Below are 40,654 nucleotides of genomic sequence, written 5' to 3' on the forward strand. Positions count from 1 at the left end.
AGTGGGAGAAGGAGGCCTCGCTCGCGCTAAGCCGGGGAGACGTCCAGGTCATCTCGGCGTACGCCCGCCACAAGCGGATCCGCGAGGGCCTCACCGACGAGATGGTCGACGCCGCGTACGTCGCCTGGCGCGCCGACTGCGCTGCCGGACGCGACAGCATCCTCGTCACCGAGTCCGCGCGCGATGTCCGGGCGCTCAACGAACGAGCGCGGGCAGAGCGACTGCTCCAGGAGGGCGCAGCCGACCACCGCGAGGTCGATCTGGTCGACGGCTGCCGAGCCTCGGTGGGTGACGTGGTGATCACGCGCCAGAACGACCGCCGGATCCGGACGCTGCGCGGCGGGTGGGTGAAGAACGGCGACCGCTGGCTGGTCACCGACATCCGGCGGGACGGCTCTGTTCTGGTCAAGCGACTGGACACCCGCGGCGGGCGAACGGTCCTGCCGCTGGAGTACGTCGCCGAGCACGTCGACCTCGGCTACGCCGTCACGGCGTATCGCGCTCAAGGCGTCACCGTCGACACGGCGCACGTCGTCGTCACTGCATCCACGACCCGGGAGAACCTCTACGTCTCCATAACCCGCGGCCGCGAGGCCAACATCGCGTACGTCGCCCTCGACCAGCCCGACGACAGCCACTCCACGCCCGAGGCGAATGACGTCACAGCCAGAACTGTTCTGTACGGCGTCCTCCAGCACAGCGGCGCCGACCTTTCCGCCACGCAGACGATCGAGGCGGAGTACGAGATCCTCGGCGGCATCGACCGCCTCGCGGCCGAACTCGGGACGATCGCCGCCGAAGCTCAGCACGACCGCTTCGCCGACCTGCTCAGCCGTTCCGGGCTGACCGCCGAGCAGCACGCCGCCGTTGTCGAGTCGACGGCTTTCGGCCCGCTCACTGCGGCGCTGCGACGCGCCGAGGCGTACCACCACGACCTCAAACGCCTTCTGCATCGGGTAGTCGGGCGGCATGCTCTCGACGACGCCGATGACATCGGAGCGGTCCTCCAATATCGAGTCGACAAGCTCGCAGCGACTCCGCCGCGCGGTTGCCGTCTCCGTCCGCGGCTTATCGCCGGCCTGATCCCCGAGCCGCTCGGCCCGATGTCAGCCGAGGACCGACGAGCGATCGATCAACGGAAGGAACTCATCGAGTCGCGTGCTCGGGCGCTCCTAGATGTCGGCATCGGAGGCGGCGCCGCATGGACGCACCGGCTCGGCGAACCTCCCCAGGACCCCACCCAGCGTGAGCAATGGGTCCGCGCCGCGACGTCGGTTGCCGCCTACCGGGATCGATACAAAATCACCAGCGACTTGCCTCTGGCCGGAAGCGCGGCCAACGACGCCCAGCGTGCAGACCATCGGCGTGCGCAGATCGCACTAACGGAGACAGTCGCGCTGTCGAGCGCTAGCCGCAGTGAGTTCCGCGCCGTTGAAGCCGAGCGCGACGCCGTCTTTGGTCTATAGCCCAGGCTTCGCCTCTGTTGCTCACAGGACGCCTGCTCAGGCGGCGCCGGAACAGACCTCGGTGTACGACGGGATGTGACCCCGTCAGAGAGGCGATCCCGTGATCATGTCGCCTGCGCTCCCCGTCATCGCATCGGTGACCCTTCGTGCACTTCTCGCACAGATCGTTCGCGTTGAGCAGGTGCGGCAGGTATTGCATGAAGCAAGACCCGCCGCAGAGCACTTGTGACGAACGGCGTGCGAACAAAGACGAAAACGGCGCCTGACATTGGAACGTTGGCTACATCTCTATCCGTGGCGCCCCATGCAGACGATCGCACGTGAATTACATGGAGAGGTCCGAGACGTGAGCGGATCCGGCGCCGGTCGCTAGTTCGTGTAGATGTGAACGTTGAGGTGGTTGGCGATGGAGTCGTATCGCTCGAAGAACATACGGCGTCCGCCGTCCCCGCCCCCGATGAGCATGCCTCGGATGCCTGCCTCAGCGTTGCTGAACCGCAAGTACACGGGTGCACCGCTGTCTCCGCCGCGTGCCGCGATCGCGTCGGTCTCCTTTCGTCCGGCGCCGAGGTAGGTCGTGCAGCCGGCAGGGTCACAGAGGGTGGCGCTTAGGCTGCCGACGACGATGCCGCATTCGGCATAAGACGTGACACCCGACTGGCAGAGGGAGTCGCCGATGACTGGGTCCGTTGCGCCGCGGACGGAGCGGAGGCTCTGTGCGTCGTTGCCGCCGCCGACGCGGATGAACTCCCGGTATGTGGAGCCTTGCAGTCGTGCTTGGTCGTAGTCCGGGTAGTTGGCGAGACCGGCCTTGTCTCCGTAGTAGTAGGCGCCGGATGTGAACTCGGTACCGTTCGCACCTCCGCAGTGCCCGGCCGTCACCGAGGTCCTCGTTGTCGTGCCGTTGCGTACGACCGTGAACCCTGAGCTGCAGTAGGTGCCGTTCGGCCAGGTGATCCAGGATCCACCGTAGTGGGGAGCGGCGTCCGGAGTGCTGCGGACTAGCCGCTGGGTCGTCTCGCCAAGTTGTACGTCGATCAGCCCGGGAGCCAGCGACTCCACCTCAGTCTCGGTGCGGGTGGCATCGCCCGACCGCTTCGCGACTGTCTGCCCGCTGGCCTCGATTACGACCTGGCTGGTCGCAGCATCGATGTCGATGGAGTACGCGCCAAGCGAGCGCTGGAGTGATTGCGAGTGGTCGTTGACAGCGGCCCAGGCATTGCTGAGATCGGCTGCGGTGACAGGGGAGGCCTTCGTGCTGATCAGGGCTTGAGCTGTCTCGTCCAGGCCGGCAGTGAGCTCCTTCTCGACCGCTTCCTGGTCGTAGTCGGAGCCGACGATCACCGTGTACCCGTCGGTGGGGTTCCCGAGGACCCCGATGATTCCGTTGCTGAGCGAGGCCAGCGTCTTGCCTGAGCTCTTTGCCTCATCCGCAGGCAAGAGGAACTTGTTGATGCGGTGTCCAGCGACTTGCCCCGGGATTTGGTCGAACCCGTCGAACGAAGGCTCCTTCGCGACATCGGTCGAGTCCGGTGCTGGAGCGCCTTGCGCGAGGGTTGTTTGTCCGCCCGCAGCGATTGCGCCAGTGACGCAGAGGGCGGCGGCGGCGACGGCGAGACGCTTCATGGTTCCTCCCGAGAACGACGTGAGCCATTGACGGTAGGGCGTCGTCCGTCTTCGTGAGGGAGGGGTCTAGTCCACCTTTAGGTGTTCGGCTCGCGGGCTGTGGGCCCGTACGTCACCACGATCGTCGTTCCGGTCGGAACGACTGTCCCGGTAGGGATCGACGGGGTGACTGATCCCCATCGCTTCGCAGTGGCACCGTCGGCGAAGTGGATCTCTGCTGTGAGTCCGGATGCCTCGAGCCTCCGGGTTACTTCGTTGACGTCCGGTGGGGCGGTGGAGCCCGCAACTCCGCCTGTGAACCCGAAGGTGACGTCCGGCATCGTTGTCTGGTCCGAGTCAAGCGCTCGCGCAGAGTCGGCGATCGCGGCGGCGAGCGCAGTGTCGCGCGTGCGGATCTCGAAGGTCACGCCCTGTGCGGCGTCCTCGACACTGACCACAGTGAAGCCTGCCCCGTCCTGGCGCGGTTTCGTCACCTGGATGTCTGTGTTTCCAGGGGTGGTGTCGTCGTCGGTGCTGTGACCGTCGCGGCGGATCGAGACGGTGTCGGCGGTGGGTTCACTAGTCCCGCAAGATCGCCGTCCATCGGTCTCAAAGAGCACCGTCGGCGCGCTCACTGCGGCACATTGCTGCGTGCCGCGGGCCCAGGACCTCGGAACGTCGACGACGACTGACGCCAAGCCGACTGGAACCGGGTCGTCGATCTCCACATTGGCGCCGGGCTGAGCCGAAGGCTGTGCCGGATCATCGCCGTCTTGGACCGCCTGGATCGTCAACGTCGTCCCGACGCTGACGATCGCCACCGCGGCGGCGACGCCAAGCACGCGCCACGCAGTACCACTGCGCTGTCGCAGCGGCTGCTCACTGCCCGGCACGGTGGTATCGGCGCTAAAGCTCATGTGCGTACGAGCCTCCCAAGGCGCCGCCCTCAGTGGCGGAGCGGGCGCACGATCCGCCTGCTCGTGGAGCGCGTCTCTCACGCGCTGCTCAAGATCACTGTTGTCAGCCATCCTGGTCCTCCAAGGAAAGTCGAAGCTTCTTCATCGAGCGCGATAGCAAGCTCCGGGCAGTGCCGGGGCGGCAGCCGAGGGCATCCGCGATCTGCTGGTCCGTGAAGTCTGACCAAAAGCGAAGGACGACCGCCGCCCGCTGACGCTGCGACAGATCCTCCAGAGCTGCTACTACCGTGACGGCGTCTTCCGCCGATGCGCCCGTGGGCAGTGGAAGCGAGTCCAGCCCGGCGGGAGCGTCGACTACAGGAACAGTTCTGCGCCTGTGCTGCGACCGGAGGACGTTGAGCATGATCCGAGCCACATAGGCGTCGCGATCTGTCGCTGCCGCCACTCTGTCTCGCGCAGCCCACGCACGCAACCCCGCGTCCTGCGCGAGGTCTCGAGCAGCGTCAGCATCCCGGGTCAGGAGGTAGGCACAGCGCGTCATCCACTCCAGGCGCCGTGACAGGTAATCACCCACGTCCTCATCCAGGCCCGGGCTGGTCAACGCCCCACCCACATTCGACTGCATAACACCATGGACGCGGCGTGCGCCTCCACCGTTGCAGTGCGGTCGCATTCTCGTGGCTTGAACATGGTTCGCAGTCAGCTGGATGAGGCAGATTCCGTGCGGGACGCGTCGCGGAGCCACGTTGGCGGGTCTCCGCCGACGCGACTCGGACCCGAGGCGGCCAGGTCGTTACGCGATCGCGGAACGAGCGGTCTCGCGCAATCCCAGCGTGACACGCTCCATCGCCAGGTGCGGTTCGGGGTAGGCGCCGACCTTGACGCCGAGCCTGTCGGCCGCCGCACGGATCCGCTGGGCCGCTGCGGCGGCCTGTCCCGCACGGCTCGAGAGGTGGTGCAGACGCCATCCGCGTGCGCCGATGCTGTTCAGTTCCTCGAGGTCAACCAGCCGGGCGCGAACGGCGTGCTGGCGTCGGCCGGCGCCGGTCATGCTCGCCAGTCCGCTGGGGCAACAGAGGGGGTCCATGCAGGTCAGGTCGCCGGCCACCCCCCGCACGTTCGCAAGGGTGGTCACCGCTGACTTGCTCAGGGAGTGGCCCAGAGTTTCGACGTAGACGCCGGTGTACCGCGGGGCGGGTCCGCTGTTCTGGGGCATGCGGTTGCGCTGCTGGGAGTTGACGTCGTAGCGCTCGTTGGAGGCCATGCCGGCCTCGTAGCCGGTGGCGCCCATCGTGATGGCCAGCAGGCCGGTCTGGCCGGCGTGCCAGGCGATGAAAGGTCCGATCGTTGCGGCGCGACGCCAGATGCGGGCGGACTTGTAGATGCTCGTCTCCGTCAGCTTGCTCGACATCGACAGTCCCAGTGCGACAGGCGCATCGGCCATACGATTCGCGGTCCGCAGGAGCCGACCGAGGCCCCCCGCCCACCGGGTGTGGTCGAGGGAAACCTTGCGCAGGTCGACGGACACGACCGGCAGGAGCTGGAATCCGAGCCCGAGGTCATCGACGTGCAGGCGGGTCTCGCGCATCAGCGCCACCGCGATCTCCGCCTCCGGGCCCTCGGGGTCGGGAACGTGGATGTACGGCGGGATGATCCCGGTCGCGCCGTGGTCGAGCTCGAACTCGACCACATGCTCGATCAAGTGTGCCCGGTAGGCCGGGTCACGCAGCTGCGACAAGGGCACAGCGCTCGCCGTTGCGAAGGGGAGGGCAGCCCAGCTGTCGTCGACGCCTTGTGTGGAGGTCAGCAGCTGCGTCATGGGATCAATCAGGAGCTGGGTGGCGGAGTCGGTCGCTGCTCGGGCGAACACGTCGGTGCGGGCAGCGGCGACGGCGTCAACAACCAGACGACGGATCAGCCGGCTGTGACGTGGCTGGAGCGCGCGGGGGTTCGTCAGCAGGTCCTCGATCACGCGCTGGTCGTTGTGTCCCGCGCGAAGCACCATCTCGGCCATCGTCCACATCCTTCAGAAGTGGTTCGGGTCTTGTAGTCACACCATCATGACATTGAAACGAAGTTTAGCACGAAGTGCAGACCGAATAATGTGACGTACTTTTTCCGTGGTTGGGTACGCATTCCCTTACGTAGACGTATACGCTCGACATTGACCGCCAGAGAGGAACCGCTATGTCCGCTCATGCACGAGCATCCGGCACGACTGCGACCGATCCCCAGGTCGCCAGGGTGATCGCAAAAGTGAGGGAACAAGCCGGCCTGACCACCCAGGAGATCGCCGAGATCGTGGGGGTTGGCCAGCGCCAGGTTCAGAACTGGGCAGCCGGGCAAGGCACGCCCGCCAACAGCCAACGGCTGCGACAGCTGCTGGACCTGCAGTACGTACTTGACCTTGTTGCTGAGGTCTACGACGACGAAGGAGGAGTGATGTGGCTTCACGCGCGTAACAGACAGCTCGAGGGTCGACGACCGCTCGACTTGATCACAGATGGTGAGACAGACAGGGTCATCGACCTGCTCGACCGTCTCGCCGACGGGAACTTCTGACATGAGTCGCGACCGCGCGCTGGCGCGAGTGGTAGCCGACGCCGGGACCGTCTCGGTCAGCGGCCGGTACTACCGCTTCACAGCGCGCCGTCGCGTCCCCTACGCCTTCGACGGCAGCGACCGCGGCGGGCGCTGGGGTCCCCCCGCCACCTTCCGCGTTCTCTACCTGGCCGACGACTATGAGGCCTGCGTCATCGAGGCGTACCGGCACAGCACGGACAACGCAATGGACCCAGCTCAACCGCCCGTAAGGCTGGGGCTCGTAGGCTGCATCGTCGAAGTCACCAACATCCTCGACCTGACCAAAGCAGCCACCCGAGTCGACCTTGGGCTCGATCCCGCCATCCTGTTCAGCGAGCCCCAGGATCCAGCAACGGGGGCTGCGTACCTTGCGTGCGGGGCCGTCGCACAGGCTGCGCACCAGATCGGCCGCCACGGACTTCTCGTTCCCTCAGCCACCCAGCGCGGGACTACGCTCGCGCTCTTCACCGACCTGCTGCCCGACCACGAGCGCCCCCAACGCGCCGGCGGGGTCTCCACTTGGGAAGCACTGCCGCCAGACCCCCGACAGCTACGAATCGTGCATAGCGAAGAGTCCTAGGGGCACGTGCCTTACGAATGAGCCAGCCTGAACGCTGACTCTCGGCGAGGACCGCCTGGTCACGCCGGGCCGATTGTGACATCGGGGGACAGACCAGAACCCGAGGCGCCCGTGGACGGTGTGGTCGACCAGCCTGCGATCTGGTCGGCGTACCAGTCCCGTGGTCGGCCGTCGACGCGCTCGGCGAGGACGTCGGCGGCCGCGGCCGCGAACCGGCGTTGCGCCCCGCGCCCGGCACGTGGGCTGCGAGCTGTCCCAGGCGCCCGACGACTGCGCCGACGACCTCGTGTGACTCGAATGGTCGCACGCCCCCAGCGTGCGCGGCCTTCTCGAGGGCCGCGTCGAGCACGCGGGCGGCCACCACGGCGCCGGCAGAGTGCAGCGCGGCTGAACACGCCGGCGGCGAGCAGCTGGGCCGACGAGCAGTTGTGTGGGCGGCGAGAAGGCCCGGTCCGATGGCTCCCCAGCCCGGTCGCAACGGGCGGGGCGGACCAGGCCTTCCCCTGGAGACGGATCAACACCGAACCAGACACACACCGCCGTCTCCAGCTCCACCACCATCACCCAGCTCTCGGAAACCAGGGTGATGAAGGTGAGGGCGGGTAGGCCCCAAAGCTTGGGGGAGGGCCCACCCGACCGGCAGAGCGGGGGACACCAAACCCTGCCGACGACCCCAGCATCGCCACCGGTCACGGTGAACCGCAGGGAACGCACCGGGAACGCGCCTCACCGGGGTGGCGGCAGTCCCCGTCGACCAGCATCTCCCGTTCGGGAGGGAAGGCCCGATCCGACGGTGTTCCCGACACCTGTGGGTTGTCGGGCAGACCAGGCCTTCCCCTCGGAGACGGCTGTGAACAACATGCGGCCGCCTCCTTCAACACCCCCCAGTCCTCCAGGTACCAGGCGGTGAAGACACGAGGTGGGTGGGCCCACATCTGTCGCCTAGAAGAAGGCCCACCCGATCGATCGAAGCCCGTGGTGGCGAAACCCGGCCGACCCCATCAAGCCTCACCCCCGGCGACGGTGATCCCCCGGGACCACACCGGGAGCTCACCCTTCCGGAGGACGCCGACCAGCTCAGGAACCAGCTCGTCCCGGTCGCCGCACAACCAGCGGCCCAGACGCCGGCCGTCGCAGGTTTGGTTCCACCGGCGCCGGCATCAACTGGCCGACCTCCCACCACTCCAAACGCGGAGCCGGCAGCAGCAGCCCCGCGTCATCGAGATAGATCACGTACGTCAACCGCCGCCGAGCGCGCGGCCGCGAACGTCGTGATCCCACTCCAGCGCGAGCCCCCGGTGCGGCGGAGTTCGCCGGCCAGGCTGCTGCGAATCGCAGGTCGTACGCCACCAATCGTTAGAACACACGTTCGATACGATCGGTGGTGTACAACTCCTCGCCACCTACCGTCAGCAGGACGACCCCACCGCGGAGTCTCGCACCGTCACGATCGAGGCCGACCACTACGACACTGCCTGGCAGCGAGCCTGTGATGAGGAGCCGGCCGGCGAGAAGGCAGCGGGGGAGAGACTGACTACGTCCGCGCGCTCGGGTGAGCCTGCGGCCGCCTACCGCTCGCGCTCGCCGGGGGTGCCGAACCGACGCATCCAGCGGAGAGATGGTGTGGTCCGCCGCACCTATGGTTGGCGTCAAAGGTCAACGATCAGGGTTGGCGTCAAAGGTCAACGATCAGCCAGCTGGTATGGCCGAGAGTAGAAGGATGGTGGCGAGCCCCCTCGATAAGTTGCCCGCCGGCGACAAGGGTTTCGCGGTCAAGACCGCGTGTCGATTACCTACTCTCGGAGCTTGAAGCGCGGCTGCCGCGGACGAAGGCGAGATCAAGTCGACCAGCCTCGCGGGTTTACGTCTCGCGCGGGATCGCGAGCCACTCCGCCCAGCTGAGATCGATACCGACGAAGCGCGGGCGCTCGAGCGGCCAGTCGCGCTCGATCCACGAGGGTATGAACGCGTTCAGTGCGGACTCCACCGGTGTTCCGACGTATTCGTCTCGCACCCACCAAGAAATATCGGCGTCTGCGCCGGCCTTGTCGGTCGGATCGATGTAGCAGCACCCGATCAATTCGGTCTCATCAGCGTCGAACACGGCATAGTTAAAAGAGGCGTTTGCCTGCGCTTCGTCCCAGTGATGCTGCAGGTCGTCGCGGTCCTGCTCGGCGGTCATATTCTCTGGCGGCCAGCTCCAGGCGGCCCCGTAGATCGACCAGAGGCGCTCGCGGGAGCCCATCACGGCGGGCATGTCGAGTGAAGTGTCGTCCGGATGGATCGGACGCAGGTGGTGCCCGGTCGGCAACTTTGCCCGGAGCGGGTGACGCCAACCAACCGGAAGCCAGGTGAGGTCGTTCAAAGTGGGTCCTGTTCTCGAGACTCCCAGGCGGGGAGGCAATTGCCCGGATCGTCGGACTTCGCGGGAGAGGGCAACCTTCGGTTGCGGCGATCGTGAATCGATGGGATTCCCCCGGGAACGGCTCGGTATCGCGGCCTGGGCTCGCTTGCCCGGTGATCCAGCGCCAAAGCTCGAGACAGGTCAGTCTCGAACAGCTTCGGTAGTGGGGAACAGCTTCAACGTGTTCTCGCCACGGCCCGGCGGGTCTGTTCGGCCCTCCGCTCGATGCCGTCGAGGAGGAGATTCAGCCCAAAGGTGAATTCGTCGTCGCCCGCGTCGCCGTCCTCCAGCGCTCCTGAGTCCAAGACGGCCCGTACGGCGGGCATGGCTCCGTCCGTGAGCACGGCGCGCAACTGGTCCGCCCAGCTGTCGGCCGCGGGTCCGCTCAGGTATTGAAGGGAAACCTGCACGCTGCTGCGAACGTAGCCATCGACGGCCAGCAACGAGGATGCCACTTGCTGGGGACCCAACCCCGTGGCCTGTAGTGCGATGAAGCCGGCCTCCATCCAGCCGACGGAGTAGGGACCGACCGGCGGCGAATCGAGTCGGATCGAGAGCGCCCATGGGTGGGCCAGGAAGCGGCCTCCCTCCGCCCGGGCCCACGCCGCCACCTGTGAGCGCCATCCCTCCGTCCGGTCGAGCTCAGGCGGCTCACCGAGTGCCTCATCGACCATCACCTCGAGCAGGTCCTGCCGCGAGTCGACGTACCTGTAGAGGGACATCGTCGTGAATCCCATCCGCCTCGCCAATGCAGCCATCGTGACGGCGTCCAGGCCGTCGGTGTCGGCGAGGTCGGCGGCGGCCGTTGCGATCGCGCGCACGGACATCGCCGGTTTCGGGCCGCGCCGCACACCATCACGCTGGCCCCACAGCTCCCGCATCGCTCGAGACAGGACAGCGGCGTGGCCTCCTGACTGCTCCCGTTCGACGCGCATCGAGACCTCCTCGGGGACAACTCTTTACAGGTTGCATCGTAGATGCTTAATCTGCGTATTACATAAATCATTTATGCCATATACAGAAAGTGAGACGGCCCCCGATGTTGGAGCTCAGTGCGCCTCGTGCCGGCCGACGGGAGTGGGTTGCGCTGAGCGTCCTCGCCCTGCCGCTACTCCTTGTCTCGATGGATGTGTCGATCCTCTACTTCGCCGCCCCCGAGATCAGTAAGGACCTTGACGCGAGTCCGACACAGCAGCTGTGGATTTTCGACGTCTACGGCTTCGTGCTGGCCAGCCTGTTGATCACCATGGGAGGCGTCGCCGATCGGATCGGGCCGCGTCGGCTCCTTCTGATCGGGGCCGTCGCATTCTCCGCGACGTCCCTCGCGGCGGCGTACGCCGAGAGCGCAGCCCAATTGATTGCGGCTCGTGCGCTCCTCGGGGTCGCTGGTGCCACCCTGATGCCTGCGACCCTGTCGACCATCCGAACGCTCTTCCTCGACGAACGGCAGCGTGGAAAGGCCATCGGGGTCTGGACCGGAGTGATCACCGCGGGCGTCGGACTCGGGCCGGTCCTCAGCGGCATCCTGCTCGCCCACTTCTGGTGGGGTTCGGTTTTCTTGGTCAATATCCCCGCGATGTTGCTCCTCTTGGCGGTCGGGCCTGTCCTGCTCCCTCGCGGCACGACGCGCCCCGGTGAAGGTCTCGACCTCGTGAGCGCGGCGCTGTCACTGGTCGCTGTGCTGGCGACGGTCTACGGCATCAAGGCCTGGGCGCTGCATGGGACCGACATCCGTTGGATCTTGTGCATCGGTGTCGGCCTAGGCCTCGCAGTGGCGTTCGTTCGTCGTCAGCTGCGGCACCCGCGCCCGATGATCGATCCGGCGCTATTGCGCAACCGGGCGTACCGGACAGCGCTGGCCGGCAACACCGTGTGTTCGTTCGCACTGATCGGCAATGCGGTCTTCATGACGGGCTACCTGCAGCTGGTGCTGGGCTACAGTCCGCTCGACGCCGCGCTGTGGAGCTTGGTCCCGACCGTCGGAGTCGCGTGTGCCGCACCGTTCGCGGCGGCGCTCGGGCAGCGGTTCGGACGCATCAGGGTCGCGGCAGCTGGACTGGTGGGGGGTGCCGCCGGCTTCATAGTGCTGCTTGCCGTCGGCACCGACAGCCTCCTGCTCACCCTGGTTGGCGCGGGCGTGCTCGCCGCGGGACTCGTCACCGCGTTGTCTCTCTTCGGCGAGCTCGTCCTCGGCGCCCTCGACCCAATGCAGGCGGGCGCTGGATCTGCCCTCTCGGAGGCTGCGAGCGAGCTCGGTGGTGCGCTCGGGATCGCGATCCTTGGCACCATCGGTGCCGCGGGCTACAAGGCGTCCATCGCGCTGCCGCCGCCGTACGCCGGAGGACCTGCCTCCGAATCGCTCTCGGGTGCGGCCGGTGTGGCCGCTCACCTGCCGGCCGCAGCGTCCGAGACGGTCATCGAGGCAGCGCGAGTGGCCTATGTGCACGGCCTTCACCTCGCCGCACTGGTGGGAACGTGTGTCCTGTTGGCGTCGGCCACCGCGCTGCTGCGGCGCCCGACCTTCTGACGGGAGTCTTCGGAAAGGGCGTGACGGCGCCATGCGCTCGTCGAACTACTCCGGCTACGGTGCGGTGGCTGCCCAGACGCCTCGCAGGAAGTGCAAGTCGGTGCCAGCGGTGGCTGCCAGGATGACGCCCCCAGCCGGCCCGATCCGGCCGGTAGTCGCGGAGTTACTGGCGGGATTCTGCGGGTCGCCCTGCCGGTAGACCTCTAGGGAGTCTTGGTCATAACCCAATGAGAGCGCGATGAACACACAGATGTGACCAGGGGCGGCCGTCGGATTCCAGATGCTGCCCCCGCACTGCGGGGGTTTCACTCCTTCCTGAGTGACGACCGTGACAGGCAGACCGTTGGCATTCCGCAGGCCGGGCGAGATGTCAGCTGCACTGGCGACGCCGGCAGGACTGCCTTGGGGAGCGGTGAGGTAGAACGAGCCGCGGAGCGTGACGCCGGATGGCACGTCCCCGGTGACAGGCCCAGCCGGCCCGGCAGGTCCGGGTGCACCAGCTGGACCTGCTGGACCCGTGGCGCCAGGGCGCGGAAGGGCCGAGTTGGCGAGGTCATTGCTCGTGATGGTCTTGTTCTTGACGTCGGCCGACGTGATCGTGTTGTCCTTGATCTGCTTGCTCGTGATCAGAGACCCGGCCACCGCTCCACCGCTGCCCGCGAACGCGACCGACAGGGCGACAACCGCGACGAGTGCAGCCGTGGATCGTGGCAGGCGACCTCGGCTCGATGTGTGCTCCGGGCGGCCCGTCTGGTCCTGAGCGGATGTAGTCATCCAGTGAGGCTCGCTCGACGCGGTGGGAACACGATGGGAGTCAGGGCGGGCGAACCCATCCAGCGCCTCGGTGCCGCGCTCGCGTGTCCGACAGGGCGCGGGACTGGCGACAAAGGGAAAGGTGTGCGAATCATGGGACCCGCTGCAGGCGGTCGGATTTCTCCGGCGATGATCCAGGCACTCTGATAGACGATGGCAGTCTGTACTGCGGTGCACGTCCAGCCGACGTGAGGCTAGGGGGCCACCAGGTGGCCCGGCGCCGGGCCGAGCGCGCCGCCCCGCCGAAGAGCGCGGCCACGCAGGTCTCCCCGTCGGCGCGCAGGCGCACCGGGTCGAGGCTCGCCCCCGAGCGCGAGTAGCGGTCCAGCTCGACCGTGTGCACGAGTCGGTCGATCGCGCCGACGGCCTCGGGAGCGATCGCGGGGCCGTGCGCCGGGCGTTCGACGGTGTCCGGTCCGACGGGGGCGCCGAAGTACTCGACGAGCACGGCCCGGGTCGCGCGCGGCGACCGGTCGCGCGGCCAGGGGAGGCCGAGGTCGACGGCCGTGTCGCGCAGCTCCGCCCAGACCGGCTCGGCGAGCCCGGACGCGAGCCGGCGCTCACGGCGCCGTGCACGCAGCGTCCGGGGCAGCAGCAGGCCACCGGCGACGAGCAGCAGCACCGCCAGGCCGCCCAGCGTGGGGATCCACGGCACCGACGAGCCGCCGCTGCTCTGGTCGTCCGCGGCGGCGGCCGCGGACTCGGTGTCGCGCGGCCGGTTCGGCTGGGTCGGCGCGGAGGAGCTCTGCGAGGCGGACGGCTCGTCGGTGGGCTCGTCCTGCGGGTCCGAGCCCGGCTCGGTGTAGCTCGGCACCTCGTCGGCGCGACCGGCCGGGGTCGGCTCGAACCGCACCCACCCGGCGCCGTCGAAGTAGAGCTCGGGCCAGGCGTGCATGTCCTTGCTGGAGTAGACCCACTGGTTGGGACCGTCGGGGTCGGGGTGCAGGAAGCCGATCGCGACCCGTGCCGGGATCCCGAGCTGGCGGGCCATGACCGCCATCGCCGACGCGAACTGCTCGCAGTAGCCCACGCGGCCGCCGGGGCCGTCGGAGAGGAACTCGACGAGCGCGTCGCTGCCGTTGCCGTCCGGGCCCTGGGCCAGCGAGTAGGTGAAGCCGCCGTCCTCGCGGAACCAGTTCTGCAGCGCCACGGCCTTCTCGTACGGCGTCTCCGCGCCGTCGGTGACCTGCACGGCGAGGTCGTGCACGATCGGCGGCAGGTCGTCGGGGAGGTCGGTGAAGATGTCGCTGACCTTGCCGGTCGGCGAGCCGGCGTCGGCGAGCCGATCCGAGCTGATGTCGAGGTGCACGGCGGTCATCGAGTAGTCGAGGGCCGCGGTGCTCAGGTCGTCGTCACCGGCGATGAAGTCCATCGTCTTGTCGTCGTAGCGCCAGTTGCCGTCCGCGACGACCCGGCTCACCGGAGGCAGCGTCGGCAGCCACCGCGAGTCGAAGGCCGGGAGCACCGAGACGTCCCACGGGTACTCCTTGCGGCCCACGTCCGCGGACACGCCCGCCGGCGGCGGCATCAGCCCGTCGGCGAGGTGCTCGGCCGGCACGTCGCGGTTGCCGGGGCTCCACTCGGAGTCGCTGAAGCGGGTCAGCGTCAGGATCCGGAGGTACGACGGGTCGGGGTCGTTCGTGGTCACCTGGACCAGCGGGATGTCGTCGCCCTACTTGAGGTCGCGGACCAGGTCGGCGGTCGGGTTCTCGACGCGGATGTCGTCGCCCCCGCCCTGGCCGGGCCCGAAGTCGAAGAGGTGCAGGCCGGTCGCCGGGATGAGCACGGGCACCAGGACGGCGAGCGCCGTCGCGGCGCCGCCGACCAGGCCTGCGGTGCCGCGCACGGTGTTGGCGCCGGCCGACCAGGCGATCGGGTCGCCGGTCTCCTGGTCGAGCCCGAGCGGGCGGCCCCAGCGCGACACCTGGTCGCCCTCCTGGAGGAAGAGGAGCGCCAGGTAGCCGGCCGCCGTACCGGCGAAGACCCACCAGCTGACGCTGTCGCCGACCATGCCGACCGGGACGGTGAAGACCGCCAGCAGCGGCAGGCCGGCCAACGAGGCGCGGTGCAGCGTGCAGGCCAGCAGGTCGACCAGCAGCAGGCACGCCAGGCCGCCGACGATCAGGAGCGGGTCGACAGGCGGTGCCTCGGTCGGCACCGGCGCCGCGAAGTCCTGCGAGCTCGCGACGGCGTCGCGGAACGCATCGGTGAGCTCGGTGAAGGCGCCGCCGACCGGCACGGGGGAGCCGGTGAGCAGCAGGCTGGTGAGGATCCCGGTGACCGCGAGCTGGAAGAGGAGCACGACCGGGGCCGGCCACCGCCACCACCGGGCCGCGGTCCCGGTGCCGGCCACGACGACCGCGAGCAGGAGCAGCGGGTTGAGGAAGCTGCCGGGCGTGACGGTCAGGTCGCGCCAGGCCGACATGGCGAGCCAGGTCGTGCCGGCCGCCACGGCGGCGAAGAGGAGGTTGGCGCCGAGGTGGCCCCGCGAGCGGTTCACGCCATCAACCCTCAGGCAGACGCCCGGGAGTCTCACGGGAGTGCGGCTTGAGTCCCATTCTAAAGCCGAACCTCGCTCGAGATATCACGCTGCGTTCTGCCGAGTGCCGACCCTGCACCGTCTGAGGTCTCCCGGAGGTTCACCACGACGTTCAGGAACCCTTTATCTCTCGTGCGCGCTTCCAGGGCAGTGCGTCGCTGACCAAGGCCGTTGATCGATTGTCAAATGGATGAGCCATCGTTCCGGCTCCGTGTTCAACACAGTCCTCGTCGGGTGACAACCATCGCGGCACATTACCTCGTCCTGACGACTGAAAGGGGTGGCCTCATGAATGAAGCTCGAGCCGTGACCGAGGAGACGCGCGCCACCGACGGTCGTTGGCAACGTACGACGGACTTCGAGGAGTTTGTCGCGGCGCGGTCGGCTGCGTTGTGGCGGAGCGCGTATCTGCTCACGGGTGACGTTCACAAGGCTGAGGACCTGCTGCAGATCGCTCTCGTGAAGGCATGGCGGCGCTGGGACACGATCAGCCGGCGAGACGCGAGAGAGTCCTATGTGCGCGCAGCCCTCACGACGACGTACACCGACTGGTGGCGTCGCCGTTGGAACGGCGAGGTGCCGACGGCGAGCCTCCCGGACAATGCTGCCATGGGCCGAGGCGAGACCGCGGGTGTCGACGTGCGGCGCGACGTCCTCGCCGCGCTGGCCCGGTTGCCGCGTGGTCAGCGCGCGGTCGTGGTGCTGCGCTACTTCGACGACTTGACCGAGCAACAGACGGCCGATGCGCTCGGCGTTCGTATCGGCACGGTGAAGAGTCAGACCTCTCGGGCTCTCGCCACGCTACGCACATCTCCCTTGTTCGCCACTGAGACCGGAGACATCGCATGAACGAACACGACCAGCTTCGCGACCTCCTGGAGCGCGCCGCTCCCGAGCGTCCGCATCTCGACCCTGGCGCTCGCACCGACGCCGTCGTTCGAACCGGACGCGCAACACAAAACCGCAGTCGCGCTCTGCTGGCAGGGCTGGTTGCGCTCTTGCTCGCCGTTTTTGTCGTCGTGCCGCTGTCACGCGGCGACGATGCTTCAGAGGTCGCCCACGACACGGTTTCGCCCGTGGCTCCGTCGTGCCCGGCTCGCGCGATCGACGTCACGACGCTGCCTGAGGTGCCCGCTCTCGGCGGGGTGGTCGCGGTGCGAAGCTGCCCGGCGACATGGTCTGGGTCTTCGTTGGACGCCGGACGCAGCCCCGAACCCCTACCGACCTCACCGCTTCTCGGCAGTGTTGCTGCGTCGTTCGCCGGCGTGGTAACCGGGCTCCCCGCATACGTGCTGCCCGCAGATTGCATGAGCGTGAGCGTGATTCCGGATCCGTGGGCGTTGCAAGTCACGACGACCGACGACAGGACGTACGTCCTCGGCAGCACCATGCGCAGCTGCAGTGCGGTGAAGATCGACGGGGTGGACCGCGGCGTCGAGGTGATACTCGACGCCTTCACCAGCTCGCTAGAAGGTTCCGGCGATGACACTGGGACGATCGAGACACCGTGACTCTTCTCGGGCGCCTCATGATCGCGCGCGGATCGGCCTAGCTGGTGCGACGGTCAGACGCCGGATCGTTCCAGGCTTCCCTTGAGGGCTGCGATGATCCCGAAGGTTGCCTTCGAACGGCCGAGAGTTCGCCAGACGGGGACAGAGTCGTAGATGTGGTGCAGTGCCTCGTGGTGTGGTCGGCACAGCGGCACCAGGTCGTCGAACCTCTCGGCTCCGAGTCGGTCGTAGGTGACGTGGTGCAGGTCGGCATCGCGCAGTGTCCAGAGCCTTCCACAGACGGCGCACTGCGGAGCAGCGCCGTCCCACAATGCATTGGCACGGCGCCGCCACTCTTCGGCCCAACGCTGCCGGCGCGCGAACCATTGCGGAGAGCGCTTGTAGGCGTCGTACGCGGCCTTGCGGACGGCCTGGCCGCGGGACCAGACGACGTCGTTCTGAGCGGGCCTCATGCGCGTGGGCCCTTACCACTCGAGCACGCGATGTAGCGGGTCGTGCTGGCCTCCATGTGGTCTCCACCCGTCGGTTCCGTCTAGTCACGGCTCAGGCTCGACACACCCTCAGGGAACCCACCAGATGCGTGGGCGGGAGTGAGGGCGCACGCTAGGGGGCGCCGATGGCAGTGCGCGGCAGGGCGACACTTGAGCGAACCGATCGCCGCGTCGTGGCGAACAGATGGTTCGCACTCTCCTCGGCCAGACACTGCTGAAGGAGACGCGAGTCCCATCGAGCTCCCATCGGGCCATCGGGGCACATTGCTACAACGTCCCAACAGGTCGCCGGGCGGTTCGGCGCAGCACACCAGGAGACACGACGTGATCCCCAGCTCAACCATTTGTCAGGACAGTCCCCCGACGGGCCGCGCACGCGTGACCGCGGTTGCGCCGACAGTTCTCACCGGTCTGCTCGGTGCGGCGCTTGCCGCGTCTGTTTTGGTCGTGTCTCCCGCAGAGGCTGCTTCTGCGCTCGGTCCGGTTGTCGAAGCCTCTTCCTGCACAACCAACAGCAGTGGTCTTGCCAAGGACGTGAAGATCATGGTCACCAAGGCCAAGACCGTCTCCGCCAAGCGTCTCAGCGTTGAGCACTACGTCGGGGCCGAAGTCGTCACGGTTCGCGTCAAGCTCGCCGTGACCGCCACCGGCACGGGCACCGGCTACGGCAGCGCCGATGCCTGTCCCGGCGGCGTGTCCAACCCGCAGACGGTGACCAAGCCGATTACGTGGAAGGGCACCAAGACTGCAAAGGGCACCTACACCGCCTCCGCGAGGTCCACCAAGAAGGCCACCAAGATGGCCATCCGTGGAGCGACCAAGTACGCGCGTGCGACAACCCAACGTGCCTTCATTGCCGCCACCACACGCACGGTCGAGAACACGGCGCGCGACCTGGCCTGGGCCGCCTCTGAGGACATTGATCCAAGTCCGACGCCGAAGGCAAGTGAGCGTTCGTGTTGGATCCTCTTGGGGTGAAGCGCGTCGGCACTCGTCGCCCCACCGCGCACCTGACAGCTGGAAGACCGACAGGACCTTGGTGCCGGCTGCTGGTGAGGAGCACGCTCCGAGAACAACGTCGGGCTGCCCCGCTGTGCTCCCGACGCGTTCCCACCACGGCTGGGAGAAGCGTCGCTCCGTCAACCGCCTCGGAGAGCCGTCACGTTGTCCCACTCGCGTGATGCGGCCTGGGGTGTTCGACCTCGCTATGCGCGGTCGCCCGGAGCGGGTCCATCGCTGAGTCCCATGGACCACCTGGCCGCGTGGGCCAGCTCGGCAGCGCCGAGCGCGACCATATCCAACTCATCTCGACAGCAACTGCGGGTCCGCTGGAAGCGAGGAGACCGTTGTGGCAGATCATGGCGCAGTCCGAGTCCGCCGGTGGCGTGAGCCCCGTCCATCCCCTCTCGGGCGCCTCGTCCTGCGACGCCGTGGCTCAGCTGTGCTCGGACTGGCGCTACTGCGGCCGGGCCGGGATCTTTATCGCTGTCGCTCTATGACCCGCGAGCTCGTGACCCGTTCGGACGTGGCGGGCAGCCGATGAATGCCATCGAGGACTGGTTCGAGTCGCAGTCAACGACCGTGACGGCCGCCGTGCTCGCCGGGGGCAACAAAGCACTCGTGGTGCGCCCCATCACCTTGGCCGATGACGCGCCGGCGCCAGCGGTGCTGTGGCTGCACTGGCTCGGGCACAACCGTAACGACTGTTCACAGTTCCTGGCGGAGGCAGTCGCTCTGGCTGGTCGAGGCGTGATCTCGGTCCTCCCGCAGGGGACGTTTCCTTGGAGCCGCCGGCCACAAGGCACGCTCGAGGATGTGGTGGCGGTAACGGCGGAGCTCGAGCGCATCCGCACCGCTCTTGCCTACCTGCGCGCGCAGCCGGCTGTCTCGCCGGATCGTATTGCGATTGTCGGCCACGACTACGGGGCGATGTACGCACTGGCGTTACGTGACGACGACGTGCGACTCGTGATAGCTGCTGCGCCCGACTCGAGCTGGCCGCACTGGTTCCTTAAGTACTGGCCTGCTCCCGCTGTCGTGGACAGCAGCTATCAAGAGGAATTCGAGCGGTTTGACCCGTTGCTTGGTGCGGCACATCTCGGCTCGCGACTGGTGCTGCAGTGGGCCGAGGACGACGACTACGTTCCGAGGTACGCGTCCGATCTGTATTCGTGTGCCGCGCCCGAGTCCACCGCACGCTCCTACCCCTATGACCACGAGCTCGGTGATGCTGCCGTCGCGGATCGTCTCGCGCTGCTTCGGGATGCGCTGGGCATTGCCTGACGAGAGACGGACGCCGTGACCGGTACCGCGCCCATCGGGCAGCAGTCAGCGTCGGCGTGTTCCGATCGCCACCGCCAGCGGATGCGACAGCTCGAGGCGCTCGTGCGCCTCTTCGGTGCCCGGCAAGATCTCCGTGGAGTCAGTGCGCTTGCCGATCATCTCGAAGGCGGCGTCAGGTGGTCCGTCTGATCGAGAGGACGACACCTCGTGGCGGTTTGCTCAGCGACGCCACCCAAGGTCGCGGTGGCGCTGTTGGAGCAGCCACAGGGACTGATAGGTAGCGACGCGATGCTCCACGGTCGACTTCGTGGTCAGTGCAGAGACTAGGCCGTGGACAGCGACGTGATGAGCTCGACACAGGGGAGTCAGGCTCTCGAGTCGGTCGGGTCGTTTCCCGGCGGGTTGAGCGTGGTGCAGGTCGCCAGTGCGAGGGGTCCACAGGCGACCGCAGACTCGGCAGGACGGGGCGCTGTCATAGCGCCGCTTCCAATCCTCGGCCCACAAGACGCGCTGGCCCGGTCCGTTGATCGGGTACGCCGGGCTCGCTGAGCGAGACCATGTGGCGTGCCAACAGGTGGCGGACGCTACGCCGCTCCTCGACTCTCCGTGCTGGTCGATTGACTCAGGCAACGCTGGCTCCGGTTTGTTGACTCGTGCGGCTGTGACGCAGGCGGCGGACCATCGCTCGACCGGGGCGCTCGGCGGCGCCGCGGCGCAGTTCGTCGGTCGCCGTGAGCGGATGCTCAAGCGTGCCTGACAGGTCCGGGAGACCGCGGGGACCTTCGTGGGAGGCTCGCCGGGGAGCCTCCTGTCGTCTCGGCGAGGGGGATGCCACTCGGCATGCGATGGGCGCCCTCCCGGCCCGCTCCCGCCCTGTTCCCGGCGATCGGCTGGAACGTGTGCTTGCTATCGACATTGTCGGCCGGTCATTGCATCGGTCGCTCCCCGCAACCTCGAACCAAGGAGCACTCTCCATGTCCGATGCGCCCCAGTTTCGGGACGGCCCGTACTCGACGCACGTGCCCCAGACCGTGACCCCCACGGCAGGCGGGCTGAGCGCTCGTTTCATCGCCCGCCTCATCGACTTCGTTCTGCTTGCGATCGTCAACGCTGTCGTCGTCGGCGTCGTGCTGGTCGGTGCGGTCCTCGGCGAGTCCGGAGGAATGGTGATGGGCGCCGATGCGTCGAGCATCGTGGCGAGTGCCGTGGGTGCCGTCGTCGGCGCCCTGCTCAGCCTGGCCTACTTCGCGGTCCTCGAGTCAGGGGGACGGCAGACGGCCGGGAAGTGGCTGATGAAGCTACGGGTGGTCGATGCGGCTGCCGGTGCTCCGTCGGTCGAGCAGGCGATCCGCCGCAATATCTGGGTCGCGTTCGGCGTCGCCGGCGTGGTTCCGATCATCGGTGGCATCGTCGGCGGCCTGGCGCAGCTCGCCGCGATGGTGCTGATCGCGATCGGGATCAACGACGGCAAGAGTGGTGGTCGCGGATGGCATGATCGATTCGCCGGCAACACTCTGGTGGTCGTCGCTGCGAGCAAGCCTGAGTCTTCCTAAACGAAGGCCGGTCGATTCGTGCGGCGGTGTGTTGGGAGGGCCGCCACTCCTGAAAGGCTGGCGTCGTACCACGTCGTCGTGGCGATGGAGAGTCTGGGCGCGTTCAGACAGGGCCGCTGGTCATCGACAAGGGGTCAGGGGCATCCGCCGGCACGACGAAGTGGATCGAGGTCCCACTGGCGGAACTGACAATCTCCAGGGTGCCGCCCAGGTCGGACGCCCGCTCGTGCATCGACGCCAACCCGACGCCGCGCGGAGCCGCCGGAATCATTCCGTGACCGTTGTCGGTGACGATCAGCTCGACACACCCATCGTCTCGATGACGCAGGTCGAGACCCACCCGGCTCGCGCCGGAATGCCGGACAGCATTGCTGAGCGCCTCGGCGGCGACAAGGCGAGTCGCGTCCACGACCTCGCGCGACGACAGCCCATTGAGACCACCGCTGACCACGACATTGGTCTGGGACGTCGCGAATCGTGCAGCGAGCTCCCGCAGCGCCTCCGCGAGGTCGACCACCGCGCTGTCCCCTTGACCGAACCGCGCCGTCAGTGCCTCGACGTCACTGAGCGCCTCGTCGAGGCCGTCGGCCGTCTCGAACAGCAGTGAGATTGCCTGAGCCGGGTCTCGATCGGCGATCCGGCCGATCGCGGCGAGCGCGTACTTGGCGCCTGTCAAGGCTGGCCCGAGTCCGTCGTGCAGGTCCCGCCTGATGATCCGGCGCACCGCCGCGCGTTCTTCGATCAGCTCCTCGCGCGCTCGATCGAGCGCGCGAGTGGACTCCATCAGCTGCCAGGCTGCGGCCAGGTAGCCGACGGCACCCTCGACGAGCTGAGCGGTCCGCGTGTCGAGCCTCTCACCGGCGCGCGCCGAGACCTCTAGGTCCGCGCGGATGTGCTCGCCGATGCGTATCGGGCAGGCGATCACACCTCCACGGGGTGCGCCGACGCTGACCACGAGGTCTCCACTGGTGCGGGCTCGAACCGCGACATGACCGAGTCGCAACGCTCTCTGAAGTTCTCCGCACATGATCCGCAGGCCTTCGAGGTCGGCACCGTGCCGATCGAGCCGGACGCTCAGGCTCGACAGGGTCACCGTGGGATCGGCGCCTTCGCCGTAGACCAGGTCGTCGACGAGACGTTGGGTCACTCGACGCAGCGGGAGCGCACCGGCCGCGATCATCAGCACCACGACCAGGAGTAGCAACTCGGACTGGTTCGGGACCAACGCCGACATGACAGCGACGACAACCAGGTATGCGATGACTCCCGCCGACGAGAGCAGCGTCCAGACGATCGCACGATCGACGTAGAAGGCCACTCCCCAGAGGCGCTGGCCGAGCACTACGACGAGGATCGCCGCGGACTTGACGACGTGCGCGATCGCCGGAGCAATAAGCGCGAACGAGAGCAACCAGGCCGGCGAGTCTGCACTTTCGGGGAGAGCCATGGCGAGGTAGGACAAGGTCAGGACGAGGTGTCCGGCCAGCAGCCATGCCTGGCCCGGCGACGACGAGCCACGCCGGTAGCGCAGAGCCAGGATCACAGTCGTCGAAAGGGCAGCGACGATCGCCAGAGCAGAGAGCGTCTCGTACGCGGGCGCGATGAGCCCTTGGTAGCTGGGGTCATGGATCGCCCACGGGTTGTCGATCCCCGGGACCCGCGAGACCTGGGTCATCGATGCCAGCGTCGCAAGCGCCGCCATCACGATCGTTGCCAGCACGACGAAGCGGTCGAGCCCCGGCAGCCGGTCGCGGCGCACCATGAGCGGAAGCGAGGCCATCGCGAATGTTCCCGGAACGAACGCCCAGCCAGCGAGGAAGGTGACGAAGCCCTCGAGCGGCAGCCCGTCGCTCCTCATGGCGAGCTGGCCGTAACGGATCCCGAACGCGGCCGCGGCAGATCCGACCGCCATGAGCGCCAGGACGATCCCGGCCGGGTGAGGACGGCGTGCCACGATCAACGCGCTCACGGGGGCGTAGACGAAGGCGGCTGCCACATCGACGGCGAACGCCGTGTTGCGGACCGCCTGCGGTGCTGGTGAGAGGAACACCTCCGGTGGCTCGCGTGGGAGATCATGCCACCAGGCCATGATCAGGGCGGCGCTGGTCAAAGCCCAGGCCGTCGCCCAGATCGCGTGGGCGGCCAGTCGGCGACCCGTACGCGGGTCTTCTTCGCTGCTCACCGGCGCACCACCACTTCAACCCCTTCGTCGTCGGGCAATCTGCGGATCGTCAGCACCAGCTGAGATGCGTGCCGCTCGGTTGCCTCACGCAATCGCTCCCGGGTGGCCTGAGACAAGGACCGCCCGGGCATGCCGACTCGCACACGCGCCGAATGCTCGTCCACGACGAGAGTCACGTCGACGCCGGCGTCAAGACCGAGAATCCGCAGCTCATCGAGCAGATCGGACAGCACCAGGTAGAGCGTCCGCTGGGTCGCTCGATCGAGCTGCTCAGCCCCATCCGCGCGGAGGACCCCACGGTGCGATACCCAGGGTTGGCCGAGAAGCTCGTCGATCGCCGCACCCAGGTCGCCGTCATCGAGTGCGCCGGGCAACATTGCGTGGGCGATCCTCCGGACATCCGCGGTCGATCGGGTCAGTCTCCGTGCAGTGTCATCGAGCTCGGGAATCAGCCGGGGATCACGGTCGAGGCTCTCAGCCGCGTCGCGCAGCTCACTCGCTATGCCGCGGACGGCGGGGACGACCAGCTTGCGGAGCTCGCGGGTCATCGCGCGACGTTCCGCGTCGCGGGCGCCCTTCACGCGCAGTCGCATCTGCTCCGTGCCGCGGTTCAGGTCGGTCACGGCGAGCGAGGCGGCCAGAAGGCTCCGGATCCGATCGATGTGCGGCAAGACCTGTTCGACATCGCGGCCCTCGTGCACCCGGACGATCAGGTGTCCTACCGTGCGCTCGTCGGACCACAGTGCGACCGTGAGCTCCGAGGAGGACCTCTCCGCCACCGTCGACCCACCGTCACGCAGGATAGCGACATGTGCGACGTCCCATCCTCTGCGGAGCGCGTCGCAGATCCGGTCGAGCGCCTCGGGTCCTCCTGACGGGTCGGCACCGACTTGACGCGCGACAGCGATCATCGTGGTGGCCGGATCGACTCGCCCGTGACCGTCCCCGCGTGAGTTGAGCGTGACCAGCGGCGAGTAGACGGCGACCAGCACAAGCGCAAACGTCGCCGATGCCCAAGCCTGCACGGTCTGTGTTCCCCCGCCGGGCTCGGGCGTCGACACCAGCAGGACGGTCAGCGCAACGCCACCGGCGATCACGCTCGCCTGTGCCCACGCAGCCAGGTGGACGTCTGCGTCGGGAACGAAGATCGAGCGCTTCCTGAGCACAGTCAGGCCTGCGGTAGGCGCGAAAACGAGGGCGAAGACTCCTAAGACTGCAGCTAGCGCCTGCGCGCCCGTCCAGGTCGCCGCGACGGCAGCCAGCAGGGTGACTGCCGGCGCAACGCACCTCACGGTGCCGACGTCCGCGATGCCCAACAACACCAGCGTCGGCAGCACTGCGACCAGCCACCACAGCTCGCCTGCGGGAATCGTCGCCAGCGACTGCGTGACGGCCAACGCGCCGCAGCCGCACGCACTGAGCATTGCGATACCGGCGAGCGCACGCTGCGACCGAACGATCCGTGCGGTGCAGGCGAGCAGAAAGGCTGCCACGACAGCCAGTGCCTGATCCCGGATGGGCCGGTCCTCGATCGCCCCGAGCACGACGGCGATGAGCGCCAACCCCCAAGGCGGCGACAACCACCAGACGGATGTCATGCGCATGCCCAGATTATGACGATCAGCCACGCTGACCGCCGGACAAGGCAGCGGATGGGTAGGCCGGGGACCTGACGCGAGGCGGCAGCCCGTGTCCCCCCGAACGTGGTTGTGCCCGCCTCCGCTGATCCAACAGACCAGCGGAGGCGGGCACGGCTCTCGACGTGCGGGCCCGGTCGCGATTACTCCAGGAACGCGTGCTTCACGGCCTCGAGAAGCGGGTTCGACTGAGTCCTCTCTACCCAGCCGTAGTTGAGGGTCCACAGGATCGCGCCACCGGCACCGGTGTCCTTGACCCAGTCGCCCTTGGCCTGGATCGACTGCTCGTCCTCGTAGGACAGGAAGCCCGCGGGTTGACGGGTCTCGTCGAGCGGGTAGTTCCGGTTGTGCGGTGGGACATAGCCGGCTTCGCCATACGTCTCGTAGGTGCGGTACGTCGACTGCGCCTCAGCATCCCAGTGTCGAGTGCCGTTCCGGGTGTAACCCATGCGATCGAGGTACCCGTATCCAAGTGAGTTGTCGTCGATTTCCCAGATGGCATTGCTGTCGGTGTTCTGCCGCGGGCCGGTGATCTCCGGACCCCAGTACACGCCGTAGAAGCCGATGCCAAGGCCGATCCGGTCGCGAGGCACTCCGGCTCTGACGTATGCGTCGACGCTGGAAGAGATGTCGACCGGGTGGGAGCTGGTCATACCGGTGAGCGCGCCGGAGAACCACGAATCCCATGAGGCCCCGTTCATCGTGGTGCCGGGACCATATGACATGAGGTTGTACTGGTCGACAGCCTTGGCGATGTCGGCCCGCCACTTCTCCGCCTTGCCATCCGGCGTCTGGTAGTTGGTGTTGAGCGCGTAGCCCGGGTAGGTGATGAGGGCAGGTGTCTGCGCGTAGCGTGCTCGAGTTGCGGTCTCTGCCCGGACGTCGGCGATCAAGGCCATCAGCCGTCGCTGCGCCTCGGCAGCGGGGACCGGGTGGTCGGGATCCGCTTCGCCGCAGTAGGAGGTGCCTTCCAGGCAGTTCTCCCAGTCAAGATCGACCCCGTCATAGTCATGTTCGACGAGATAGTCCACGATGTTGTCGACGAACTCCGGCCGTGACGCATCGGCGGTCGAGAGCAGGTAGCCGGTCCCGTCGTCACCGTCGCCGCCAACCATGAGCAGTGCCTTGGTACCGGCATCGTGGGCCTTGTCGATCAGGTAGTCCTCGACGCTACGGCCGCTGCCGTCGGGCGCAGTGTTGGGGCGGTGCGCGGATCCTCCGCCCGGCACGATGTCGCCGGGCTCGTACGGATAGCCCGGGTAGTCCGGATTGCCGGGTTCACCATCCAGCGATCCGCCTCCCGGTGCGACGCGCCCGAAGACGAAGTGCGTCATTGCTGTCATGTCGACGTCCTCGGGAGCGAGCATGTCGCCGACGTCCCAGTACCAACCGGCGTAGTAGCCCGTCACCCACGGTGTGTCCAAGGGCTCCTGGGTGGGGCTCTGCGTCGGAGACTCGGTGGGGGACTTGGTGGGGGATGCGGTGGGTGATTGGGTCGGGGATGCGGTGGGTGACTGGGACGGGCTGGCTACCGTTACCGTCTTGATCTTGCTCGTCCACGGACGCAGCCGCACCCGCTTGGACATGGTGTCGCCGTGGACCTTGCGTGCCACGCGCACCACCTTCGACGGTGCGAATACGCGGTACTGGGTGGTTGCGGAGGGGGCGGGGAAGACATAGGTGACACGTCCGGAACGCTTCGTCCGCTTCTTCTTCTGCACGACCCAGGCGGTGCCGGTCCGAGCCTGCAGCAAAGTCGGTCGAGCTACCCGCTTGATCGCCTTCTTGCCGTGGAAACGCGCCCGACCTTGGTTCGGAGCCTTCACCGTCATCGCAATCGGATCGGCGATGGTCGCACGCTCCGACGACGCACCGGCGGCTTGATCCCGAGTCGAGGCGAGGGCGGGTATACCCCCAGCCAGGATCAGCGAGACAATGATCAAGGTCGCCGTTCGGAGGCGGCGGACTTCCGACATGGAGCATTCCTCTCGGTCCTCGGTGGTGCTGGGCGCCATCTAGGGCGCGCTTCACAACGATGCTCCTGCGTGCTGGTACCTCGGTGGGAGACTGCCGGGGGCCGGACTCCCTGTGCGCTACCTCGGACGCCGACGAGAAACAAGTCGCAAGCTGCGTCGTTACGTGATGGCGCTTGGGCTCATCCGTCTTGCGGCCGACCGTTGATCAACCTGACGTCGGGGCGCTCCACTGGCGACAGGGCGGGCGCGCTGGCGTCGAAGGCAGTCAGTCCTGACCGAAGGAGCCACGTATGACACCCGCCGAGCTCGACACGTATGCATTGGTCGTCGTAGACGCCCAAGTCGGCTTCGACGATCCATGCTGGGGTCGGCGCAACAACCCCGCGTGCGACGACAACATCGCGCGTCTGGTGTCGGAGTGGAGTCGTCGGCGAAGAGCGCTGGTCTACGTGCGCCACGACTCCCAGGAGCCCGACTCTCCGCTGCGCCCGGACCGGCCCGGGAACCGGCTCAAGTCCTACCTGACAATCGAGCCAGACCTGTTGGTCACCAAGCAGGTCAACTCAGCGTTCCACGGAGCACCTGACCTGCACGCCTGGCTGATCGCGAGCGGAGCAGGCGGCATCGTGATCTGTGGCATCACGACCAACCACTGCTGCGAGACCACGGCGCGGGTCGGCGGCAACCTCGGGCATCATGTCCTCTTCGCGCTGGACGCCACTCACACGTTCGATCGACGTGCTCCTGACGGAGCCGTGTGGAGCGCTGACCAGATCGGTCGCGCCACTGCTGTCAACCTGCACGGCGAATTCGCCGACGTCGTGACCACAGTCGACTTGGTGTCGAGCGAGCCGACGCAGCTCTTGCGTCCCACCGTCTGAAGTGCGGTCGCGCGTTCACTCGATTGAGTCGACCGCGATCGTCGGGGCCCGCCTACTGAAGTCAGTCTCGTTGTGCCCGGCATTGTCGGGACATGTGCCTCTGTTCACTGGGCCGCTTGCTTGACGAAGACTTGGCCGACTGATGGCCTGATGTGTGACCTCGCTTGGTTGCGCACATGCGCCGCTCAGGTACGGCCGTCACCACGAGGAGGAACCATGCGCGCGGCGCGCACTCTGCTCGTCGGTGTTCCGAGCCGAAGCGGCGCCGTAGCTGTCGCGTCACCTGCGCTCGCGATGGGCCGAGGTCGACAGTCGTTGCTGCTGTGGACCTCGCGTCCTTGGCTGGTCGTGGGAGTCGCAGTCGCAGCCACGTCCTGGATGCTTGCCCTGACCGCCGTCGTCCTGCTGCTGGTGGACGGATCTGCCCCAGGTTTTCTCGCGTATTGGGTTATGGATGTCGTGACAGCATGCGTCTATGGAGGCGCGTGTCTGTTGATGCTGCCTCGGTCCCGACACCCGGTCGTCTGGATCCTGGTCGCCGGAGCAGTCGGATGCGGAATCTCTGGCTTCTTGACCCAGTACCTCGGCCTTGCTCGGGCAGACACTGACGTTTGGGCTCCCGGGTGGCTGTGGGTGATGTCCGAATGGGTTTGGATTCCCGGCACCTACGCCTCGATCGCGGTCCTGCCGTGGCTCGTCTCGCCGCGGAAGGTGCCGCCCTGGGTCCACGGAGTGGTGGTGCTGGGTCTCGTTGCGGTCAGTTGGCGGGTGCTGGCCGAGCTGACTGCTTCCTACGTGGCTATCTCCAACCCGCTCGCAGTGATGCCAGATTGGTACTCCGATCTCACGGACTCGTTAGGCGTGTGGCCAGATCGTCTCTGCGTTCTTCTGTCCGTTGCCGGAGTAGCGCGACTCGCGTGGTTCCGATCGGTCGCTGGCGAGCAAGGCCGTGGCTACGGATGGCTGGCCATGGGTCAGCTGTTCTTCGCAATCGCCTACATGCCGGTGGTTTTTCCGGCACCTGCAGGTCTCGAGGAGGTTGCGACGGACTTCTCTGGCGCCAGTCTGATCGCGGCTCAGGCATTCCTGCCAGGCGCGCTCTTGGTGGTCGTGCTCGGTCAGAAGCTCTGGGGTATTGAGGTGGTGGTCGACCGGGCGGTCGTCTGGCTGGCGCTCAGCGCTGCACTCGTGACGAGCTACCTCCTGGCCGCGTGGTTCGTCCAACAACGGTTGGCGACATCAGCCGACGTTGCCGCCATGGCTGCACTTGCCGTCCTGCTCGTTGCGTCGCAACCGCTGCGTACTTGGATCCAGCAGCGCGCGGACAGGTTGGTGTACGGAGCCGTCGACGATCCGGCTGCGCTGATCGGTTCCCTCGGCACTGTCGCAGCCAGCTCGGCGGATCGGGGAGGAATCGATGCCGTCGCTGTTGCTCTCGCGACGAGCTTGCGACTTGGCAGTGCCGAGATCCGAGACGCTGACGGCGAGACCATCGCAACCGCCGGCACAGTGGCCAGCCCGACAAGCGATGCGTACCACATCCCCCTGACGGTCGACTCGCGAGCGATGGGATCGCTGATCGTGACCGCTTCTCCAGGGCAGTCGCTGGATTCCCGGTCTCGGCGACTGATCGCCCAGGTCAGCGGTCTGATCGGCATCTCACTCGAGCTGGCCACCGTCAACGCTCGACTGAACGGTGCGACCGCCCGGCTCGTCGAGGTTCGACAGGAGGAGAGGCGGATGCTCCGACGCGACCTTCACGATGGCATGGGGCCGGCGCTCGCAGGGCTTGGCCTCGGTATTGCTGCTGTCGAGAAACGCCTCGACCACGACCTCGACGGGGCGCGTGATCTGCTGGCCGAGCTGAGGGCCGAAGTGTCGCGGCGCAGCCAGGACGTGCGGCTGCTCTCTCGCTCACTTCTGCCTGCTGCCCTCGACAACGGTGACCTCGGTGGTGCTCTCGAGGCGCTTGCTGCACGGTTCGAGGCGTCCGGTCTCAGGATCGTCGTCGACTACGGCCAGTTGGGAGAGCTGGACACCCATCGTCAGATCGCGATTTATCACGTGGCGGCCGAGGCATTGCTGAATGCGCAACGTCACGGAGGCGCCCGCGAAGTCACGATCAAAGTTGAAGGGGGAGGGGTCGGCGACACGCTGCTCGAGGTGATCGACGACGGGTGCGGGATCGATCCTGCGTCCAAGCACGGTGTCGGCCTGAGGTCGATGAGAGAGAGGGCGGACGAGCTACGCGGCACCTTCGAGATCAGTCGAGGTGGGGCTGGCCACGGCACACATGTCCGTATGGTGATTCCGTGACTGAGCTCCTCGCGGTGCGCCTCGTCGTTGTCGACGACCATCCGACCTTCCGGATCGGGATGGCCGCTCTGTTGTCCTCGATCGCCGGCTTCGACGTCGTGGGCGAAGCGGCGAATCAGGAACAGGCGGTCCAGGTCGTCCTGGACACCCACCCAGATGTGGTCATCATGGACCTCAACCTCGGTGCCGGATCCGGCGTCGACGCTACGCGAGAGATACTTCGACGGGCTCCAGGCATCGGGATCCTGGTCGTCACCATGACAGGCGACGATCACGCTGTGTTCACCGCCATCAGGGCTGGTGCTCGCGGCTACCTCCTCAAGGGGGCCGAGCCGGCTGATATCGAACGCTCGATCAGGGCTGTCGCTGGCGGCGGAATGGTGCTTGGTCCTGAGGTAGCCGGTGTGGCCTCCTCATACCTCACTGGTGCTCGTGCGGCCACCGGAGGTCCGTTCCAAGAGCTGACCGAGCGCGAGCGCGAGGTGCTAGAGCTCGTCGCTCGCGGACATGATAACGCCTCGATCGCTCAGGTGCTCGTGCTCACACCGAAGACTGTGCGCAACTACGTCTATGCGATCTTCGGCAAGCTCGGCGTCAACGACAGGGCGGCCCTCGTCGTCAAAGCTCGTGAGGCCGGGATCGGCGTGGACGGCCGCGCCTAGGCCATCCACGTCGCAGTAACGGCTCTGATGTGTGGCCGGCGGCAAGCCCCAACGACGAATCACACCGCCGAGCGGGATTGTCGAGGGACGCGTTCTCAGAGCTCGTCCGCGACGTAGAGGTGTGGAGCCGGAGACCGAACTGACCAGCGACCCCGGCCGAACGCCCCGCTCAGCGGTCCGCCCCGGGCATTCGGGACTGATGCACCTGCTATCCGGGCTATCGCGCCAGTGACGATGGGGCTCGTGGCCGCCGCAGGGGGAGGCCCACGATGAGAGCGAGGATTGATGCTCACCGCCGATCACTTGAACATCACTGGGGCGACGGGGCCGGCGCATCGCGGATTCGCTGGCTCGTACCGAGCCGGCGTCGCCGGCGCTGGGTGTGCGTCGGATCTTGGTGATGCGTTGGGCGGCGCGTCATGGTGTTAAGAGATGCCGCTCGCGTCGAGGTCTCGATCCTCGGCCCGGTCCGCGTATCGAGAGACGGCCAATCAGTTGATCTCGGCACGCCGCGCCAACGGACCATCATGGCGGCGCTGGTCTTGTCGTTGGGACAGACGGTGTCGCTGGACACGCTCGTCGAACGAGTGTGGGGTGCTGCAGCCCCTGCAACGGCGACCGCGACACTTCAACGGTACGTCGCCTCGCTGCGGCGGGTGCTCGAACCGGACCGAGCAGCCCATGAGCCACCATCCGTGATCGTCACCGACGGCGGCGGCTACGCCTTGCGACTCTCGACGGCAGCAAGAGACGTCTCTGTGCTCGAGGATGCCGTTGCCACCGCCCGCGGCCTCCTGTCTGACGTGACCGACATGCTGCGCCCTCAGGTCACGACGTCCGCCGCAGAGGAGGCGGCGGCTCGCGCGGCCGAAGTTCTGCAGAACGCGTTGGGGCTGTGGCGCGGACGACCCTACGACGAGCTTGATGACGATCCTGACGCAAGCGCGGAGCGCGCGAGGATCGAAGACCTTCGGATCTCTGCCCTGGAGATGCGCATCGTCGCGATGCTCGCGATCGGTAGGCACGCTGAGGTCGTCGGTGAGGTCGAGTCGATGACCACACTCCACCCACTTCGCGAACGGTGGTGGGCGTTGTACGCCATCGCGCTGGTCCGAAGCGGTCGGCAGGGCGAGGCGCTCGAGGCGCTTGGCACACTGCGTTCCATACTCGACGAGCAGCTGGGGGTTGACCCGTCAGCTCCATTGCGGGACCTTCAGACCGCGATCCTGCGCCAAGACGAGACGCTTGAGTGGGGCCCGATCAAGTCGGGTGCGCTGCAGTCTGATTCGGGTGACCCCGCTGTGAATGAATCGCCGACGACTGCCGAGTGTGTTTTTTCGGGTCCGGCACCGGCCGGGTCCCGATGGCCGCTGGTGGGGCGTGAGAGCGAGTTGAGCGAACTCAATGCACTGCTCGCACGTCCCGGTCGGAATCACGCCACAGCGGCACTGATCACCGGCGAGGCCGGCATCGGCAAGTCCCGGCTGGCGCACGAACTCACCCGCGTCGCGCGGCATAGTGGCTACGCCGCCATTGAGGTGCACTGCGTGGAGCGGGACGCGCCTCCGCTGTGGCCGTTGCGCACGGCTTTGACCGTGCTCGCCGACGAGGCCCAACCACCTGATGTCGACCCGAAGATGACCGACCTCGAAGCTTGGGGCTTTGGTGCTCGCGAGCATGTCATCGAGGCTTTGCTGGCGGCGTCTGCGGCGAAGCCGCTCCTCCTCGTCGTCGATGACGTGCACTGGGCCGACTCGACCACATGCCAATTCATCGAGGAACTGGTCAGCCGTCCCACGAGCGCTGCCTTGGCCATAGTGTTGACGCGGCGCACCGGCGCAGGAGACGACCGCCAGATGAGGCGCCTTGCAGCCGCTGTCGCCCGCAACGAAGGCGTAAGGGTCGATCTCGAAGGTCTCACCCTCACGGGGGCCGAGGAACTCGTCCGAACCGTTGGCGGGGGAGTGGCTGCCGATGCCGCACAGCTCTGGGACAGGAGTCGCGGGAATCCGTTCGTCCTCGGCGAGCTCGCTCTTGCCGGCGGTGCCCTCAGTGGATCGTTGATCGACGTCGTGAGCACCCAGATCATGACGCTGCCAGCGGCGACGGTGACCGCCCTACAAGCGGCCAGCGTCATCGGATCGCCGTTCGATGTCGGTCAGCTGGCGGCGGTGCTCGGCCGGGACGAGCTGGAGACGCTCGATGTCCTCCGCACTGCGGTCTGCGCAGGGCTGGTCGTCGAGCAGGACCTCGGCGAGACCTCTCACGCGTTCCGGCATCCCGTCGTCGGCGAGATCGTGCTGATAGAGCAGTCTCATGCCGCTCGCTGCAGCTGGCACGCCCTGGCGGCCAGGGCGCTGTGCGAGCGCGGGCGTCTCGCCGACGCCGAGCAACGTGCCCGGGCGGCTGACCATTGGCGCCAGGCAGGGCGCAGCCACGCAGCAGATGGGTGGCGGGCACTGCTGGACGTGGCGGCTCACGCACGTGCTGGCTTCGCGTACGCCGAAGAAGTCGGTCTGCTGCGAGCGAGCGCCGAGCTGCTGGCCCTAGACCTCGACGCCGGCGCCGGTGAGCGCTTTGAGATGTTGATGTTGATCGCCGACGCCTGCCGATGGAGCGGTGACTGGCACGGAGTGTCAGAGGCGGTCGACGAAGCTGTGACCATTGCTGAACGTCTCGGTGACGACCTGCTTGGGGGCCGCGCAGCTCGTGCGCTAGCAGATAGTGCACTGTGGCAGGTTCGACCGTTCGGCTACATGCACGAACCGACTCGCGACTACCTCGACCGCCTCCTTCGCCGTCTCGACATCCGTGAGGTGGCTCTGAAGTGTCGCGTCCAGGTCGCCTTGGCGATGGAGCTGCATTTCGACTCAACACAGACGGGTCTCATCGACTCGTTGATCGACGACGCTGTGCGCAGCGCCGATGCCACGGACGACCTCGAGCTGCAGCTGAGCACCTATCACGGCGCGTTCGTGGCGACGTGGCGGCCCGATACCCTCGAGCGGCGCGCCGCGCTCGCGAAGCGTGCGCTGCATGTCGCAGAACGCCTCGATGACCCACGAGCGCGCGTCGTGGCCGAGGTGCTCTCGTTGATGTCTGCGAGCGAGCTCGGACAGGTCGAACGTGTTCGTTCCAGACTGCCTCGAGTCGCGCAACTCGCCGCGAGCCGGGGACTCATCATCCCTGAAGCACTGCTCGGCGCACTAGCGCTTGGGTGGTCGGCGCTTGAGGGTGACACCACTGCAGTGAGAACGCACTCGGCGAGGCTCATCGCAATGGTCGCAGAAGGTCGGAATCCGAACCTCGGGCCGGTCATCGGAGCGGCCGTCGTCACCGCTGCCGTTCTCAACGGCGACGCGCAGGCAGTCCGGAGGACCTCCGACGCTCTGGCTCCGAATGGACAGTTGTCGTCAAGTCTGTTCAGGGCCGGCCTCCTGGTCCGGCTCGGGCACTTCGACGCGGCACATGAAGAACTCGCGGTCGCAGAAGGCGGGCTAGCTGAGCACACCTTCATGGGTCCTGTAAACGCCGCTCTTGCATGCCAGCTCGCGGCTTCACTCGGGGCAACGCAGCTGACCGAGGAGGCGTACACCGTCTTGTCACAGCACGCCGGTCGAATGTGCTCGGCAGGTCCGGTGGCCCTGCTCGGTCCAGCCGACCTCTACCTGGCGCTGGGAGCGAAGGCGCTCGGCCACCAGGGAATGGCGGAGACCCATCTGGCGGACGCGAGTCGAATCATCCGCACACGGGGTCTCTTCGGCCTCCAGGGCTTGCTCGATGAGGTCCAGAACGTTGTCCATGACGGCCCCCCGAGCCCGGATGCCCTCCCTCCGGACGAGTCTCGGGGGCGTCCACTCGGCAGCGGCGCGGGCACGCGCCGAGGCCTGGACCGACGATGAGGATCATGGAATGAAGAAGTCGATCGACAAACGACAGGGCATCTTCTCGCTCCTGCTCGTCGGCGCATCCGACCAGGCGGCTTCGACCGACATGGCCGCCGACCTCCTCATGCTCGGTTCGCTACGGTCCGGGTCCCCGTACTGGCCCTGCGTGCTGTGGGAGGCGGGGACCGGGCGGCAGGACTTCGTGCACGTGAACGGCCCGTGCCGCTGCTGATGCTGGACGGCAAGGGCGAGTCTTCCCGCTCCGGTCACCGCGGTCGGTCGAGGTTGGATTGCGGGACGGTCTGACGCTCGAAGTCCTTCCTCGCTCGAACGCGCTCGCGACGGCTCGGTCGGCCTGAGGATCTTGCGTCGCCCACGTCGTGCGGTAGGGCCCTGCTACTTGTCTGGCGTCGTTCGTCTGCCGCCTTCCGCGTGGCGTGACGATTGCCGGACGGTGTCCGTCAGTGCCTCGTCATACGGCTCCCTAGCGCACCGTGGAGCGGCTGATCGTCCTTCGTTCCCTCCAGCGTCGAGCCGGCATGCTGGGCCAAAGTTGGTGAGGTCCGGACATCTTTCCTCACGGTCCGGAGTTAGACGGCCTGCCTGGGGTGGCCCGCGTCGTCGTATTCGGATCATTGGGACGATCTCGACTGTTCGAGGACTCGTGCACCTGCCGCCCGGGCCGCCGGCACCGTGACCGTGAGCGCATGCGTCTGCTTGCTGACCGAGCCCGGTCCTTCTTGCCTCGCTTCCTCATCACCCTGCTGGTGGGTGCGCTGGTGGCGTCTCTCGGGCTCGCCCCTGCCCACGCCGCAGGCGAAGATGGGACACCTCCGACCCTCACCATCACTCCTGGCCCCAATGTCGTTTGGCATGGCGGGCCGGTCACGTATCACGTGAAGGCAACGGACGGCGGCCAGGTGCAGTCGCTCGCGTACACGGCGACCGGCGCCGACTCTAGGGCGAGTGCGAACCTGGACCCCGTGAACGGCGGCGACGTGACGTTCGGTGCGAAGGGCGTCACCCGGGTTCTGGTCACCGCCGCTGACAAGAGCGGCAACCAGGCGCATGCCGACTTCGAGGTCCGCATCGATCTGGAAGATCCGACGGTGTCGCTCGGTCTCACTGAGGGCGAGGTCTACACGAAGGGTTCAGTAGAGACCGTCGGCTACTCGTGTGACGACCCCGGGTCAACCAGCAGCCCCGCTTCCGGGATCGCATCTTGTCAGGGTGATGTGGTTGACGGTGGCCGACTGGACACGTCGACGATCGGCGCGCACACCTTCACCGTGGTCGCGAGGGACAAGGCAGGCCGGAGCTCGACGAAGAAGGTGTCCTACACGGTCAAGGCGGCGACATCGTCGCTGGCGACGCTGCCCGACGACCTGATCACCAACGGGCGTGTGGACGGTGTAGGCACTGCGGGCACGACGCTGACGGCGTCGTACACGATCTCCCGACCTCCAGCCGACCTCTCCGTCGAGGTCATCTGGTCGCGCGACGACGAGATGATCGATGGTGCGACCGGTCCGACGTACGTCGTGCGCGCGGCTGACCTGGACCACACGGTGAGTGCGCAGGCTGTAGCGACGCGTCCGGGCTATCCCGTGCGTGCCTACGACCTGGGCAGTGTGGACGTCGTCGACGGTGACGTGTTGGCGCCGGTGGTGAAGGCTGACCCAGACCCGATCGCCGGGTGGTTGCATGAGACGGTCACCTACCACTTGAGCGCGACTGACGATCGCCCCCACGACACGGGGGTGAGCGCGCTCGGCTACGAGCTGTCTGGAGTCACGCAGGGTTCCGGCGACCTGGACCCTGCCGAGGGTGGCGACTTGTCGGTGGAGAACGAGGGCGTCACTCGGGTGCTCGCGACCGCGCTCGATGGCGCAGGCAACAACGGACGCATTGGCTTCGACGTCCGGATCGACATGACCGACCCCACGGTGACCGTCAGCACGATCCAGCCCAGCTACGGTCGGGGCCAGCAGGTCCGAGTGGTCTACAGCTGTGGTGATCTCCAGTCCGGGATCAAGTCCTGTGTCGGCGATGTCCCCAGCGGGGGCCTGCTCGACACCTCGTTGTTCGGGGAGCACTCGTTCACCGTGACCGCGACCGACAACTCAGGCCTGACCACCATTCGCAAGCAGACCTACCAGGTCGGTGTCGGCCTTCAGGAGCAGACCCCGGCGAAGATCACCGGGTCCGGGAAGGTCGGCATGGTGCTGGTCGGCACGGCGCCGACGTTTGTCCCGGAGGCAACCTCCGTGTGCCGGTGGTTCCGCGACGGCGACCCCATCACCGCTGAAGGCGTGGATCGCTACACCACCCGTATCGACGACGTGGACAAGACCGTCACCTACCGCTGCGTCAGCTCGCGTGAGCTGTACGTCCCAGTGGACAGCACGTCCGAGGGCTTGAAGATCCTGCCCGGCAGTTTTGACGACGATCTCATCACCGATGCGCGCGTGGACGGCACCGGGGCTGTGGGTTCGACGCTGACGGCGTCGTACACACTCACCGATCCGCCGGCCAACCTCGTGGTCACGACTTTTTGGCTCCGAGACGGCGTAGCGATCGATGGCGCGAACAAGCCGACGTACGTCGTGCGCGCGGCAGACTTCGGTCACACGCTGAGTGCCCGAGCGTGGGCGCAGAGTCAGAACTACCCCAGCCGTTTCTACGACCTAGGCAGTGTGGACATCGTCGACGGTGACGTGCAGCGGCCGGTCGTGACGGTTACTCCAGAGCCATCCGAACTCTGGCTGCGCGGTGCGGCTACCTACCGCTTCAGCGCGACTGACGATGGTCCCGGAGACACTGGGGTGGGGACGTTCGGCTACGAGCTGACTGGTGACACACAGGGTTCCGGCGACTTGGATCCCGCGGGCGGCGACGTGACGGTGGAGAACGAGGGCGTCACTCTCGTCGTCGCGACCGCGATCGACCGCGCAGGCAACAGTGGCGGCCGTGGCGTCTTTGTCCGGATCGACCTGACTGACCCCACGCTGAACCTCAGCGCGATCGAGGCCAACTACGACCGTGAACAGCAGGTCAAGGTGACCTACAGCTGTTCCGATCTCCAGTCCGGCATCAAGTCGTGTGTCGGCGACGTCCCCAGCGGCAGCCTGCTCGACACCTCGTTGTTTGGGAAGCACACGTTCACCGTGACCGCGACCGACAACTCGGGTCGCACCACGACCCGCAAGCAGACCTACCAGGTCGGTGTCGGCTTGCAGGAGCTCACGCCGGCCACAATCCTCGGATCCGGGAGAGTCGGCGAGGAGCTGGTCGGCATCGCGCCGGTCTTCACTCCTGAGGCGACCTCCTCGTGTCAGTGGTTCCGCGATGGCAACGCCATCGCACCCGACGGCGTGGATCGGTACACCCCCGTCGACGACGACCTGGACCAGACCCTCACGTACCGCTGCGTCAGCTCGCGTGAGCAGTACGTCCCAGTGGACAGCACCTCGGAGGGCTTGAAGGTCCTGCCCAGTGATCCCACCCATGACCTTCTCGCGCCGGTGGTCACGGCTGATCCGGAGCCGATCGACGGGTGGCTGCGAGCGGCGACCACCTACCACCTGAGTGCGATCGACGATCGCGCTGATGACACGGGGGTGAGCAGCTTCGGCTATGTGCTGTCGGGTGTCACTGACGGCTCTGGTGATTTGGACGTTGCTGGGGGCGGCGATGTCACGATCGAGAACGAGGGCGTCACCCACGTCGTCGCGACCGCGACCGACGGTGCGGGCAACGAAGGGGTGAAGGACTTCGACGTCCGGGTCGACCTGACCGACCCCACGGTGACCCTGAGCGAGATTGAGCCGAGCTACGAGCGCGACCAGCAGGTCGTTGTTTCATACAGCTGTGCCGACGTTCAGTCGGGGGTCGAGTCGTGCGAGGGCGACGTCGCCGACGGGGACGTGCTCGACACGTCGACGCTCGGTGAGCACACGTTCACCGTGACGGCGACGGACCGGTCGGGCCGGACCACTACCCGCAAGGAGACCTACCAGGTCGGTGTCGGTCTGCAGCAGCTGACTCCGCCGACGGTCGCCGGGTCTGGGAAGGTCGGCGAGGAACTGGTCGGCACGGCGCCGACCTTCGAGCCCGAAGCCACGTCGATGTGCCAGTGGTTCCGCGACGGCGCCGCGATCACTGACGTGAGCGTGAGCTACACGCCTGTGCCGATTGACATCGACACCGCCTTGACCTACCGCTGCGTCAGCTCGCGTGAGGGCTACGTCCCGGTCACCAGCGCGTCGGAGGGCGTGACGGTCCTGCCCGGAGAGTTCGGCGACGACTTTGTGACCAATGGGGCTGTTGCCGGTGTCGGTGAGATTGGTGCGACGCTGACGGCGTCGTACACGATCATCGATCAGCCGAACGACCTCGGCGTCGAGGTCATCTGGCTGCGCGACGGCGAGGTGATCGAGGGTGCGACCGGTCTGACCTACGACGTGCGTCCGGACGACCTGGGCCACACGGTGCGTGCCGTGGCCGTGGTGACCCGTCCGGGCTACACCGAGCGCCGCTACCCGCTGGGTAGCGTGGACGTCGCGCCAGATTCGGGCGACGTGTTGGCGCCGGTGGTCACGGCTGATCCGGAGCCGATCGACGGGTGGCTGCGAGCGGCGACCACCTACCACCTGAGTGCGATCGACGATCGCGCTGATGACACGGGAGTGAGCAGCTTCGGCTACGTGCTGTCCGGTGTCACTGATGATTCTGGTGATCTGGATGTTGCCGCCGGCGGCGATGTCACGATCGAGAACGAGGGCGTCACCAACGTCGTGGCGACCGCGACCGACGGTGCGGGCAACGAGGGTCTGACGGACTTCGACGTTCGGATCGACCTGACCGACCCCGAGATCTGGTTCCTCAGCCCGCTCGGTGGAAGTTACCCGCAGGGGTACGAGGTCGAGCTGGATTACACGTGTTCCGACAATCAGTCCGGGGTCGAGTCCTGTGTGGGCGACGTCCCCAGCGGGGGGATGCTCGATACCTCGACAATCGGCGAGCACGTCTTCAACGTCGTCGCAATCGACAGCTCCGGACGGAGATCCGTCGCGGCGGTGGCGTACGAGGTCTACGGTGAGCTCCAGCAACTGACGCCGCCGACCACCGCCGGGTCCGGGAAGGTAGGCGAGGAACTGGTCGGCACGGCGCCGACCTACGATCCCGAGGCTACGTCCATCTGTCAGTGGTACCGCGACGGCGTCTGGGTCGAGGGCGAGGGTGTCGATCGCTACACTCCAGTCGCAGAGGATCTCGACGCCACCCTGACCTACGCCTGTTTCAGCTTCCGCGACCAGTACGAGACTGTCTACAGCGTCTCTGGTGGCGTGACCGTCCTGCCCGGTGACCTGGCCGACGACCTCGTGACCAATGGGGCAGTTGCGGGTGTCGGTGAGATTGGTGCGACGCTGACGGCGTCATACACGATCGTCGATCCTCCGGCTGATCTCGGCGTGGAGGTCATCTGGCTACGCGACGGCGAGGTGATCGAAGGGGCGACCGGTCTGACCTACGACGTGCGTCCGGACGACCTGAGTCACACGGTGCGGGCGGTGGCCGTGGTGACCCGTCCGGGCTACGTCGAGCGGCGCTATCCCCTGGGCAGGGTGGATATCGAGGTTCCGGAGCCCACGGCGGTCACGTCGACGTCGGTGGAGCTGTCGGGTGACTCGACGGTGGTGGGTGGTCAGGTGCTGACTGCGGCCGCTGAGGTCGAGGTCGAGGGTGGTGACGCCCCGGTGGGTGAGCTGTTGATCACGGTCGATGGTGTCGAGGTCGGTGCGCAGGATGCTGGTGACGGTGTGCTGCGGGTGGATCTGC

The 40,654-nt window shown here is 67.1% G+C and carries 27 protein-coding genes and 1 pseudogene (1 of these 28 running past the window's edge); 15 read left to right on the plus strand and 13 right to left on the minus strand.

Features of this window, described 5'->3' with window-relative positions:
• Positions 1-1,466 carry the 3' end of a MobF family relaxase gene (gene mobF / locus ACFPYL_RS16975; protein WP_379156771.1) on the plus strand. 2,038 nt of this gene lie to the left of the window's left edge, so 1,466 of the gene's 3,504 nt are visible here — the last part of the coding sequence; its start codon lies beyond the left edge, outside the window; the stop codon is at positions 1,464-1,466.
• Positions 1,467-1,835: 369 nt separating this feature from the next.
• Here mobF and ACFPYL_RS16980 read toward each other — a convergent pair whose 3' ends face one another.
• The 4 genes from ACFPYL_RS16980 to ACFPYL_RS16995 form a co-directional block, all read right to left on the minus strand.
• Positions 1,836-3,092, minus strand: a complete 1,257-nt coding sequence (locus tag ACFPYL_RS16980; protein WP_379156774.1) for a hypothetical protein — start codon at positions 3,090-3,092, stop codon at positions 1,836-1,838.
• A gap of 77 nt (positions 3,093-3,169) precedes the next feature.
• Positions 3,170-4,099 carry a hypothetical protein gene (locus ACFPYL_RS16985; RefSeq protein WP_379156777.1) on the minus strand — a complete coding sequence of 310 codons (930 nt, stop codon included), beginning with the start codon at positions 4,097-4,099 and terminating at the stop codon, positions 3,170-3,172.
• Positions 4,092-4,661 (minus strand): sigma-70 family RNA polymerase sigma factor, encoded by a 570-nt coding sequence (locus ACFPYL_RS16990; RefSeq protein ID WP_379156876.1) that lies wholly within the window; start codon positions 4,659-4,661, stop codon positions 4,092-4,094. Before ACFPYL_RS16990 ends, ACFPYL_RS16985 begins: the two co-directional genes overlap by 8 nt.
• Positions 4,662-4,781: 120 nt before the next feature.
• Positions 4,782-6,002: a hypothetical protein gene (locus ACFPYL_RS16995; RefSeq protein ID WP_379156780.1), complete on the minus strand. Its 1,221-nt coding sequence runs from the start codon at positions 6,000-6,002 to the stop codon at positions 4,782-4,784.
• Between the two features lie 173 nt (positions 6,003-6,175).
• On the opposite strand from ACFPYL_RS16995, the gene ACFPYL_RS17000 reads away from it, so the two are divergent.
• Positions 6,176-6,550, plus strand: coding sequence for an antitoxin Xre/MbcA/ParS toxin-binding domain-containing protein (locus tag ACFPYL_RS17000; protein ID WP_379156783.1), 375 nt, complete (start codon positions 6,176-6,178; stop codon positions 6,548-6,550).
• 1 nt (position 6,551) lies between these two features.
• Complete coding sequence (locus tag ACFPYL_RS17005; protein WP_379156785.1) at positions 6,552-7,151, plus strand: RES family NAD+ phosphorylase; 600 nt, start codon at positions 6,552-6,554, stop codon at positions 7,149-7,151.
• Between the two features lie 1,861 nt (positions 7,152-9,012).
• On the opposite strand, the gene ACFPYL_RS17010 is transcribed toward ACFPYL_RS17005, so the two are convergent.
• The gene (locus ACFPYL_RS17010) at positions 9,013-9,516 is read right to left on the minus strand and encodes a GNAT family N-acetyltransferase (RefSeq protein ID WP_379156788.1); all 504 of its coding nucleotides are present in this window, start codon (positions 9,514-9,516) and stop codon (positions 9,013-9,015) included.
• A 215-nt stretch (positions 9,517-9,731) separates the two neighbouring features.
• The gene (locus tag ACFPYL_RS17015; protein ID WP_379156791.1) at positions 9,732-10,490 is read right to left on the minus strand and encodes a TetR/AcrR family transcriptional regulator; all 759 of its coding nucleotides are present in this window, start codon (positions 10,488-10,490) and stop codon (positions 9,732-9,734) included.
• A gap of 104 nt (positions 10,491-10,594) precedes the next feature.
• Between ACFPYL_RS17015 and ACFPYL_RS17020 the strand changes: the two genes are divergently transcribed.
• Complete coding sequence (locus ACFPYL_RS17020; protein ID WP_379156794.1) at positions 10,595-12,082, plus strand: MFS transporter; 1,488 nt, start codon at positions 10,595-10,597, stop codon at positions 12,080-12,082.
• Positions 12,083-12,136: 54 nt separating this feature from the next.
• Here the strand turns inward: ACFPYL_RS17020 and ACFPYL_RS17025 are convergent, their stop codons facing one another.
• The 3 genes and pseudogenes from ACFPYL_RS17025 to ACFPYL_RS17035 all read right to left on the minus strand — a co-directional run.
• The gene (locus ACFPYL_RS17025; RefSeq protein WP_379156797.1) at positions 12,137-12,856 is read right to left on the minus strand and encodes a hypothetical protein; all 720 of its coding nucleotides are present in this window, start codon (positions 12,854-12,856) and stop codon (positions 12,137-12,139) included.
• Between the two features lie 130 nt (positions 12,857-12,986).
• Positions 12,987-14,213 (minus strand): transglutaminase-like domain-containing protein, encoded by a 1,227-nt coding sequence (locus ACFPYL_RS17030; protein WP_379156879.1) that lies wholly within the window; start codon positions 14,211-14,213, stop codon positions 12,987-12,989.
• Positions 14,214-15,431 (minus strand): annotated as a pseudogene (locus ACFPYL_RS17035) (DUF3488 domain-containing protein); the annotation flags it as partial.
• Positions 15,432-15,740: 309 nt separating this feature from the next.
• On the opposite strand from ACFPYL_RS17035, the gene ACFPYL_RS17040 reads away from it, so the two are divergent.
• Complete coding sequence (locus ACFPYL_RS17040) at positions 15,741-16,283, plus strand: SigE family RNA polymerase sigma factor (protein ID WP_379156800.1); 543 nt, start codon at positions 15,741-15,743, stop codon at positions 16,281-16,283.
• Positions 16,280-16,945, plus strand: coding sequence for a hypothetical protein (locus tag ACFPYL_RS17045; RefSeq protein ID WP_379156803.1), 666 nt, complete (start codon positions 16,280-16,282; stop codon positions 16,943-16,945). Before ACFPYL_RS17040 ends, ACFPYL_RS17045 begins: the two co-directional genes overlap by 4 nt.
• Positions 16,946-16,998: 53 nt before the next feature.
• On the opposite strand, the gene ACFPYL_RS17050 is transcribed toward ACFPYL_RS17045, so the two are convergent.
• Positions 16,999-17,397, minus strand: a complete 399-nt coding sequence (locus ACFPYL_RS17050; RefSeq protein ID WP_379156806.1) for an HNH endonuclease — start codon at positions 17,395-17,397, stop codon at positions 16,999-17,001.
• Between the two features lie 363 nt (positions 17,398-17,760).
• Between ACFPYL_RS17050 and ACFPYL_RS17055 the strand changes: the two genes are divergently transcribed.
• From ACFPYL_RS17055 to ACFPYL_RS17065, 3 genes are all read left to right on the plus strand, one after another.
• Complete coding sequence (locus tag ACFPYL_RS17055) at positions 17,761-18,414, plus strand: hypothetical protein (protein ID WP_379156809.1); 654 nt, start codon at positions 17,761-17,763, stop codon at positions 18,412-18,414.
• A 561-nt stretch (positions 18,415-18,975) separates the two neighbouring features.
• Positions 18,976-19,719: an alpha/beta hydrolase family protein gene (locus ACFPYL_RS17060; protein WP_379156812.1), complete on the plus strand. Its 744-nt coding sequence runs from the start codon at positions 18,976-18,978 to the stop codon at positions 19,717-19,719.
• A gap of 974 nt (positions 19,720-20,693) precedes the next feature.
• A complete protein-coding gene (locus ACFPYL_RS17065) occupies positions 20,694-21,272 on the plus strand; it encodes an RDD family protein (protein WP_379156815.1) in 579 nt (192 codons plus the stop codon).
• A 103-nt stretch (positions 21,273-21,375) separates the two neighbouring features.
• Here the strand turns inward: ACFPYL_RS17065 and ACFPYL_RS17070 are convergent, their stop codons facing one another.
• The 3 genes from ACFPYL_RS17070 to ACFPYL_RS17080 all read right to left on the minus strand — a co-directional run bounded on the left by ACFPYL_RS17070 (position 21,376) and on the right by ACFPYL_RS17080 (position 27,067).
• Positions 21,376-23,454, minus strand: a complete 2,079-nt coding sequence (locus ACFPYL_RS17070) for a sensor histidine kinase (protein WP_379156818.1) — start codon at positions 23,452-23,454, stop codon at positions 21,376-21,378.
• Positions 23,451-25,058, minus strand: a complete 1,608-nt coding sequence (locus ACFPYL_RS17075) for a hypothetical protein (protein WP_379156821.1) — start codon at positions 25,056-25,058, stop codon at positions 23,451-23,453. Before ACFPYL_RS17075 ends, ACFPYL_RS17070 begins: the two co-directional genes overlap by 4 nt.
• A gap of 176 nt (positions 25,059-25,234) precedes the next feature.
• A complete protein-coding gene (locus ACFPYL_RS17080; RefSeq protein ID WP_379156824.1) occupies positions 25,235-27,067 on the minus strand; it encodes a glycosyl hydrolase family 18 protein in 1,833 nt (610 codons plus the stop codon).
• Positions 27,068-27,357: 290 nt separating this feature from the next.
• On the opposite strand from ACFPYL_RS17080, the gene ACFPYL_RS17085 reads away from it, so the two are divergent.
• The 6 genes from ACFPYL_RS17085 to ACFPYL_RS17110 all read left to right on the plus strand — a co-directional run.
• On the plus strand, positions 27,358-27,948 hold the full coding sequence (locus ACFPYL_RS17085) for an isochorismatase family protein (protein WP_379156827.1): 591 nt from the start codon (positions 27,358-27,360) through the stop codon (positions 27,946-27,948).
• 570 nt (positions 27,949-28,518) lie between these two features.
• Positions 28,519-30,264 carry a sensor histidine kinase gene (locus tag ACFPYL_RS17090; protein ID WP_379156830.1) on the plus strand — a complete coding sequence of 582 codons (1,746 nt, stop codon included), beginning with the start codon at positions 28,519-28,521 and terminating at the stop codon, positions 30,262-30,264.
• Complete coding sequence (locus ACFPYL_RS17095) at positions 30,261-30,926, plus strand: response regulator (RefSeq protein WP_379156833.1); 666 nt, start codon at positions 30,261-30,263, stop codon at positions 30,924-30,926. The genes ACFPYL_RS17090 and ACFPYL_RS17095 overlap by 4 nt, the downstream gene beginning before the upstream one ends.
• A gap of 419 nt (positions 30,927-31,345) precedes the next feature.
• Positions 31,346-34,828 (plus strand): BTAD domain-containing putative transcriptional regulator, encoded by a 3,483-nt coding sequence (locus ACFPYL_RS17100; protein ID WP_379156836.1) that lies wholly within the window; start codon positions 31,346-31,348, stop codon positions 34,826-34,828.
• Positions 34,829-34,838: 10 nt separating this feature from the next.
• Positions 34,839-35,045: a hypothetical protein gene (locus tag ACFPYL_RS17105; RefSeq protein WP_379156839.1), complete on the plus strand. Its 207-nt coding sequence runs from the start codon at positions 34,839-34,841 to the stop codon at positions 35,043-35,045.
• 475 nt (positions 35,046-35,520) lie between these two features.
• On the plus strand, positions 35,521-40,654 hold a 5,134-nt coding region (locus ACFPYL_RS17110), incomplete at its 3' end, for a hypothetical protein (protein WP_379156842.1).

Source organism: Nocardioides hankookensis (assembly GCF_042658885.1).
Lineage (GTDB): Bacteria > Actinomycetota > Actinomycetes > Propionibacteriales > Nocardioidaceae > Nocardioides > Nocardioides hankookensis.

Excerpts from the sequence above, each read along its gene's own strand:
- ACFPYL_RS16980 (WP_379156774.1), bottom strand. The coding sequence starts at position 3,092 with ATGAAGCGTCTCGCCGTCGCCGCCGCCGCCCTCTGCGTCACTGGCGCA.
- ACFPYL_RS16985 (WP_379156777.1), bottom strand. The coding sequence starts at position 4,099 with ATGGCTGACAACAGTGATCTTGAGCAGCGCGTGAGAGACGCGCTCCAC.
- ACFPYL_RS16990 (WP_379156876.1), bottom strand. The coding sequence starts at position 4,661 with ATGCGACCGCACTGCAACGGTGGAGGCGCACGCCGCGTCCATGGTGTT.
- ACFPYL_RS16995 (WP_379156780.1), bottom strand. The coding sequence starts at position 6,002 with ATGGCCGAGATGGTGCTTCGCGCGGGACACAACGACCAGCGCGTGATC.
- ACFPYL_RS17000 (WP_379156783.1), top strand. The coding sequence starts at position 6,176 with ATGTCCGCTCATGCACGAGCATCCGGCACGACTGCGACCGATCCCCAG.
- ACFPYL_RS17005 (WP_379156785.1), top strand. The coding sequence starts at position 6,552 with ATGAGTCGCGACCGCGCGCTGGCGCGAGTGGTAGCCGACGCCGGGACC.
- ACFPYL_RS17015 (WP_379156791.1), bottom strand. The coding sequence starts at position 10,490 with ATGCGCGTCGAACGGGAGCAGTCAGGAGGCCACGCCGCTGTCCTGTCT.
- ACFPYL_RS17020 (WP_379156794.1), top strand. The coding sequence starts at position 10,595 with ATGTTGGAGCTCAGTGCGCCTCGTGCCGGCCGACGGGAGTGGGTTGCG.
- ACFPYL_RS17025 (WP_379156797.1), bottom strand. The coding sequence starts at position 12,856 with ATGACTACATCCGCTCAGGACCAGACGGGCCGCCCGGAGCACACATCG.
- ACFPYL_RS17030 (WP_379156879.1), bottom strand. The coding sequence starts at position 14,213 with ATGACCGCCGTGCACCTCGACATCAGCTCGGATCGGCTCGCCGACGCC.
- ACFPYL_RS17045 (WP_379156803.1), top strand. The coding sequence starts at position 16,280 with ATGAACGAACACGACCAGCTTCGCGACCTCCTGGAGCGCGCCGCTCCC.
- ACFPYL_RS17050 (WP_379156806.1), bottom strand. The coding sequence starts at position 17,397 with ATGAGGCCCGCTCAGAACGACGTCGTCTGGTCCCGCGGCCAGGCCGTC.
- ACFPYL_RS17060 (WP_379156812.1), top strand. The coding sequence starts at position 18,976 with ATGAATGCCATCGAGGACTGGTTCGAGTCGCAGTCAACGACCGTGACG.
- ACFPYL_RS17065 (WP_379156815.1), top strand. The coding sequence starts at position 20,694 with ATGTCCGATGCGCCCCAGTTTCGGGACGGCCCGTACTCGACGCACGTG.
- ACFPYL_RS17075 (WP_379156821.1), bottom strand. The coding sequence starts at position 25,058 with ATGCGCATGACATCCGTCTGGTGGTTGTCGCCGCCTTGGGGGTTGGCG.
- ACFPYL_RS17080 (WP_379156824.1), bottom strand. The coding sequence starts at position 27,067 with ATGTCGGAAGTCCGCCGCCTCCGAACGGCGACCTTGATCATTGTCTCG.
- ACFPYL_RS17085 (WP_379156827.1), top strand. The coding sequence starts at position 27,358 with ATGACACCCGCCGAGCTCGACACGTATGCATTGGTCGTCGTAGACGCC.
- ACFPYL_RS17100 (WP_379156836.1), top strand. The coding sequence starts at position 31,346 with ATGGTGTTAAGAGATGCCGCTCGCGTCGAGGTCTCGATCCTCGGCCCG.
- ACFPYL_RS17105 (WP_379156839.1), top strand. The coding sequence starts at position 34,839 with ATGAAGAAGTCGATCGACAAACGACAGGGCATCTTCTCGCTCCTGCTC.